We start from the raw sequence: 47,765 nt of genomic DNA on the forward strand, positions 1-47,765 counted from the left end.
GTTGTGGAAGTGCGCGACCAGGAACATGCTGTTGTGGAGGATGAAATCGGCCGGCGGCACCGCGACCAGCACGCCGGTCAATCCGCCGATGATGAAGGTGACCATGAAGCCTATCGACCACAGCATCGGCGTCTCGAAGCGGATGCGGCCACCATACATCGTGAACAGCCAGTTGTAGATCTTCACCCCGGTCGGTATCGCGATGATCATGCTGGCGATGCCGAAGATGGCGTTGACGTCGGGGCCCGCGCCCATGGTGAAGAAGTGATGCAGCCAGACCATGAAGGAGATGATGCAGATCGCCATGGTCGCCAGCACCATCGAGCGATAGCCGAACAGTGCCTTGCCGGAGAAGGTCGAGACCACCTCGGAGAAGATGCCGAAGGCCGGCAGCACCAGGATGTAGACCTCGGGATGCCCCCAGGCCCAGATCAGGTTCATGAACATCATGACATTGCCGCCGGCCTCATTGGTGAAGAAGTGGAAGCCGAGATAGCGATCGAGCAGCAGCATCGCGAGGGTGGCGGTCAAAATCGGGAACGCCGCGACGATCAGGAGGTTCGAGGCCAGTGTGGTCCAGCAGAACATCGGCATACGTAGATAGTTCATGCCTTTGGTGCGCAGCTTCAGCACCGTCGTCACGAGGTTGATGCCGGCCACCAGCGTGCCGACGCCGGAGATCTGCAGCGACCACGCGTAATAATCGACGCCGACGCCCGGCGAGTAGGACAGCTCCGACAGCGGCGGAAACGCGAGCCAGCCGGTCCGGGCGAACTCGCCGATCACGAGCGAGAGATTGACCAGCAGCGCACCGGTCGCGGTCAGCCAGAAGCCGACCGAATTGAGCGTCGGGAAAGCGACATCTCGTACGCCAAGCTGGAGCGGCACGATGAGATTCATCAGTCCGATCACGAACGGCATCGCCACGAAGAAGATCATGATGGTGCCGTGCGCGGAGAATATCTGGTTATAGTGCTCCGGCGGCAGATAGCCTTGCGACTGGTAGGCCACCGCCTGCTGAATCCGCATCATGATGGCGTCGCTGCCGCCGCGCAGCAGCATCACCGAGGCCAGCAGGATGTACATCACGCCGATCCGCTTGTGGTCGACGCTGGTGATCCACTCGTGCCAGAGATACGGCAGATGCCCCTTCACCACGACCCAGGCCAGCACGGCGAGAATCCCGACCAACACCACGGCGCCCGCGATCAGCGGTATAGGCTGGTCGAACGGGATCGCCGACCAATCGAGCTTACCGAGCATCATGGCCTCCACTGTGCGACCGGCCTGCTTCGGATGCGAGCTCCGGCCCCGGTCCCGGCGGAATGTGCTGGGTCGCGATCAGGTCGAACAGTCGGGGATCATCGAGCCTGTAGGTCGGCCTGCCCTTCTCGATGCCCTGCTGCATCAGCTTCTTGTAGCTGTCCTCATTGAGGACGGCATCGCTCTTTGCCGTGGTCGCCACCCAATCCGGAAAGGCGAGCGGCGAGACCACGTTGACGTCGAACATCATGTCCGGAAAGCCGTCGCCGGAGAAATGCGCCGACAGTCCCTGCAACTTGCCCTCATTGTCGGCGCGCAGGTTCAGCTTCGTCACCATGCCGTTCATGGTGTAGATCATGCTGCCGAGCTGCGGAATGAAGAACACGTTCATCACGCTCGACGACGTCAGCTGGAAATTCAGTTCGGCGCCCGCCGGCACCGTCAGCGTGTTGATGGTGGCAATGCGCTGGTCCGGATAGATGAACAGCCATTTCCAGTCGAGCGAGACGGCCTGGATGCGGACCGGACTGCCGGTGCCGGGCACGGGTGCCGCGGGGTCGAGCTGGTGCGAACCGATCCAGGCGACGCCGCCGAGCAGGATCACGGTGAGCGCGGGAATCGCCCACACCACCATTTCCACCCGACCGGAATAGACGAAGTCGGGCTGAAACTTTGCTTTGGGATTCGAGGCGCGAAACCAGAACGCAAACGCAAGGATGGCGATGATGGTCGGCACCACGATCGCGAGCATGATGAAGACGGAATCGACCAGGATGGTGCTGTTGGCCGCAGCCACAGGCCCTTGTGGATCGAGCAGATTCATCGGCAAGCCACTGGCGGTTGGGAAGCCCCGGGACAGAGCCTAGCGCGGGAAAGGCTCCGGCAGCAAACGCGATCGCGTGAGGTCGGTTCCTAGCGACGCGAATCGACAGCCCGCCATCTCGCGCGGCGGCATGCAATTCCATGCGATGTCAATGACATGAAAGCGGGAGCCCGGCCCTTCTCGCCGGTCGGAGCGATTGCTAGACTGCACGAAAATCATCTGGGATGAAACGACATGCAGAGGCCCGAGGACGATCCCGGTCTCGCCGGCAGGGTGGCGCTGGTCAGCGGCGGCGGCGCTGCGGGCGACGGCATTGGCAACGGCCGCGCCGCCGCAATTCTACTCGCTCGCGCCGGCGCCAAAGTGCTGGTGGCCGATCGCGACCTCAAGCTCGCCGAACGCACCGTGGAGATGATCGCAGCCGAAGGCGGCGCGGCCGCGGCTCATGGCGGCGACGTCACCAGCGAGACCGATTGCAAGACACTGGTCGAAGCCGCGCTCGACCGCTGGGGCCGGATCGATTTCCTCGACAACAATGTCGGCATCGGCAGCCGCGGCAGCGTGGTCGATGAAGCCCCCGAGCAATATCGCCGCGTCATGCAGGTCAATGTCGAGAGCATGGTCCTGCTCTCCAAGCACGCGATCCCCGCAATAATCAAGACCGCCAAGGGGGGCGCGATCGTCAACATCTCCTCGATCTCGGCGCTGCGGCCACGCGGGCTCACGAGCTATTCGACCTCGAAAGCCGCGATCATCGGCCTGACCCGCGCGATGGCGGTCGATCACGGCCGCGACAACATCCGCGTCAATTGCATCTGCCCCGGGCCGATGTACACGCCGATGGTCTATGGCCGCGGCATGAGCGAACAGGCGCGCGCCCAGCGGGCCAAGGCGTCTTTGCTGAAAACGGAAGGCACCGGCTGGGACGTTGGCCATGCCGTCAAATTCCTGCTCAGCAATTTTGCGCGCTATATCACCGGACAGGTGCTGGTGGTGGACGGCGGGGTGACGCTGCAAGCGCCCGAACGTGAATCACAAGAACACTGAAAGGAACATCAGGGATGGCCCGCCTGCCCTATCTCGAGGCCGACCAGGTCGCGCCCGAATATCGCGACATGCTCAAGCGCAACACCAATCTGCACAAGCTGCTGGTCAATTCGCCGGAGATGGCGCGCGCCTTCAACGGCATCGGCGGCTACATCCGCTTCAAGAGCAAGCTCGACCCGCGCCTGCGCGAGCTTGCGATCCTCCAGGTCGGCTGGATGGAGAAATCGGAATACGAGTTCACTCATCACGTGAAGATCGGCAGGGAGTTCGGCGTCACCGATGATGACATCGCCGGCCTAATGGCTGAGACCGAGGGCAAGCCCTCGACGCTCGAGCCACAGGCCAAGACGATCCTGAAAGGTGCCCGCGAGATGGTACGCGAACTCGCGATGTCGGATGCGACTTTTGCCGAGATCAAGCAGCATCTCTCGGACGAACACATGGTCGACCTCGTGCTGACCATCGCCTTCTATTGCGGCGTGGTGCGCGTGCTCGCCACCATGAAGATCGACAACGAGCCATATTACAAAGAGGTACTCCAGCAGTACCCGATCCCGGGAGTGAACTGACATGCGCTTGAAGGACAAGGTTGCGGTCGTCGTGGGCGCCGGGCAAAGCCCCGGCGAAGGCATGGGCAACGGCCGCGCCACGGCGCTGACCTTCGCGCGCGAGGGCGCCAGGGTGCTGTGCGTCGATCATCATCTGGAATCGGCACAGGAAACCGCCGCCATGATCGCGGCGAAGCATGGCACCGCCGCGGCGTTCAAGGCCGACGTCACAAAGTCCGCCGACATCAAGGCGATGGTCGCGGAGGCGCAGGCGCGCTGGGGCCGGATCGACGTGTTGCACAACAATGTCGGCGTCAGCCTGTCCGGCGGCGACGCCGAGCTGCTGCAAATCACCGAGGAGGCCTTCGACCGCGTCGTTGCCATCAATCTGAAGAGCTGCATTCTGGCCGCGAAAGAGGTGATCCCGATCATGCGCGCGCAAGGAAGCGGTGTGATCATCAACATCTCCTCGATGGCGGCGATCACGACCTACCCTTACGTCGCCTACAAGGCGACGAAGTCGGCGATGATCGCTTTCACCGAACAGCTCGCCTACCAGAACGCAGAATACGGCATCCGCGCCAACGTCATCCTGCCGGGCCTCATGAACACACCGATGGCGGTCGACACCCGCGCCCGCGAATGGCACAAGACCCGCGCCGAAGTCGAAGCCGAGCGCGACAGCAAGGTGCCGCTGCGCAAGAAGATGGGCACGGGATGGGACGTCGCAAATGCCGCGCTGTTCCTGGCCTCGGACGAGGCGAATTTCATCACGGGTGTGACGTTGCCGGTGGATGGCGGGGCGAGTGTGCGACGGGGGTGAGCGCCGCAAGCGCAGTGCGTTTTCCCTTCTCCCCTTGCGGGAGAAGGTGGCGTAGGCGGCCTTCGGCCGCCGTTCTTAAGAACGCCGAAGCAAAGCTTCGGCTATGGCGCCGGATGAGGGGTTTCTCTCCGCACACGCAGACGAGTTCGCCGATAGAACCCCTCACCCGTCTCGCCGCTATGCGGCGAGCCACCCTCTCCCGCAAGGGGCGAGGGTACAGCTTCATCGCGGCGCGCTCGTCACCCGCCAGATCGTCCCGTTGCCATCCTCCGACACCAGCAGCGCGCCGTCTTTCGCCACGGCAACACCGACCGGCCGGCCCCACACCTCGGTGTCGCTCACCACGAATCCCGTGACAAAATCCTCGTACTCGCCGGTCGGCTTGCCATCCTTCATCCGGATACGGATCACTTTGTAGCCGGTGCGCTTCGACCGGTTCCAGGAGCCGTGCTCGGCCGCGAAAGCATCGCCCTGGTACTCGGACGGAAACTGCGTGCCCTGATAGAAGGTCATGCCGAGCGAGGCCGAGTGCGGCTGCACCAGCACGTCGGGCACCGTCACCTTGTCCTTGAGGTCCGGCCGCGCGCCGGCGTGGCGGGGGTCTTCGTTGCCGCCGATATAGAACCATGGCCAGCCGTAGAACGCGCCCTCCTTCATGCTCGTCACATAGTCAGGCACGAGATCGTCGCCGAGGCCGTCGCGCTCGTTGGTCGAGCACCAGGGCAGCCCGGTCTGCGGCTGGATCGCAAGACCGACACAGTTGCGGATGCCGGTGGCGTAGATCTTGCGCTCCTTGCCCTCGGGGGTAAAGGCGAGCACCGTGGCGCGCTCGGTCTCGCTCGCCCAGGCCGCACCGAGCGGCTGCGCTTTCGACCAGGCTTCCACTCCGCCCGGCGGTGTGCCCATGCCCTCGGCGACGTTGCTGAGCGAACCGACCGACACCAGCATGCGCCTGTTGTCGGGCGTGAAGACGATGTCGCGGGTGGAATGACCGCCGTCATGCGGCAGGCTCGCGACGATCGTCTCCGCCTTGCCACGCGCCTTGAGATCGCCGGCCTGATAGGGAAAGCGGACGACGCTGTCGGTGTTGGCGACATAGACCCACTGCGGATTGTCGCCGTTTGGGAAGAAGGCGATGCCGAACGGCTGCCGGAGCCCGCTGGCGAAGACCTCATTGGTCGCGGCTTTGCCGCCTTCGCCGGCGCGCAACACGCGGATGGTGCCCGCGCGCGTCTCGGCGACGAAGGCATCGCCATTCGGCGCCACGCGCACGATGCGCGGGGCGCGCAGGCCCTCTGCGAACAGCTCGATCTTGAAACCGGCCGGGACCTGAAGCGCCCCTTCCGGCGGGCGCGGCACCACGCGCGACGAACTCGCAACCGACCGCGTGGCGCCGGGCCTGACCAGATCCTGCGGCCGGATCAACCTGACCGTGCCGGGCTTGTCGGCCTGCCAATCGCCGTAGGCGTCCTTGCCCTGCAGCACCGGCTCCGCCTGGGCGCAGCTCGCGACTGCGACCAGCCACCCCGTGGACATCGCCACGAACGAAATCCTGTTCCTCAAATCGTTTCCTCCCGGCCGTCGCGTCTGGCGCATCAACGCCGATCGACGCGCAAACGTTCTGCGACAGGTCAGATGCCTGCCGAATCCCACGTCAGCTCATGCCCGCACGATGTGCATCAGCCGCAGCCCATCGTACTGGAAAATGCGGCTGATCGGTGCGACACATTGTAAGGGCAAGGTAAGGGCAAGGCCGCCGGTTGCGGTCATCAAGGCTGCGGCATTGGGGCTGCATCTGTTGGGGTGATCATGTGGGGATCCATCATATCGGAATGGGCGAGCCTGCTGCTCCGCTGGCTGCACGTGGTCGCCGCCATCGCCTGGATCGGCAGTTCCTTCTATTTCATCGCCCTCGACCTCAGCCTCAGGCCTGACAGCGAGCTGCCGGAGGGCGTGCAAGGCGAGGCCTGGCAGGTCCATGGCGGCGGCTTCTACCGGATCATGAAATATCTGGTCGCGCCCGCCCAGATGCCGGACGAGCTGACCTGGTTCAAATGGGAGGCCTACACCACCTGGCTGTCCGGCTTCGCGCTGATGGTGGTGGTGTATTATCTCGAGGCCGATCTGTTCCTGGTCGACAAGTCGATCCTCGACCTCACGCCATTCCAGGCCGGCCTGTTCAGCCTCTGCAGCCTCGCACTGGCGTGGCTGCTCTATGAAGGCGCCTGCCGTACCGGGCTGGCGCAGCGCGAGCTGCCCTTCGCGATCGGCGGCTATCTGTTCCTGGTCGCCCTCACCTACGCCTTCACCCACGTGCTGAGCGGGCGCGGCGCCTTCAACCAGATCGGTGCGATCATCGGCACCATCATGGTCGCCAACGTCTTCGCGCTGATCATCCCGAACCAGAAGAAGATCACAGCCGCCCTGATCGCAGGGCAGGCGCCCGATCCAAAGCTCGGCAAGACCAGCAAGGAGCGCTCGGTCCACAACAACTATCTGACGCTGCCTGTCGTCGTGCTGATGATTAGCAACCACTATCCCCTGCTCTACGCCACCCGCTTCAACTGGATCATCGTCGCCATCATCCTGGCGCTCGGTCCCGTGATCCGTCATTTCTTCAACGAGGGTCATGCCGGACGCAGATCGCCGTGGTGGGTGTGGGGTGTCGCAGCGGTCGGCGTGATCGCAATCCTGTTCCTCTCGGCGGCCGGTCCGCGCGAGGTCAAGACAAGCGCGCTGTCGGCGCAGCCGACGCTTGCCAATGTCGAGGAGATCGTGATGTCCCGCTGCAGCATGTGCCACGCCGCCGAGCCGGTCTGGGCCGGCATCGTCACCGCGCCGAAGGGCATATTGCTCGACGCGCCCGAGCACATCCATCGCAACATCCGCCTGATCGGCCGCGTCGCCGCCTGGTCGAATGCAATGCCGCCGGGCAACATCACCGAGATGACCAGCGAGGAGCGCGCCATCCTCGCCGCCTATATCGAGCAGGCGCGCTGACGCCATCGCGCGTCGGTATCGCGTTTCGCGGAATGAATTTTCCGCATGTCCCGCCGATTTGAAAATGACTTGACCGCCTATCCGGCGTAGACAGGACTGGCGGCCGCCAGCGGCGGTCCAGTCAGTTTGCATGCGGGGAAAGAACAGTGGCACTCAAGAACGTCATCGGTATCGACCACGCCGTGGTTATGGTTCAGGACCTCGACAAAGCCGCCGAGAACTACCGGCAGCTCGGCTTCACCATCTCGCCGCGCGGCACCCACAGCGCGCATATGGGCACCGGCAACTACACCATCATGTTCGACCCGGACTATATGGAGCTGCTCGGCGTGCTCGCCGCGACCGAGCACAACGCGCCGGCGCGTGCCTTCCTCGACCAGCGCGGCGAAGGCATCGAGCGCATCGCCTTCACCGCGGTCGATTCCACCGCCGGCGCGGAGGAAATCCGCGCGCGCGGTCTGGAGCCGATCGGCCCGACCGATTTCGAACGGCCCGTGACACTGCCTGATGGCACGATCTCGGCGGCGAAATTCCGCACCTTCATGTGGCCGACCGCGGAAGCGCCCGGCGGCGTGCGCATTTTCGCCTGCCAGCACAAGACGCGCGACACCGTGTGGATTCCCGAGCTGATGAAGCACGCCAATGCGGCCAAGCGGATCAAGCAGACATTGATAGCGACGCCCGAGCCCGCAAAGGAAGCTGCACATCTGGGGCGGCTGATCGACCGCGAGCCGAAGGCCGAGGCCGACGGCGCGGTGACCGTGGCCTCCGGTGGCGATCGTGCCGACTTCGTCTATTTGACGCTGGAGCAGCTTGGCAAACGCTATCCCGGCGTGCCGCTCGCGGGTCTTTCCGAACGCGGAGGCGCCGCCCTGGCGCTCGTGAGCGGCGATCTCGCGGCCACCGAGAAGGCGCTTGGTTCGGCAGCGGTGCGCAGCGGGCCTGCGATCTGCGTGCCGCCGGCCAAGGCGAACGGCACCCTGCTCGCCTTTGTTGCCGGCTGATTTGAACTAATTCTTTAACAAGCGTTTTACCGGGCCGCCCTAGGCTTCTGGGCTACCCGCGCCTTCAGGGGCCAAGCGCATGTTTAAAGAGAAATCGCCGATCGCCTATGACGCGCCGGCCGAACTGAAAAAGTGGCCGTCGCTGAAAGGCGAGAGGCAGAAGGATCGCGGTCCGCCCTATCTCGTCTACAACGGCACGCTCGCCGACTGCGTCCGCGAGCTCATGGGCAAGCCGATCAAGGGTATCTCGCTCTACGATATCATGACGAGGCCGCAAGCAGCGTTCGACCAGACCGTGCTATCTCCCGGCGATGCCGCCGAGATCGCGATGCGCAAGGACTTTCCCAAAGATTAGTTCGAGGCGCGCCTGCCGCCGGACTTTCCCTGCTGCCTGGCTGAGGAGTCCGTCGGCGCATCCAGGAAGACCACCGGCGTGCCGCGCTTGACGTGCTCGCCCAGCGCGCGCACGTCCCAATTGGTCAGCCTGACGCAGCCATGCGACGCGGACTTGCTGACCCTGTCGGGCTCCGCCGTTCCGTGGATGCCGTAACCCTGGGCGGACAAGCCGATCCAGTATGCTCCCACCGGATTGTTCGGGCCCGGCTGAACATCGAACGGCCTTTTCGATTTGACGCTTCTGAACTTGTAGTCGGGGTTGTAGTGATAGACCGGACTCTCGTGAGTGCTGGTGACCTTGAGCGTACCGCTCGGCGTCGGACGATCCGGACTTCCGATTGACGCGGGATAGAATGCGATCAGGGTGCCGCCCCCGTCGAATGCTTTCAGCGTGCCGTTCTTCTTGTCGATCTCGAGCCGCGCAACGGCTGGAAGCTCGCTTCGTGCAGAGACGTTCGCAACGGTAATCGTCTCTCTAACCTTGTCGAAGGACTTGCCGGGATTGAGCGTCCGAAGCAGGTCTCCGCTCATGTGGAATTTCTCGGCAAGCCCTTCGAGCGGACTGGTGTAGCTCAGCGCCTTGAGCGGTTTCATGTCATCGAGCTTGCCGGGCAGCTCCTTTAGAAACGGCCCTTTCACATCTGCGTCCGTGATCTTGTATTCGACGAGGACGGCGCCTTCGCTCGCGGCATTCAACTTATCCCAAAGCTCCGGTCCGATCGCTTTGTCGGATGCGACGCCGTTCTGCTCAGCGAATGCCTTCAGCGCCTTCTGCGCGTTCTCGCCGAGCTTGCCGTCGATCTCCCCGGGCGAGAACCGGGCACGGTCGAGCAGAATCTGAAGCTTCACGATCGATGCGTTGAGCTTGTCGCCAGCAATTTGCTTTGCGGGACGCGCAGCGTCGTTTACCGCTGCTGCATCGAGATTGCCGGCAAGCGCCGGAGAGATCATCGACAGCGAAATCACCGCGCCAAGCATCCACCGCATCATCTCGCTCGTCCCAATTCGCATGCCCGCAAAATCGCGGAGAAGGGAGTTTCCCGTCGGGAACACCGTAGTAACACCGGCGGAACCGACGAGACCGCAGCTTTGCCGCAATCGCTCGGTTAATAACTCCTTATCGCCGGCGCACCGCTGGCCGTTCACCCACAGTTCGAGGTTGCTCCAGCAAATGCGATTTGTCGTCGCGGCTTGCGCCGCGTTCATGATTCTGATGTGCGACTTCGATCCGTCGGCGTCCCGCCAAACATCAGCTTTCGATCACACCGTTCTTCAAAACACTCAGGCCGCGCCACTTGTTCCGGTGGTCGAGCTGTTCCTTGCAAGCGTGCAGGCCCTCGAGCTTGCCAATGCGCGTGCGGCCTATGAGGGGACACCCGAGCCGCCGGATACGGTCGAAGCCGTCGCGCAGGCGCCGGTTTCGCCGACGGAGCGCTTCTGCCACGCGCTTCGTGGCGCTGCCGAAGCCAGCGGCATTCCCGTGCCGTTCTTCGCGCGTTTGATCTGGCAGGAGAGCCGCTTCAAGTCCAACGAGGTCAGCCAGGCCGGCGCGCAAGGCGTCGCACAGTTCATGCCGGAAACGGCAGCCGAGGTCGGGCTGGATGATCCGTTCGATGCGATGAAGGCGCTGCCGGCATCGGCCAAATTCCTGCGCAAGCTGCGCGACGATTTCGGCAATCTCGGACTTGCTGCAGCCGCCTACAACGCAGGTCCCGGCCGGATCCAGAAATGGCTTGCCAAAGAGAGCGAGCTGCCGCGTGAGACACGCGACTATGTCCGCATCATCACCGGCACCAAGGCCGAGGACTGGACCGAGCGCGCCGAAGCCCTCGCGATCCGGATCGACCTGCCGCGCGAAGCTCCCTGCGAAGGCATCGGCAGCCTGTCCAAGACGAAAGACGTCGCATGGGTTCCGGTGAACCTGACGCCGTCGGTCACGACCATCATTCGCAGGGCAGAACAACTGGCGGCGCGATTGAGCGCCAGCCACGCACGCAAGCGGCTCGCGTCCCTGATCCGAAAGAGCAATCCGGGCAAGGCACGCAGCATGATCGCCGCGCGCGCGGCGGGAAAGAGCGGGAAGGCCCGCGCCATCCGTTTTGCAGCGCGCGAACGATCTTCAGGCTGATGCGCAAATCCGGAAGCCGCTCGATGGAGCGGCTTCCGATGGTCCGTGGACTAGTCGATCTCCTCGATGATGCGGCGTTCGCGGGGCTCGATGACATAGGTCCGCGTATCGCGGTGAATGTAGCGGTACTCGCGCAGGTCGGGCGCGTCCCGGTAGACGGTGCTCGGGAATTCCTCCACCTCGACACTCTCGGGAACGCGGTCGCCGACATGGATCTCGGACCGCGCAGTGCTGCCGGTGGTCTGTCGTTCGCTCCGTCCCTCCGTGCGGGTCTTCGCATGCTTGCGAATCACTTCGCGATCGCGATCCGAAAACTTGCTGGCGCTGCGCTCGCGCGTCGTCGTTGTCGCTGTGGATTGTCCCGAGTACGGCAGCACGGTGACGATTTTGTATGTCGCCGGATCGACCACGACGATCTCATCCTTCACCAGCGCAAAGCTGTAGCCGCGATATTGCGGCACGATCTCGACCACGTCGGGTGGCAGCGTCGACAGCTGGACATCGCGCGGCACGACCGTGCCGACGTTGAGGGAGAAATTGACGCTGGTCAGCGGCCGCACGTTGAGGTGGGAGATGGACGAGCTGATCTTGGTCTCCTGCTGCTTGTTGAGGTTGACGTCAGTGCGGGCGGCGGCCTGTGAATTGGCGCCGGTGCGCTGGTCTTGCGCCTGATTGCTGCTCGGCGTGTTTGGCGATTGCTGGGCCTGGTTGGTGCCAGATGAACCAGGCGCCTGCTGCGCCTGATTGGTATTGTTCGACGGAGGGTTGGAGCGATCCTGCGCCTGGTTCGAGTTCGCCGCCGGCGGATTTGCGCTCTGCTGCGAGGCGGGCTGGTTGCCGGCTGTGTTCGAATTTGACGTACCGCTGGGCGGCCGGGAGGACGTGTCCGCGCTGTTGGTAGCGTTGGTCCCGGAGCCGGAATTGGCCGACCCGGAAGGCGGAGTCGTCGCCTGGGTATTCTGTGTCGACGCTGCCGGCGTTGATGATTGCTGCGGCTGCGATGGCGACTGCTGCGTTTGTGCCGCGCCAGACGGCGACGTGTTGGACGGAGCTGTGGAATTGGACTGGGATTGCGGCGTCTGCTCGGACTTGGTGTTGGTGCTGGGCGATTGCGCAAAGGCGGCGTTCGCCAGCACCAGCCCTAAGGCGGTCGTTGCCAACAGGCGGATCATGGTTCACTCCCTTGTTCGGTTAAAGCGTTGGCTATTAACCTGCGCTAAAACCGTCTGTTCCACTTTTTCCCGAGCGAATGCGCCTGCACGGAACCTGCGATGCCATCGAAAAGCGCCGGGATCATTGCCTATCGGAAACATGGGGAAATCGAGGTCCTGCTCGTTCATCCCGGAGGGCCGTTCTGGCGCAACAAGGACCTCGGCGCCTGGTCGATCCCGAAGGGCGAGTACGCGGACGGAGAAGACGCAGACATCGCCGCGCGGCGGGAGTTTGCCGAGGAGCTTGGATTTGAGCTGTCGACGCCGCTGACTTCGCTTGGTCAGGTCAAGCAGCGCGGGGGCAAGGTCGTCACCGCCTTCGCGGCCGAGTTCGACCTCGACGTGCGCAGCATTCGCAGCAACACTTTCGAGATGGAATGGCCGCCGCGCAGCGGCAAACGCCAGACCTTCCCGGAGGTCGATCGTGCGGAATGGTTCACCCTCGAAGCAGCGCACGAGAAGATCAACGCAGGACAGCGCCCGCTGCTCGACCGGCTGGCTCAGGTGGTCGGCATCACGCCAAGCAGACGCCCTACTCCGCCTTGATGTTCGCGGCCGCCACGACTTCGGCCAGCTCCCTGATCTCCTTCGCGATCTTGGCGGTGTACTCAGCCGGACTGAGCACGCTAACGACGCCCTGCGTCTCCAGCCGCTCCCGTAACACGGGATCGTTGGCGGCGCCGACGATCTCCCGGTGCAGCATCTCGAGCGTCGGCGCGGGCGTTGCCTTCGGCATGAAGAAGCCGACCCAGAACGAGATGTCGAAACCGGGATAGCCGGCTTCCGCGACGGTCGGCACATCCGGCAGCGCCGGCAGCCGCTCGGCCGAGGACACCGCGAGCGCGCGCAGCTTGCCGGCCTTCACCAGCGGCACGGCGGACAAGGGATCGAACACCGCCAGCACCTCCTGCGCGAGGATGCCGACCTCGGACGCAGCACCACCGCGATAAGGCACGTGGATCATCTTGACGCCGGCCTTCTGGCTGAGCAGCTCCATGGCGAGATGGGCGAGGTTGCCGTTGCCGCCCGACCCGTAGGCAAGCGCGCCGGGCGCAGCCTTTGCCGCGGCAATGAGATCGGCGACGGTGTTGATGTTGGCCGTCTTGGGATTCTCCGGGTTGACCACGAGCACGAGCGGCGCCGACACGACGGTGGTCAGCGGCGCGAAGTCTTTTTCCGGGTCGTAGCGGATGTCCTTGAAGAGCGTCTTGTTGAGCGTGATGGTGGAGGAGTTGCAGGCCAGCATGGTGTAGCCGTCGCCTTCCGCACGCGCGACGCCTTCGGCGGCGATCATGCCGTTGGCGCCGGCGCGGTTCTCGACCACGAAGGCTTGTCCGAGCTTGTTGCTCAGCCGATCGGCGACGATGCGTGCGACGACGTCGACCGGGCCGCCCGCGCTGAAGCCGACCATGATCTTGACCGGCCGCACCGGATATTTTTGCGCGAAGGCCTCCGTCGTCACGCACAATCCGGCGAGGATCGCCAGCAGGCGAAGCGTTCGTTGCATTCGTTTTCTCCCCAGACGCATCGCCGCTTTGTCATAACGCGGCGGATTCGCAGATCATGATGAGCGGGCGCGCCGGATTTCGCAATCGCGTTTGCGCGCCGGCATTCCGTCGCGCGGCAGGTCAGGGCCGCTCCGAAACAAAAATGCGAAAACAACCCCATGCACAGTAGCCGGCGCTTGCGAGATCAAGCACTTGCACGAACGCGGATTGGCACGAACGAGGATTGCGCGCTTCGTAATGCCGTTTGACTCGTCGGGCAAAACACTGGCAGAATGCCATCATCGCAACAGTCGCCAGCGTCCACGCCACCCGACCACGGGGGGCTCGCGGTGATTGCGCGTAAGCCCTTCATCGACATCTCAAAAATCCCACAGGCGCGCGAGCCGAGCGATTGATTTCGCGCGCAATGAGCCCGCGCGAGCAAAGGACACAGCACATGACAACATCGGCCAAACGCCACAACACGCTGCCGGTTGCGGCAAACGATCGCAGCGGCCCCGCCGCGAGCCCGCGGATCAAGCTCTACAAGCGGGGGATTGCGATCCTCCATGCCGACCCCCAAGCCGGCGAACGGTTGCTGGCTGAGGCGCTCGGCGCCGCTGACCGCGACGCGCTGCATGGTCTTCTCAAGCAATTGGTGAAGGCCAGCATGACCGGACGGAAGCCCGATGAAGCCAATCTCGCCTTCATGATCTCGCTGGTGAAGAGCATCGCGCCGAAGGATTCGATCGAGGCCATGCTCGCGGTGCAGATGGTGTCCGTTCAAGCGGCGGCGATGCGCGCTGCCTGCCGCCTCGCCCTCACCGATGACATTCCGCAGCAGGAGAGCCTCACACGCGCGCTGACCCGGCTGGCCCGCTCCTTCGCAAGCCAGATCGAGGCTCTCAGCCGCCACCGCAACAACGGGGAGCGTGCGATCACGGTCCGGAATTTGTCGGTGCAGGATGGCGGCAGGGCAATCGTGGGCAACGTGACCCAGCACGCGAGCTTGATCGTGTCGGAGCCGGGCGCCAAAGCAACGACGGATGCAGAGATGGCTCAGGCCAAGGCCGGCGAAGGGCACCCCCGACACATCGACGCAGAACAGGCTGCCATCGCATGAGCGGCGACCACATTCGCAACACGCGTGCGATGTGGACGAGCCCGCGCTGTGGCGCCGAAACGCGAAACGGCTCCGCCTGCCGCGCGCCGGCGCTGCACGGCAAGACGCGCTGCCGCATGCACGGCGGCGCACGGAGATCGGGCGCGCCGAAAGGAAATCAGAATGCGCGAACGCATGGCGCTTTCACGCGTGATGCGGTCGCTGAACGAACGCAGGACCAGGCCGTGCTGGATGATGCGTTGAAGCTCCTTGCGGAGCTGTCGCGAGTTGCCGAATAGACGTTGCGGCGACCAGCGTAGATCGCAATTGTTGTTGACGATACTGTTGCTGAGACCCGCAACAGATGCTCTGCAGACTTGCATCGCGGGTCATTTCCATAAGTCTGTGATGGCTTTGGTCGGCTGCGCCGTCTTGGTCGGACAAGCTCGGCGCCAGCCTGGAGGTCGGCCAAGGGGCAAGCTAGGCAAAGAAGCAGCTGCACTGACCTTTAGTTGAAGCGTTGTCGTGTTTGAACCTTCGCTCGAATTGCCGGACTCACGTCAGTGGGCGATGGGAATGAACTGCCCCATCACAGCATCGAGCGATTGTAGCTATCGTCACTCGTCAGCGGCAGTTGCAACGGACTCGGTTTCCGGGTTGCCAGCCTAAGCCGCACCAAGCCAGCGGATCGGCCGGCGAATATCGCGGAGGCAAACAGATGTTTCCAGCGAAACTTGCGGCATCGTTGCTGGGTTCAGCGTTGCTACTGACGCCGGTCCTTGCACGCGACGATGGCCGATACGACCACTCTCCGCTGAAGTCGTGGTTTGAAAGCTTGCAGAGCGAATTTGGAAAGTGCTGTACCGATGCCGACGGATACATCGTGTCCGATGCCGATTGGGAGTCCAGTCGGGGCCGTTACCGCGTCCTCATCGACGGCGAATGGGTGCTCGTACCTGACGCTGCGGTTGTCACAGAACCAAACCTCTTCGGCCGTACAATGGTCTGGAGGCATTACATAGACGGCCATCCGCGCGTCCGATGCTTCATGCCTGGCATCATGACTTGACTTCACTTTCAATGTGCTCGGCTTCGGATCATTCGCGTCGATTTGCCGCGTATTCTCGATGTCCGCTATGGCCCTAGCTGGCGGCGTGCCGGACACTTCGCCTTCAGGCCACAAGCAGACATCGGCACCTGATCGATCGCCTCGCTAGCAGCAGGAACGACCCGAGCGCGTCGTTGACGATGTAAAGTGCATCCGCGCGACCGGCGACGGTGAAGCCCCGCTCGCCCGCGGGTGCGGCAACTCCTGCTAACCACTCAACGGACATTCACTGGTGCCGGCGCCCGCTCGGCGTCGGCGGTCGCGGTGCCCATGTATTTCGATTGGAAATGAGCAACCCGCTCGCGCCACATGCCGACGAACGCCTCCGACGTCAGCTTCTCCACGGATTTCCACGCCTCTTTGACGGCCGGAAGCGTATTGCCCCAGATCGCGCGCCTGCACCATTTTTCGCCCTTCTCCCTGCCTTCGCCGGTGGCGCACATCGATTTCCAGGCGATGCGATTGGGTTGGCTGAGGTGCTCCGCGGCGCCTTCCCAGCCCTGCTGATGGATCAGGTAAAGATCGTTCAAGTCCGGCTTCCTGCGCGTCACCCACTGGAATAGAATGCCTTCCGTGATGACCTTGTAGGCTGCCGCAACGGCATTATCGCGGGGATTAAGAATGTCTCCGGAGCCGAATTTTCTGAACTCGTATTTGCTCAGCTGGAACAGCCCGATATACGACCCGGTGCGCTGCTTGGGATCGAAACCGGACTCGACCTTGGCCACGGCCTTCATGAAATTGAAATCCAGACCGAAAGCGTCGGACGCGCGCTTGATCTCTTCCACCGGCGTTCCGACCGGGATGTCCTTGAACGAACGCAAGACGATCGCCGCCGGCTTCTCGGCAGGCGGCAGTTCGGACCAGACATAACAAATGAGATACCGGAAATCCTGCGGCCCCGTGCTGGAGGCACCGCCGGATGCACCGCACGTGGTCGGCGCCGGCTGGGCGACATCGTGGTGGCCCAAGTCCACCGAGCCCTGCACAGGCGGTAAGTCCTGCACAGGCGGTAAGTCCTGCACAGGCGGTAAATCGGCCGACAGCGTTTGCGACGGATCGGGCAACGCGGCTAGGACGATCGATTCCGATTTGTCCGAGGCCGCCGTCGTGTCGGTGGCCGTCACCGCCGCGGGCTCAGCGGCCGTCGCCACCTCGGCGCTAGCGACAGCGGCGTTCGCGGGTCCGGTGTTGCCCATTGCGATTGCTTGCGGTTCATCCGGGAGCCTCGCGGTGGCGGCGAGAGATGCTGCGCGGTCCTGGACTGTCACTGCGCGGGCGTTCTCGGAGCCGGCCGGACCCAAGCCAGCCAGCCAGCCAACGATCCACCCCGCGAGAACGACCGTTCCGCAAAACGTCGGCACCACTATCGCAAATCGCCGCGGGTTCATGATGCCGTCGCCCCCATAGGCTCCACCGGAGCCGTGTAGAAAAGCCAAGCATGCGAAGAGGCTCATTCTTGGAATCAATGTGGGCCGCGCAATGGCGCGAACGGCCGCTCGTCAATTTTTCCGAAGCGTGTTGCCCGATTGCAACGCGTCGATCACAAGCAATCGCGCCCGTCTCAGCGGCAACTCTCACGGTAATTGTGAGTACGGTCCAATTTTCGACCCACTGCGACCAGATTTGGAGGAGAGGCTTGGTGCGCTGTCAGGATGACGCATCAGGCTTCGGCTTCGCGCATCGTCTCGAAACGATGGAATCGCGCCTATGGGGCCGGGCGATGCTCGTTAAGGAATTACCAGCAATGCAGCGCGCGATAACAACCGCTGTACTCGCCATTTTCATGCTCCCTGCGGGGATCGCACACGCTCAATTTCTGCTTGGACCCCAACACACGCTCTGGCGAAGCCAATACGCTCCGTACAAAGACAAGCACCACCACCGGCAGACAAACTCTCAAACGGCGAAGAACGTTCGGCCCGAGCCCCTTCCGAAGGGCCCGCTCCAGATCATCATCTCGATAGCAGACCAACGGGTCTCGCTTTTTGACAATGGGGCCCTGATTGCACGCTCTTCGGTGTCCACGGGAATGGAGGGGCATCCGACGCCCCTCGGCGTGTTCAGCGTCATCAGCAAAGAACGATGGCACCGTTCAAATATTTATAGCGCCGCCCCCATGCCCTACATGCAACGCATCACCTGGTCAGGGATCGCGTTGCACGCCGGTGTCGTGCCTGGGCATCCAGCTTCACACGGCTGCATCCGTTTGAAGAATGATTTTGCCGTTCGACTCTGGCATCTCACGAAGCGCGGCACCCGCGTGATCATTGCGCATGGTGATGTCCAGCCGGTCGAGATAGCCAATCCGCATCTATTTCAGCCGAAAGCCGCGTCCGGTTCGTCCGAATTCCAGAGTGCCACCGTCGCAACCAAGAGCATCGATGCAGCCGCGGCAACGCAGCGATCACTGGTGTCAAACGCCGAGACTGCAGAAGCCGCCAGTCTCCAGGAGCCCGGCTCGGCTCCCGCTGCAAGCGTGCCTAAAAAGATCATCCCGATCTCCATCTTCGTCAGTCGCAAGTTGAGCAAGCTGTTCGTGCGTCAGGGCTTCACGCCGCTGTTTGATGTCCCGGTCAAGATCGAAAATCCGGAGGAGCCGCTGGGAACGCACGTGTTTACCGCGATGGAATTCCAGAACGAGGGAACGGCTATTCGCTGGAGCGTCGTGTCGATTCCAGAGGAATTGCCCCGTATGTCCGAAGCTGCCACGAAACGGCGAGAAGCGCCCGCGAAGCAAACCGCGCCGGGACCGTTACCCGACAACGCCAACGCTGCGCTCAACCGTATCGAAATGCCCCAGGATACGGTTGAGAAGATCTCTGAACTCCTGACGCCGGCTTCTTCGTTGATTGTTTCCGACAACGGAATTAGCCAGGAGACGGGAAAAGACACGGATTTCATCGTGGTAACGCATTGACGCGGCGGCGCAACCCACTAACACACGATGCCGCTGCGCAACCGGGTGGAATTGTCCGACCGCAATTCTGGTGCAACTTGATTTCCGCACCTGAGCCAAAGCGGCGCGAGGTCCGCTAAGGGTCAAATGCGAAGAACTCAACCTGAGCAAATCTGGTCCGCCATGCCTCGGTGAGCGGACGTCGCGGAGGGCTGCCGCCACTTCCCCGATGGGCCAACAAGAGATATCCGAACACCCCGATCTTGGTCCCGTGAGGGCTACATTCCCCTGGTTATCCCGTCGACCTTTGTCCGATTTCAATTTAAGATAGCATCCAAAGGCAGTGATCTGGAGGGCTGGATGCGGACCAAAATAATGGTACTTGCGGTGCTGGCCGCAAGCCTAAGCGATTGCATTTCGTTCCCTGCTCTGGCTGATGACCAGAACATTCAGGACGTACCATGGCCCACGAAATCCTGGCAGACTTCGAGCCCGGAACAACAGGGGATAGATTCGGCCAGCCTAGCTCGGCTGATTGAGCTTGTCGGCTCCTACAAACAAGACAGCCTTACGATCATTCGTCACGGAAGGATCGTGGCAGACGCCTACTATGCTCCCTATCTTCCAGACATCAGTCATGATCTGAGGTCGGTCACAAAGAGCGTAGTGAGCACTTTAACCGCCATTCTGCTGAAAAATGGCAGTCTTGATAGCGTCGATCATCCAGTGGTCGATTTATTTTCAGATAGGCAAATTCAGGATGTAGACGCCAAGAAGAAGGAGATCACCGTCCAAAATCTTCTCGACATGAATTCGGGCATCGATTGGGTCGAGAAACTTTACACCCCTGAAGAGACGATCATGAAGATGTACCAGAGCGCCAACCGTACGACCTTCGTGCTGAACCAAGCCATGTCGGACGCGCCTGGCTCTCGTTTTTACTACAATAGCGGAAATCCCTATCTGCTTTCGGCGCTCATCACCAAAATAACCGGACAAAGCGCTTTTGAATATGCAAAGAAGGAATTGTTCGGGCCGCTTGGGATCAAGAGCGCCAAATGGGGAAACGTGGACGCGCAAGGCGTAACGGACGGCGAAGCTGGGCTGTCCCTATCACCTCATGACATGGCCAGGATCGGCTATCTCTACCTTCACGACGGACAATGGGAGGGACGGCAAATCATCCCGTCGTCATGGGTGGAAAGGGCCAAATCCGGACCGGTCGTGGCGACGTTTGGATTCCACTATGGAAATCTTTGGTGGTCGTATCCCGAAAAGGGCGCCTATATGGCGCGCGGCCGTCATTCGCAGCTCATCCTGGTCATTCCGAAATTCGATATTGTGGTCGCGATGACCGGCTTTCTGAATGACAACGAATACTATTCAGCTTCGGGATTGGTCGACGACATTTCCAGCGCGGTCAAATCCGACCGGCCACTGCCCGAAAATCCCTTCGCACAGGCTTTATTGGTGAAGGCCATACAACGAGCTGCGGAGCAAAAGCCTTACGTCATCGCCCAGGTGCCTGAGTTAGCCAAGGCTATTTCCGGCAAGCCCTACAGTTTCCTCGACAACAAGCTGCGGGTGAAGAGCTTCACGCTTAACTTTTACGAATCCGACTCCTCTTGGGTGATTACGACCTATGGTGACAAGGGCCCCAACCGGTTTACGGGGTTGGTAGGGCTGGATGGCTCTTATCGCAGGAGTCCTCCGGCTCCCTATGGCATCAATGCGGCGAGAGGACGCTGGACCAGCGAACATACGTTTGTGATGGAGCGTCGGATTTTGGGCCACAGCGAGACCCAGACCTGGGCGCTGACTTTCGACGGCGACAAAGTAACTGTGAACTTCGAAAACACCGACGGATTAAAGGCAGAGTTACGGGGCGAGCAAAGCGAATGAGGTGTAGCCGACCCGAATGCTCGCTTCGGGTCAAAATGCGAATAACTTGATGTGACAAATCTAGTCCGCCATGCCTCGGTGAGCGGACCTCGTGGAGCGATGCTGCCACTTCGCCGAAGGGGCCACAAGCTGACATCGAGCGCATGGCGTTTTACTTTCCGCCCCAGCAAACGCAGACGAATGCGGAAACGGCTCCGGGCAAGCATCCGAGAAAAATGGGAGGGCTACGAAAGCCGAAGGAAAGCGGCACAAAGTAAAGGAGGCTGACCGAGAGCAAACCTCCCAAGAATAAGCAAGCGACACTCCTCAACCAGAGCGGAAGTGATCGATTGATCATCTCTCGATCCAGGCAAAAGACGAGAACGGCAAGAGGAAGTCCAAACAGGTAGATAAATGGCAAGCCTACGATCGTGCCAAGAAATAGTAAGCCGGGCTGTCCGAGCACCGCGCACAGCACGACCCAGCCAATGAGGGGCGCCGCCAGCGCGAAGATATACTGTCTGCGGACTTGAGCAGCGTCCATCAGCCAGCACGAGGCGGTTCGTGGATATTCTCTCGGCGACGCTGGCGACGAATGGCGCGGATACACTCGAAGCCGACGTAACCGAGCATCAAGAGAACAATCAGAGCGGGGACGAACTTGCTGGGGTGAAGCGCAAGCTCGTGAATGAACACATGGAAAGTGAACCAGAGCGCAAACGACGTGTCGTCAACTATCATCATGTCGTGTTCGTCCGGAATCAGAGCCGACGCGTCTTATGGTTGCATGAGAGCGACGCGTCAATCAGCCGCTCCGCCAGATACTCAATTTTCGATGAACACGGCCGTCAGCTATGGGTCACAAGCTGAACTGGTGCATTGAAAGCCAGGGGCCCGCTTCATGTCGAAAAGCGGACGTCGGGTGTTTGAGTCTGCGGGTATGATTAGGGACAGGATTTGAGCCTACGACCTCATGATCATTAGCCTAACGAGAGCGCGGCCAACCTAGTCGCGGTCGACCGCTGCGTGCCCAGCTAACACCGCCACGCAAGCCGACCAGCGCCACATCCGGCGCCGGCCGTCTCCCGCCTGCTACTGCGACCGGTCCGAGGTCCAGCCCTTGTAGTCTTTGACATTGTCGCGCGTCACGAGTTTGGACGGCAGCAACTCGACGGTGGACGCCGGCTTCTGGCCGTTGAGGATGTTGACGCCGACCTGCACGGCGCGGCGGGCCATGAAGAACGGGTCCTGCGAGGCGGAGGCCTGGATCTGCTGCGCCTGCGGGTCCTTCAGGGCGGCTTCGATATCGGGTGCGCCGTCGACCGCGGTGATGATAATGCCGGTGCGCTGCTGCTGGCGCGCCGCAAGGTCGGTGCCGATCGCCTGCGGATCATTGATGGCGAAGATGGCGTCGATCTTGGCGAAGCGGGTCAGATAGCCCTGCGCCACCGTGAGGCCGCCTTCGCGCGAGCCCTTGCCGTCCTGGTCGTTGGACAGGACCTTGATGCCGGGATTCTTGCCGAGCACGTTCTTGCAGCCGACGACGCGGTCGATCACCGCGGAGACCTGCGGGCCGTTCTCGATGATGACGTCGCCTTTGCCGCCCAGCTTGTCGACGATGTACTGGCAGGAGATCTCGCCGGCCTGGACGTTGTTGGTGGTCACCGTGGCGTCGGCGCCTTCGGCCGCGGTATCGACGGCGACGACGACGATGCCGGCGGCCTGCGCCTTCTTGATCGCAGGGCCGACCGCCTTGGGATCGCCGGGATTGAGCAGGATCAGGTCGACGCCGGCGGCAATGAAATTGTCGATCTGGGTGACCTGCTTGCCGAGATCATATTCGAAGCCGACGGTGGTGATCTTCACATTGGGGTTGGTTTTCTTGGCCTCGAACTCGGCGCCCTTCGACAACGCGACGAAGAACGGATTGCCGAGCGAGCCCAGCGAAACGCCGATCGACTTGAGCTCCTTGGCACCGGACGGCGCAGAGCTCAGGACGAGCGCCATCGCGGCGCCGGCAAACGAGATCGACTTCAACATTGGCTTCCTCCCTGGTCTGTTTGAAGCTCCGGCGCGGCGACCAGTTGCCGTGACGGAATGAACATGACGGCGCAGCGCCCGCTGCATTTTTTCCGCGCTCCTTGTTTGAGCATGATCTTTCGAAAAACCGCTTCGCACTTTTTCGGATCTTGCTCTCAAGTCCGGGCCGAGCCCTGCAGCCGATAGCGGTCCAGCGCCACCGCGCCGATGATCACCAGGCCCTTGATCACATATTGCCAGACGTCGGAGACGCCGATCAGGATCAGGCCGTTCGACAACACTGCAATGATCAGCGCGCCGACCAGCGTTCCCCAGATCGAGCCGATGCCGCCGACAAAGGAGGTGCCCCCCAGAATCACGGCGGTGATGGCGTCGAGCTCGTAAGACTGGCCAAGCTGCAGGCCATTGGCCGCGTAGAGGCGCGCCGCCTGCATTGCGCCGCCGAGGCCCGCGAGCAGGCCGGACACGCCATAGACGAAGATCAGCACGGCCCAGACCTTGATGCCGGCGAGCCGCGCCGCGCTCTCGTTGCCGCCGACCGCGTAGATGTGCACCCCGAGCACGGTGCGCTTGAGCACCAGCCACGACACCAGGATGACCAGCAACGCGATCACCCAGAGCCAGGGAATCGACAATACGCCGGGGATGAGGGTCAAGGCGCCGTTGCCGATGAAGGCATAGGGGATCGACGGATTGAACACCGTGGTGTCGGCGCCGAGCAGCCGCGCCGCGCCGCGCACGGCGGTCAACGACCCCAGCGTGACGATGAAGGGCGGCAGGCGCAACAGCGCGATCAAGCCGCCATTGAGAATGCCGAAGACGGCGCCGGTGAGCACCGCGGCCGGCAACCACAGCCCCCCGAGATCGGGGAGTTTGGAGATGATCAGCCCGGCCATCGCCGACGCCGCCAGGATGGAGCCGACCGACAGGTCGATGCCGCCGGTGAGGATGACGAAGGTCATGCCCGCGGCCAGCACGGTATTGACCGCGGACTGCTGCACCACGATGCCGATGTTCTGGCCTGTGAAGAATCGGCCGTCCGACAGCACGTGAAAGCCGATGCACAGCAACAGCAGCACCGGCAGCATGCCGACCGCGCGAATGATCATCCGCGTCCGCTGCCGCTTGGTCTCCTGCGCGGCGGCAAGACCGGGCGCCACGGGGGCCGCTTTCGCGGAAGCGCCGTTCTCAGGCATCGAGCTGCTCCGTTCCGGTGGCGAGGGCCATGATCTCCTCCTGACTGAGCGGCGATGTCGCCTCGCGCCGGATCTGCCCGGCGATATGTCCTGCGCGCATCACGATGACGCGGTCGCAGATGCCGATGATCTCGGGCAGGTCGGACGAAATGACGAGAACCGCGGTGCCCGACTTCGCGAGATTGTCGATGATCGAATAGATCTCGGACTTGGCGCCGACATCGACACCGCGCGTCGGCTCGTCGAGGATCAGGATTTTCGGGCCGATCGCGAGCAGCCGCGACAGCAGCACTTTCTGCTGGTTGCCGCCGGAGAGCCCGCCGGCGGGAACACCGATATTCGCAGCGCGGATGCCGAGCCCCGCGAACGCGCGCTTGGCGCGGTCGCGGGCCTTGTCGCGATCGAGGATGCCGCCGAATTTCGCATCCCGGCCGAGCACCGCGAGATTGATGTTGTCGAGGCAGGACATGTCGAGGAACAGGCCGAGGGCCTTCCTGTCCTCGGTGAGATAGGCAATGCCAGCATCCAGCGCCTCGCCCGGCGTGCGGATCGAGACCGCGCGCCCCTCGATCTCGACATGGCCCGACACCATCGGCGCGGCGCCGATGATGAGATGCGCAAGCTCGGTGCGGCCGGCGCCGACCAGGCCGGCAAGGCCGACGACCTCGCCCGCATGCACCGTCAGCGAACATCCCTTGACGCGCCTGCCGTCGGCGATGTCGACGGCCGCGAGCACGGGAGCTCCCGATCGCGCCTCGTTCATGGGATCATGCTCCTTCTTGTAGAAGGAGGAGACGTCGCGTCCCACCATCATCCGGACGATGGTGTCGGCGCGAATGTCGCCCTTGTCCAGCGAACCGACCAGCGTGCCGTCGCGCAGCACCGTGACTCGGTCACCGAGCGCATAGACCTCGTCCATGCGATGCGAGATGTAGATGATGGCGAGACCTTCGGCGCGCAGCTGGCGGATCAGCGCGAACAGCCTTTCGCTCTCACCGGCCGACAGCGCGGTGGTCGGCTCGTCCATGATCAGGATCCTGGAGCGGGCGTGCAGAGCGCGCGCGATCTCGACCAATTGGCGCTGGCCCATCGAAAGATTGGCGACCTGCGTCTGCGGCGTGAAGTCCGCGCCGAGCCGCGCCAGGATCGGACCCACGCCGGCCTGCATCGCCTCGCGCGCCAGCAAGCCGCCGCGCGAGACCTCGCGACCGAGATAGATATTCTCCGCAACGCTCAGGTTGGGGGCGAGCGAGAGTTCCTGATAGATGATCGCGATGCCGGCCGCGCGGCCGCCGAGCGGACCGCTGATCTGCACGGGCTGGCCGTCGATGCGGATTTCGCTGCCCGGGTCCGGCCGGTAGGCGCCCGACAGGATCTTCATCAGGGTGGATTTGCCGGCGCCGTTCTCGCCCATCAAAGCGTGGATCTCGCCCGCGTAGACGGTGAGGTCGACGTCGCGCAGCGCCTTGATGCTGAAAAACGATTTAGAGACCCGGCGCATCTCGAGGATGGGCTCGCTCATCACACCTCCCCGATGCGCCGCCGGCGGCATCGCAATCTCACCCGCGTCTCGTTGGTCCCTGGCGCGGGTGCAAGCATTAAACAAAAGGTTGTGGCGCAGGGCAATACCTCCCGCACGCCGACGCACGGTCCCGCGCTGCTTTTATCTTTTGCAGACGGAACCGATCCCGCGCGTGATGCCTTTTCTTCGCCACATCATCGCGTATCGCGATCAGCGCCGCGGCCGGTACAGGCGGCGCCATTGCGGCAGCCGCTCGGCATAGGCCTGCGCAAGCGCGGGCTCAGGCTCGAACGTCTCGACGCGCCGTGGCGCGGTGCAGACGGCGTCGATCGCCTCACCGGTGACGGCGAGGCGGCCGAGCCGCGCCGCACCGAACGCCGCGCCGGTCTCGCCGTCCGCAAAGCGATGCACCGGCATGTTCAGGACATTGGCCAGCACCGACAACCAGAACCGGGACCGCGAACCGCCGCCGATGACATCGGCCTCCGCGATCGCCAGTCCGGTCTGGGCAAGCACGTCCCGGCAATCCGCCAGCGCGAAGGCGACGCCTTCCAGCACGGCTTGCACGATCGCATCACGATCGGTGGCGTGACTGAGCCCATCGAGCATGCCGCGCACATCGGGGTCATCGTGCGGCGTGCGTTCGCCGGAGAGGTACGGCAGGAAGCTGACCGGCGACGGCGCCTTCGGGCGCAACCCAAGCGGCGCCAGCAGGTCGGCCTCGGAGCTCCCCAACAGCCGCGCGATCCAGGCTAGGCACGATGCCGCCGAGAGGATCGCGCCGGCCTGAATCCACCTGCCGGGGACGGCGTGACAGAAAATGTGCACGACCCGCTCCGGATTGGCCGCGATCGTCTCGGTCGGCACCAGCAATGCGCCGGAGGTTCCGAGCGAAATGAAGGCTGCGCCGGGATTGACGGCGCCGATGCCGACGGCTCCCGCCGGATTGTCCCCGGCCCCGCCCGCGATCATCGGCCGCCCGGTCATGCCCCAGCGTTGCGCCAACTCGCTGCGCAGCCGCGCCGCCGGCGCGCAGCCCTCGACCAGGCGCGGCATCTGCCGGCGCGACAGCGCGGTCGCGGCGAGCCCCTGATCCGACCAATCGCGACTGACAACATCGAGCCACAGCGAACCCGAGGCGTCCGAGACATCCTCGATCGCCTCGCCCGTCAGCACCAGGCGCAGATAGGCCTTTGGTTGCAGCACGAGTTTTGTCGCCGCGAAGATCTCCGGCTCGTGCCTGGCGACCCACAGCAGTTTGGGCGCGGTGAATCCCGGCATCGCCTTGTTGCCTGTCGTCGTCCGCAAGGCGGGCCAGCGCCGCTCCAGCTCGGCGCATTCCGCAAAGGACCGTCCGTCATTCCAGAGAATGCAGGGCCGCAACGGCGTGTGATGGGCGTCGAGCAGCGTCGCGCCGTGCATCTGGCCGGACAGGCCGATGCCCTCGACCTCGGCCAGCTCGCGCGCGTGGTCCGCCTTCAGCGCGTCCAGCGTCGCGAACGTCGCTTCGATCCACTGTGCCGGGTCCTGCTCGCAATGGCCGGGACGCGGCGAGGAGACCGTCAGTGACCGGCTGCGGCTCGCCACCACGCGCTGCGTGTCGTCGACCAGAACGGTTTTAACGGCAGAGGTGCCGAGGTCGATGCCGAGATACATGATGCCACTTGCCTCAGGCGTCCAGAATCTTGCGCGCCCATGACATTGCGGGCATGGCGTTCCCGATGTTGGCATGCACACGCCAATCATGTAACCCCACCCGAAACCTTCTCGGGACGCAACGCCCATGACCACCGCCACCACCAACGACGCGGGAGCCACCCGCGCGCTGATCCTTGCGCTGCTCGCGCTGGCCTGCGGGCACATGCTCTCGACCTTGCTGCGCACCATTCCCGCCGTCAGCCTCGACCTGATGGCGGCGGATTTCGGCATCGAGCCCCAAGCGCTGGCGAGCCTCACCTCGGTCTATCCGTTCGCGTTTGCGGCCGCGCAGATCCCGGTCGGTGCGGCGATGGACCGCTTTGGCGTGCGGCCGGTGTCGCTGAGTCTGCTCGCGGGAACCGTGGTCGGCGCCATCGCGTCGGGGTTCGCGACGGGCCCCGAAAGCTTCGCGGTCGGACAGGTGCTGCTGGGCGTCGCCACCTCCGGCATGCTGATGTGCCCGATGACGTTGGCGGCCAAGCAATTGTCGGCGGCGCGCTTCGGGCTGTGGTCGGGCGCGATCCTCTCGATCGGCAATATCGGCATGCTGTTGTCGTCGAGCCCGCTCGCCTTCGTGGTCGACACTTACGGCTGGCGCGCCGGGTTCTGGATCGCAGGCCTCGGCGGCGTCGCCGTAGCGCTCGCAGTGTTCCTGCTGGTGCCGAGCCAACCGGCCGAGCACAAGGACGAATCCTCGCCGCTGTCGCAGATGATCGAAGTGCTCAGGCTGGGACTTTCGCGGCCCTTGCGCGGCCTGATCGCCCTGGCGATGGTGTCGCTCGCGACCTCGCTGGTGCTGCGCGGCCTGTGGGGCGGACCGTGGCTGATGCAGGTCAAGGGATTGTCGCGGGTCGAGGCCGGCAATCAGCTCGGCGCGTTCACGCTGGCGATGATCGCAGGTCCGCTTCTCGTCGGCATGATCGACCGCAGGATCGGACGCCGCCGCGCGCTGGTGGCGGGAACGCACCTGGTCGGCGCAGTGCTGCTGGCGCTGATGGCGTTAGGGGCGCCGCACTATGCCGTCTCGATGCTGCTCGGCCTTCCCGTGATGCCGCCGCAATACGACCTGGTGCTGTTCGTGCTCATTGGCTTGGCGACCTCGGCGCAGCCGCTGCTGTTCGGCATGTCGCGGCAGCTGGTCGACGCGCAAGTGGCAGGCAAGGCGCTCGCGGCGATCAACCTCGCCTTCTTCCTCGGCGCGGCGCTGATGCAGTCGGTCACCGGCGCCGTGGCGGCGTTCGCGGGGCTGCCGGCGGTGCTGCTTTTCATGGCTGCCATGCTTGGCATCGGCGCGCTGATCTTTTTGGTCTATACCTCGCCAAGACCGACGATAGAGTAGAGCCCTGCATCAAGGGGACATCTCATGCCTGTCGACACCAAAGCCGCCACCGACCGCCTCATGCGCTTTCTCGCCGTCGAGGGCGTCACCGGACAGGAGGCCGCGATCGGGCGTGAGCTCACGGCTGCGCTGAAGGAGAGCGGCGTGCCGGCGCAGGCGATCCGGCTCGACGACGCCAATACGCGCATTCCGGTGCCGACCGAGACCGGCAACCTCATCGTCGACCTGCCCGGCCGCGGCGCGCTGCACAACCAGCCGCGCATCATGTTCATGACCCACATGGACACCGTGCCGCTCTGCGCCGGCGCCAGGCCGAAGAAGTCGGGACGCAAGATCGTCAACGATGCCAAGACTGCACTCGGCGGCGACAATCGCTGCGGCTGCGGCGTGCTGGTGACGCTGGCCGCCGAGCTCGAGAAGCAGCAGCTCGATCATCCGCCGATCACGCTGCTGTTCTGCGTGCGCGAGGAGAGCGGGCTCTATGGCGCGCGCCACGTCAAGCTCGACGAGCTCGGCTCGCCGGTGATGGCCTTCAACTATGACGGCGGCTCGGCTTCCAACGTCGTCATCGGTGCGGTCGGCGCGGATCGCTGGACCGTGGAGATCTTTGGCCGCGCCTCGCATGCCGGCGTCGCGCCGGAGCGCGGCATCTCCTCGACCATGATCCTCGCGCTTGCGCTGGCCGACGTGAAGGCCGGCGGCTGGTTCGGTAAGGTGGTCAAGCGCAAGCAACAAGGCACCAGCAATGTCGGCCCCGTCACCGGCGGCGAGGGGCGGCCTGCGGGCGACGCCACCAATGTCGTCACCGACTACGTGCATGTGCGCGGCGAAAGCCGCAGCCATGACGGAAAGTTCTTCAAGGAGATCACGAAAGCTTACAAGGCCGCGTTCGAGGAGGCGGCCAAGAAAGTCACCAACGCGCAAGGCAAGTCCGGCAAGGTCAAGTTCAAGGCCGAGACCGACTATTTCCCGTTCCGCATGAAGGACAACCTTCCCGTCGTCAAACGCGCGGTGGAGGCCGTGTCCGCGGTCGGCGGTACCCCGAACGTGCGCACCGCCAATGGCGGGCTCGATGCCAACTGGATGGTCCGCCACGGCGTTCCGACCGTCACCTTCGGCGCCGGCCAGAACGAGGCGCACACGATCGACGAGTGGATCAATCTGGACGAATACGACCGCGCCTGCGCGCTGGCCGTGCAGCTCGCGACGATGCGGTGAGGCGCCTTGCGTGACCTCGGAAAGATCATTTGTCGCCAATGACGGCACCGTCATCGGATATCGGCAACTGGGCTCAGGTCCTGGCCTCGTGCTGCTCCATGGCGCGCTGCAAAGCGCAGCGAGCTTTACCGACCTTGGAGCGGCACTCACGGACCGCTTCACCGTTCTGATCCCGGACCGGCGCGGTCGAGGTCTGAGCGGGCCGTTCCGGTCCGACCACTGCATGGCGACCGAGATTGATGATCTCGGTCGGCTTCTCGCCGAGACGGGCGCACACAATGTGTTTGCATTGAGCTCCGGAGCGCTGGTTGCCATGCACACCGCGCTCGTCAATCCGGCGATCTCGCGCCTCGCGCTTTACGAACCACCGCTCGAGTTCGGCCCCGTCCAACCGAGATTTTGGACATCGGAATACGAGGCGGCCCTGACGAAAGGCAATTTGGCAGCGGCCCTTGTTGCCGCGCTCAAAGGGACTGGTGACGACGAGGTTTTGACGAAACTCCCTGCGTTTATCCTGAGACCGCTCTTCGCCGTGATGATGCGGCTGCGTCCGGACAAAGGCGTGGGCGATGGGCCCCCTCTGGCTACTCTCATCCCGACAGTTCATTACGACATTGAGCTTATTGCAGAGACGGCCGGCGATCTTGACCGCTTCAAAGGCTTGAGCACGGAAACGCTGCTGCTTGGCGGCGATCGGAGCCAAGGCTATCTCGCCGCTGCGCTCGATGCGCTCGTCACGATCCTGCAGAACGCAACACGTGTCGAATTCAAGGGTGCCGGCCATATTGCCGCAGACAACGAAGGCGATCCAATCCGCGTCGCCACGGAGTTGCGTCGTTTCTTCGCTTGATGTTGCAGGATGGGTCGAGCAAAGACGTAGCAGCATTGCCGCAAACGCGGTTGCCCACCCGTGCCCGGCCGCCTAGCCTGCAAGAAAACGCAGGGAGGCCGCATGCCGCGCATTTCGACTATCGAGACCGGATTCTACCGGATCCCCCTCCCTGTCATGCTCTCCGACTCGACCCACGGCGACATCGCGGCGTTCGAGCTGATCACCTGCCGCATCCGCGATGCCGATGGCGCCGAGGGCGTCGGCTACACCTACACGGTCGGGCGCAATGGCGGCGCCGTCGCCGACATCCTCAAGCGCGAAATCCCGCCGCTGGTCGAGGGCCGCGAGGCCGATGACACCGAGGCGATCTGTCATCAGGTCTGGTGGGGCCTGCATTATGGCGGGCGCGGCGGGCCGGCGGTGCTGGCGCTTTCGGCACTCGACATCGCGCTGTGGGATCTGAAGGCGCGGCGCGCGAAATTGCCGCTGTATCGATTGCTCGGCGGGTTCGATGCGCGCGTGCCCTGCTATGCCGGCGGCATCGACCTCGATCTCTCGGTCGAGGCGCTGCTGGAGCAGACCGACGGCAATCTCGCCAAAGGCTTTCGCGCCATCAAGATGAAGGTCGGCCGGCCCGATCTCAAAACCGACGTAGCGAAGGTCTCCGCGATGCGACAGCATCTCGGCGACGGCTTTCCGCTGATGGTGGACGCCAACATGAAATGGACGGTCGAGGAAGCGATCCGCGCCGCCCGCGCGTTCCAACCCTACGACCTCACCTGGCTCGAGGAGCCGATCATTCCCGACGACATCGCGGGCCATGTCCGCATCATGCAGGCCGGCGGCGTGCCGATCGCGGCGGGCGAGAATTTGCGTTCGCTGTGGGAGTTCAAGAACTACATCGTCGCCGGCGCGGTGTCCTATCCCGAGCCTGACGTCACCAATTGCGGCGGCGTCTCCGCCTTCATGAAGATCGCTCGGCTGGCGGAGGCGTTCAACCTGCCCGTCACCAGCCATGGCGCGCACGACATCACCGTGCACCTGCTCGCGGCCTGCCCGAACCGGTCGTATCTGGAGGCGCACGGTTTTGGGCTCGACAAATATATCGAGCATCCGCTGGTGCTGCAGGACGGGCTGGCGCTCGCGCCGGACCGTATCGGCCACGGCATCAGTTTCGACTGGAACGGGCTGGCGAAGCTGTCGGCGTAGCACGGAGCCGCAGCGGCAGGTGTGCCCCCTCTCCCGCACGCGGGAGAGGTGAAGTGGAGCGCGCGGCGCGGTCGGTTTGCACCAGCAAGCATCAACGCGTTGCTGCACCCGAGGCATTCGCTGGCGCTTGATGCAAGCTGCGGTTATTCGGCTATGGTGTCGATGCCGACACACAATCCGAGAGATTCCCGCCTTGACCCCCGAGCTGCACCAGAAACTGACCGCGTGGCGCCGGCATTTGCATGCGCATCCCGAACTGTCCCTCCAGGAGAAAGCCACCGCCGCCTTTGTGCAGGACAAGCTCACCGAGCTCGGCATTTCCTTCGAGGCCAACATCGGCGGTCACGGCATCGTCGCGACCCTGACGCGCGGCCACGCCCAGGGCCGCGTCGGCCTGCGCGCCGACATGGATGCGCTGCCGATCACCGAAGATACGGGGCTAGCTTACGCTTCGCAAAATCCCGGTGTGATGCATGCCTGCGGCCATGACGGGCATACCGCTTCGCTGCTCGGCGCCGCCGCGCTGCTCGCCGCCGACACCAGCTGGAGCGGCACGGTCGATTTCATTTTCCAGCCGGCCGAGGAAGGTTATGGCGGCTCGCGCGCGATGGTCGCGGCCGGGCTGTTCGAGCGCTTTCCGATGGATCGGGTGTTCGGCTTTCACAACTGGCCGGGCCTTGCCGCCGGCACCATCGCGGTTCACGACGGCGTCGTGATGGCCTCCGGCGGGCGCATCACCATCACCATCGATGGCCATGCCGGTCACGCCGGCATGCCGCATCTGACGCGCGATCCGGTGATGGCGGCCGGCCATATGATCGTGGCGCTGCAATCGATCGTGTCGCGCAGCGTCGATCCGCTCGACACCGCCGTGCTCTCGCTCTGCACGCTCGAAGGCGGCACGGCACGCAACCAAATCGCCGGACGCGTTTCGATCGGCGGCACGCTGCGTTATCATCGCGATGCGGTGAAGGACACCGTCGTGGCGCGGATCGAACAGATCTGCGCCGGGATTGCCACGAGCTTCGGCGTCAAGGTGACGCCGGAGATCGTCATTGGCGTCGGCGTCGTCATCAACACGCCGGCCGAGGCGGATCTCGCGTGCCTCGCCGCAGACAAGGTGCGGGCCGAGCTGCGGCGCGACCTCGCGCCCAGCATGGCCGGTGAGGATTTCGCCCATTTTCTCTCGCGGCGCCCCGGCGCCTTCGTCTGGATCGGCAACGGCGAATTGCGGGACGGCGCCGAGCTGCACGGCCCGCGCTATGATTTCAACGACGCGATTCTGCCGGTGGCATCGAGCTGGATGGCGGAAGTTGCCAAGGCCGCGTTAGCCTCAAACAAGGCGGCGCTGGCCTCGAACTGGAGTGTGTATCCATGAATGACACTGCACTTGATGCCCGCCATGCTTCCGACGGGTCAAAGGCGGCGGTCTGCGCCGGGCAATGACTTCTGCCCTACCCCGACTCCTCACCTGCCGCTGCAATGCGCCAACCGACGGCGATGGGCGACTTCAGACTTCAGCGCTGCCTCCGGCCGCGCCAGCAGCCTCATTCTAGATCGTGAAGGTCCTTGCCGAGCGGCGCCGTCATCCGAAACTCCGAAAAAGCCACTTCCAACCCGGCCCGCTCCGGCGTGCAAGCCATCGGTCCGACAAGATAGGATGCGTTCTTGGCAAACGGCGCAAGCCTCATGAGAGGCCAAACCTTGCCATCGTTCGAAGCTTGCACACGAACAACGCCATGAGCAACGGTTACCCGCAATCGGAAGTCACGAGCGTCGTGCTCATAGGGTGCCGTTGCCCAGTCCGACCGCCCATCCGTCAATACGCTCGAAAGCATGGCCCGTCCGTCGGCAAATTCGATTCCGGCCTTAAGCCAGCGATTAGCGTCTACGCGCACCATGATGCCGGCCTGATCGTAGAGCGCTTGGAAATTACCGCGCACTCGCAACTCGGCCGTGAAGGCATCCCCGGCCTTAAACCCGAGAAAATGTCCGTTGTCGCGGATAAAGCCGTAGTGAGTCTCGCGCCAGAAGTCGGTGGCATTGTCAGTGACCACTTCAAGGCTGTTGCCCTTCTCGGTCCATTGTTTCGGCTCATTCAGCCAAATGCCGTCAGATCTGCCAAGTATCATTTTAACCTCGATGCAAACCATGTGATGGTCTCGACGAGCTTCGGGGATCGGCCCGACAGCGGCATCGAAGAACTGAACCTGAGCAAATCCAAATCCGTCATGCCTCGCTGAACGGGCCTCAACGAGGTGCGCCACTTACTTCGTCGACGGACCAATTTCGAAAGTCGGCGATCAGCCGCCGCGGCGGATCATCTTGAGGCCCGACCGTCTTGCCGTGCTTCAAGCGATAACGAACTCACCAGGTCTTGCGCATTAATCGGGCTAAGCCTGGCTGCGCGTAGCAAGCCCACCGCCCTGCGAACACGCGCTCCGTCAAGAGATCTCGCGCGGCAGCTTCCAGCCGGGCTTCGGCTCGAACGTCTCCTCGACCTGCGCGACGTGATAGCCGGCGGGCAGAAGGCGGCCGCCCTCCTCGTCCGCGACCGGCACGTCGGTCACCAGCCCCTCGATCAAGGCGGCTTCCCACACCTCCTTCTCGGTAGGAAAGGGATCGCCGATCTGCTTGTTGCCTTCAAACAGCGCGTACATCGGTTCCGGTCCTGCGTTGATCAAGCTCACGAGCAACGTATCGGCCGCACGGACGTTCCCATCCGGCAAATCCCAACGGATGGACACCTTAAATATGGCGCGCGTTCTGATCGGAACTTCCGGCTGGCATTACGCCTCCTGGCGAGGCCCGTTCTTTCCCGAGGGCGTGACGCTGAAGCAGCAGCTGCGCTACTACGCCGGGCAGTTCGACACCACCGAGCTGAACGGAGTGTTCTACCGCACCCCGACGCCGGAGGCCGTCGAGGGTTGGCGGGCGCAGACCGGCCGCGATTTCGTCTTCGCGTGGAAAGCGTCGAAATTCATCACGCATTGGAAGCGGCTGTCGGACCGCTCGGTGAACAGCCTCGAGCTGCTCGAGGATCGCATCTCACGGCTCGGCGGCAAGGCCGGCCCGATCCTGTTCCAGCTGCCGCCACAATTCGAAGCAGATGCGGACCGTCTCGCCGGCTTCTTCAAGCTTTTGTCGCGGAAGCGGCGTTACAGTTTCGAATTCCGTCATCCGAGCTGGTATCAGCCGCGCATCTTGCGGATGCTGGCCGACGAAAACATCTCGCTGTGCCTGTCCGATCATCACGACGCGCCGGCGCCATGGAAGCGCACGGCGGATTTCGTCTATGTCCGCGGACACGGACCAAGCGGGCGCTATCACGGGCACTATACGAAGCCCACGCTGGCGCAATGGGCGCGGCGCATCAAGTCCTGGAAGCGGCAGGGCTGCGACGTCTACGTCTATTTCGACAACGACCAGAAGAGCGCGGCCCCGGCCGATGCACAGGCTTTGAAGCAATTGCTGTGACGCCCATAAGCGCAGGCAATTGCCTATGGCGTGCACGATGCGGCAAGCTCGCCTGCGGCCATCCTTCGAGACGCCCGCCTGCGGCGGGCCCTCAGGATGAGGTCGTGTTTTGCGGCAAAGATACCGTGCCCTTCCTCGCTAGACGATGCCGCCTTGCCGGAGCGCCGCGATCGCGGCCTTGTCGTAGCCGAGCTCGGTCAGGATAAGATCGGTATGCTCGCCGAGCGTGGGCGGGCGCGTCGCGATTTCGCCGGGCGTTTCCGACAGGCGGACGGCGGCGCGTGCCACCGGTGCGGGCTTCGGCAGGCCGGGATAGTCGACGTCCTGCATGAAGCCGCCGGCGCGGACGTGCGGATGATCGAGCGCCTGCTGCGGGCTCAGCACGGGGCCGGTCGGAATCATGGCCTTGCCCAGGGTGTCGACGGCCTCCTGCGTGGTGCGCTCGGCGCACCAGCGCGCCATCCGCTCGCTGATGACGGGGCCGTTGTTGCCGCGGCTGATGTCGTCGGCAAAGCGCGGATCGTTGAGCCAGACCTCCTCCTCACCCATTAGCTTGGCCCAGCGCTTGAACAGCGGATGCCCCGTGACCTGGCACAGCACCCAGCCGTCCCTGGTGCGGTAGATGTCGGCGGGCGCCGCGGTCTGGCCGAGATTGCCTGTCGGCACCCGATTGACGTTGATGACGGCCTGCTCGATCAGCGTGGCATTGGTGAAGGACAAGGCGGTTGCGAGCAATGCGCCCTCGACGATCTGCCCGCGCCCGGATTTGCCGCGCTCGATCAGCGCGGCGAGCGTACCGAACGCGCAATGCAGCGCCGTCCCGAAATCAACCCAGTTGACCGCGGCCCGGTAGGGCGGATCGCCGGCGCCGGTCATGTACACCGAGCCCGACATCACCTGGCCGACACCGTCGAAGCCGACGCGGTCGGACCATGGCCCCGGCCCGCCGAACGCGGTGGCGGTCGTCAGGATGATGTCCGGCTTGATCGCCTTGAGCGAATCATAGTCGAGCTTCATCGCGCGCAAGGTCTGCGGCGGCAGATTGGCGACGACCACGTCCGCGGTCGCAATCAGGCGGCGCATCACCTCCTGCCCTTCCGGCTTCATCGGATCGAGCGTGAGGCACTTCTTGTTGCGGTTGACCTGAAGAAACAGCGCGCCCTCGCCATTTTCACCGACCGGCGCCACGAAGCGATCCTCGCTGCCGTCGCGCTTCTCCACGCGAATGACCTCGGCGCCGAATTCGGCCAGCAAGGTCGCGCAATAGGGCCCCGCGATATAGCGCCCGAAATCGAGAACGCGGACGCCGTCCAGAACCCCTCCCATCGATCTCTTTCCTTTGTGTTGTTCGTCAGCTTACAGGGATTGGCATTTGCGGCAAGGTGGCAACGGACGCCATGCCCCCCACCCTCGAGATGTGATCGGCTAATCATTTCGACTGGCGGAAATTGTGCTCTAATATGGACCTGTCCCTTCCCCAGTAGAGCCCCGTCCATGCCGCAACAATTCGATCGATCCAAAGAAGACCTCGGCAACGCGATCCATTTCGAGCACGTCAACATCCAGGTCCCGGACCAGCGCCTTGCCACGCTGTTCTATGTCGCAGGCCTTGGGCTCACCCGCGATCCCTTTCTGATGGTGTCCGACACCAACATGTGGATCAACGCCGGACGAAGCCAGTTTCATTTGCCGAGCGGCCTGCCGCAGGTGCTGCGCGGTCATGTCGGGCTGGTGATCGCGGGCCGCGAGGCGCTGCTGGCGCGATTGGCGTCGGTCGCCAAGAAGCTCGAGGGCACCGCGTTCGCCTTCGCCGAGCACAACGACCATGTCGAGGCGATTTGTCCGTGGGGCAACCGGCTGCGCTGCTACGAGCCCGACGCCGCGCGCTTCGGCCGGGTCGCACTCGGCATTCCCTATGTCGAGTTCGACGTACCGGTGGGATCGGCACGCGGCATCTGTGCCTTTTACCCCGAGATCATGGGCATGCCATCCGAGTTGCGGAACGGCGACGGCACGGTTGCCGCCGTGAAGACGGGCCGCGACCAGCATCTGTTGTTTCGCGAGACCGATCGGCCGCAAGGCGACTATGACGGTCACCATGTGCAGATGTACATCACCGACTTTTCCGGCCCGTATCGCAAGCTGCTGGCGCGCGATTTGATCTCGCGCGAGGACAATCAGTACCAGTACCGCTTCTGCGACATCGTCGATCTCGACAGCGGCAAACCGCTATTCACGGTCGAGCACGAGGTGCGCAGCGCCACCCACCCGATGTTCATGCGGCCGATGGTCAATCGCAATCCGGCGCTGAACAATCGGAACTATGCATCCGGCCACGATCAATCGCTTTGGGCGATGGGACCGGATCAGTACGAGGGATAGGTAATAACCAAATCCCGGCCTGGCCGCAGCAACGTCGCAATGACCGAAGTCGCGGCCGGGCGGCTCCGCTGAGCGGAGCCGCCACATGTTGCGTGCGCGCCGGTGGGACGGGCATGCCCCACCTTTCGCATCAGACGGGTGAGCGTCCCATCAGAAGTGGACCTCGGTGCGCATACCAAGCACCACGGCGTTGTCGGTCTTCACGCCCACCGCGTTATAGCCGCGCCCACCTGGATTGATGACATACTGCGCGTCGAACTTGAGGTTCAGCCAGCCGGTCGCCTGCCATCCGTACCAGACTTCGAGCGGCACTTCGTTGCCGCCGGCGTTGGGACTGAGGGCAGCCGTGTTCACGTGGGTCGTGCCGACCGCGAAGCCGACTTCGTCCTGGGGACGCCAGGAGAACGTTCCGGTATGCCTGAAGCCGAGGGCGATCTGGTAATCCTGATACGACGTCCGGTGATCGGCAACGGTGGTATTGAGGAAGGTATACCAACCCTGCGCGCCCGGACCCTCGACGGTCAACCGCTGCAGGATCGACTCGTAAACGCCGAAGCGGCCGCGTTGATCGCTGATATTTTGATCCGGGACGCCACCGACGCCCGGGATGGTGCTGATGACACCGGGAAGACCGCCATCAATAGAGGAGGCGCTGTCGTACCAGCCGCCAAGTCTCCAGGTCCCGGTCAAGGGGCCCTTCGGCGCCCAGACCAACTCCACCGGCACCATCACGCCACTGGCGCGATTCGAGGCGGGAATGCCGGGCAGGAAGTAGACGCCCGGGTCCGACGTCGTCAGGTAACCCGGATTGGCATCGTAGACACCGACCGACACCGTGAATTCCGGCGCGATCTTGTAATGCACGACACCGGCCCACTGGCTCACCGGCCAATTGTAGATGTAGCCACCCTGGATGTTGCCGGGCTGACCGCCGCAGAAGGTCAGGTTGATGAACTCGCAGAGACCGAAGAAGAAATCGGAGCCGACCGGAAGACGGCCGCCCTTGAGTTCAAGACGATCATCGAAAAGCTTCTGCGAGTAGTAGAGCTGCGTCAGGCGCAGAATATTGCCGCGGCCGAACACTTCGTTGGTCAGCTGCAGGGCGGGAATGTCCGCTTCGGTATTCAGGTTCTTGCCGAAGCGGTCGACCAGCGTGAGACCGACGGTGCCGCCGGGGATGCCGGCGAGTTTTCCCATGTCCAGCTTGGCGCCAAACCACAACTGACCGGCATTGGCTGCGGTGTTCCTGCTTCCACCCGAGAGGTTGCCGACGGATTCGTTGCCGAGCGTCAGGCCCAGCTCGATGCCCTGTTCCTTCAGCTTGGTCCTGCCGAGATCGCCGAACAGATACGGCCGCGTCCAGAAATCGTCAGCCGTACCATACGGAACAGGTGCAGCTTTCGTCGAAAAATCGGCCGCATATACGCCACCGCAAAACAGCGATGAGAAAGCAATCCCCACACCGCACGCCCCTGCGGTGTTTATAAACCTGCGTAACATTTTACTCGTCCTCCCGCCGTCTCAGGCTTTGCTTGTTTCGCCTCACGTCCCTGCCCAAAGCCCTCGAGCCTGGAACGCACTCCCTCCCCAGCGGCCGCCGACCAGGCAGCCTTGTGTCAACTGGAGCCTGGATCCGTCATGCCCGATCACCCGTTCTCGCCGGCAATGCATCCGTGGCGCGCGGTGACGCGCCCTGGACTTGCTCCGCCAATGTCGATTTCGGCGCGGCGCGGGCGACGCCGGCCAGTGCCTGCTTGCGCCGCCGTCGCGCCTGCAATTGCTGATCCGCCAACACGCCGATCAGAATGACCGTGCCCATCACCGCGAAATTCAGCGAGTTGGGAATGCCCAGGATGTTCACCAGGTTCTGCAACACCTGCAGCAGCGCCGTGCCCAGCACGATACCGAGAATAGACCCCTCGCCGCCGCGCAAGCTGCACCCGCCCAGGACGGCGGCCGCGATCGCGTAGAGCTCGTAGAAATTGCCGAAGGAGCTCGGCGAGACCGAGTTCGTGTAGAACACGAACAAGACCGTCGAAACTCCGGCGAGTCCGCCGCTGATGATATAGGCGGTTGCGATCACGAAGTTTGTGTTGATGCCCGAGAAGCGCGCGGCTTCCTCGTTTTTTCCGACGGCATAAAGCCAGCGCCCGTAGACCGAGCGGTGCAGCAGCACGCCGAGGATCAGCGCAAGGATGATCAGGAGGATGAAGGTGTTCGGGATTCCCGCCACATTGCCCGAAGCGATGTTGCTCAGTGTCGCCGCCTCGTCGCCGTAACCGAAGCCGCGGGTCGAATCACTCGTGTAGTAGCGGGCGGCGCCGCGATAGATCAGCAAGCCACACAGCGTCACGATGAAGGGCTGCATCTTCAGCCGGGTGATCAGGAGCCCCTGGATGCCGCCGAGCACCAGCCCGCCCAGCAGCACGGCCGCCAGCGCCAGGGGCCACGGCACCTCATAGGTCGTCAGAAGGTCGACGAACACGACGCCGAGCAGCGCAAACATCGAGCCGAGCGACAGGTCGATGCCGCCGGTGATGATCACGAGCCCCTCGCCGAGCGCGAACACACCGAACAGGCCGATCAGATTGGCCATGTTCAAGAGGTTCACCAGCGACAGGAAGGCGGGATTGATCGCGCCCGTGACGGCGGCGATCACCACCAGCAGCAATCCCAGACCGAGCTCTTTCCTGATCATGGCGCGGCCGCTTCCGCGGTTTCCAGCGCCTGGCCCATGGCCAGTCGCAATACGTTGTATTCGCTGAACTGCTCCCGCTCGAGCACGCCGCTGACGCTGCCTTCATGCATCACCGCCACCCGGTCGGAGACGCCGATGACTTCCTCCATGTCCGAGGAGATCATCACGATCGCGACGCCCTGGTCGGCAAGCTCGCGCATCAACGCGTAGATCTCGCCCTTGGCGCCGACGTCGATGCCGCGGGTCGGCTCGTCGAAGAACATCACGCGCGGCTGCATGGACAGCCATTTGCCGAGCACGACCTTCTGCTGGTTGCCGCCGGAGAGCGTCACCACCTCCATGTCGATGCTTGGCGCCTTGATGGAGAGACGCCTGACCTGCTCTTTCGCAACCTTGCGCTCGGCTGCGCCGCTGACCAGCCACATCCGCGCATGATCCAACAGGCTCGCCAGCGTCATGTTCTCGCGGATCGGCAGTTCCAGCACGAGCCCGGATTTCTTGCGGTCCTCCGGCACCAGATAGATGCCTTGGCTGATCGCGTCGCGCGGCGATGCGACAGCGACCGGTGCGTTGTCGATCCTGATCTCGCCGCCCAGCAGCGGGTCAATGCCAAACGCTGCGCGGGCAAGAGAGGTGCGGCCGGCGCCCACGAGCCCCGCCAGGCCCAGGATCTCGCCATGCCGCACGGAAAGATCAACCTGCCGGTCGGGAAAGGCTGATGTCACGACGCCGACGATATCGCAGCCGCCCGGCTGCGGCGCCTGTTTCGGCGGGGTATGCAGCGCTTTCAGGTCGCGGCCGATCATCAGCCGGATCATTGCGGCGTGGCTCAGCTGGTCCCGCGCCAACTCGCCAACAGTGCGCCCGTCGCGCAGCACCACGACGCGGTCGGCGCAGGTCATGATCTCGCCGAGCCGGTGAGAGATGTAGATCACCGAAATGCCGTGCGCCTTCAGATCGGCAATCACTTCCAGCAGCCGTTCCGTCTCCGAAATCGTCAGGCTGGAGGTCGGCTCGTCCATGATGATCACGCGGGCGTCGATCGAGAGCGCCTTGGCGATCTCCACCATTTGACGCTCGGCGATGGAGAGATCTTCGACCAGCGTATCCGGCGCGAAATCGGCGCCGAGCCGCTCCAGCAACGGCGTCACGCGGGCATGCATCTCGGCATTGTCCACCAGCTTCAGCGGTCCGCCCATCAGCTTCTCGCGCCCGATAAACACGTTGGCGGCGACGTCGAGATTTTCGAACAGGTTCAATTCCTGGTGCACGAAGGCGATGCCGGCCTGTGTCGCCTCGGTCACCGTCACACGTGCGTGGTCGGTGCCGCCGATGCGGATCACGCCCTCGCTCGGCGCAATCACGCCGCCGAGCACGCGCATCAGCGTCGACTTGCCGGCGCCGTTCTCGCCGATCAGGCCCACGACCTCGCCGCGATCCACGCGCAAACTGACGTCATCGAGCGCCATGACCCCGGGATAGGATTTGCTGATCCCGGCGAGCTCGAACAGGATTTCCGCCATTCATTTCCTCCCGCACGACGCCCGGCGGCCGTGCCGCCGGGCGCCTGACGCTCACTTCTTGAGGAGGTTCTTCATGTCTGCGGTGAACGCCGCGACGTTGGACTTGCTGATCACCTTGGTCGGCACGATCAGCTTGCCGCCCGCCGGGATCCAGGACTTGTCGCCGTTCAGCGTCTTGATGATGTTGGTGGCGGAGAGATAGCCGAACTCGTAGGGCTGCTGCACCACCGTCGACTCGATCGTGCCGTCAGAAACGCCCCGCAACGTGCGCTGGTCCTCGTCGAAGCCGACGATCTTCACCTTGCCGGCCTTGCCCGCCGCCTTGACCGCGTCATAGATCAGCGGTGTCTCGTAGCTCCAAAGCCCTGACAACAGTGCGATGTCGGGATATTTGACCAGCACGTTCTCCATGTTCGCCTTGGCCTTGGCGAAGTCCACCTGGTCGGTGAACACGTCGACCAGCTCGACCTTGGTGCCGGCGATCGCGTCCTTGATACCCTGCACCCGCTCGCGGGCATTGTCCGCGTCCATCGTGCCGACGAACAGCGCGATCTTGCCGCCGTTCGGCAGCGCCTTCTTGATCTCTTCGCCGGCCTGCCGCCCGGCCGCGACGTTGTCGGTACCGATATAAGCGAGCCGATTGCTCTGCGGCGCGTCGCTATCCGTCGTGATCAACACGGTCTTGGCCGCAACCTTGTTGAGCTCTTCGGTTGCATGCGGCGCATCGTCGACCGAGATCGAGATGCCAGCGACGCCGCGCACCAGCAGGTCGTCCAGCTCGCGCCGCTGACCCGCCGCGGTCGCCTCGTTGGTGACGATCAACTGGATGTCGTATTCCGGGTGCTCCTTCTGAGCCTTTTCGAGCCCGCGGCCGGCGATGGTCCAGAAATCGGCCGCGGCATTGGTCACCAGCGCGATGGTCTTTTTCTGCTGGGCCTGCGCCGCCCCCGTAGCGACCGCGAGCGCAGCTGCGGTCGCAAACAGCGACACCATGAGTTTCTTCATCGATCCGTTCATGTACACCTCCCTTGGTCACCCCCGTTCGGGGGTTTCACAGCGCTTATGCGCCATCTTTTATTTACGTCGCGAACAAATGCCGCAGGGCAAAACAGCCGGATCAGGATGTACTTGCCCCTTCTTCAAGTCTAAATAGTACAGATGGTACGATAATAGTAAATATGGCTGCTGAAAACCGAATCCGATTGTGCTTTTCCGGTCACACCGGTATCTCGCCCCCCTCCATTAAATTTACCTGATGAATTAAAGAGGCAGCATGGTTGACCAAATTGAGCCGTCCAGACGCGTGTCGAACACGGCCCGCGAATCCAACCGCGGCCGTCTCGTCGACGTCTTGCGACGCCAGGGGCCGCTGCCACGCGTGGCGCTCGCCCGGAGCACTGGCCTGAGCTTCCCGGCCGTTTCCGGCCTGACGTCGCGGCTGATCGCGGAAGAGCTGCTGTGCGAGACCGAGACGGCGGCAACGCCGTGGTCCGAGGATGGCGAGGAAGAGGATGCGGACGGGCCGAATGGCCGTCGCCGCGGCCGGCCGGCCGTGCTGCTGACCCTGAACCCGGAGTTCGGGCGCATCGTCGCGATCTCGGTCCGCATGAACCTGATCGAGACGCTGATCGCGGATTTCCGCGGCTCCGGCGTGGCGCAGTCGCGACTTGCACTGTCTACGCGCGCGCTCGATGCAGGCGCGCTGCGCGATCTCGTGATCGCGCAAATCAATGCGCTGCTCGATGCGACGGCGACGCCGCGCCATCGGCTGTTGGGAATCGGGATTGCGCTGCAAGGCATCGTGAACGTCGACACCGGCACGACATTGTGGAGTCCCGCGCTGTCGATCACCGAAGTCGATCTGGCGACGCCGATACGTCAGGCGTTCGGCGTCGATGTCGTCATGGCGAACGACGCTGTCGCGGTCGCGCTCGCCCTCACGGCTGCCGAACCGGCATTGGCGCAAGGCCTCTCGGCCACGATCATGGTCGGTCACGGCATCGGGATGGGCGTCGTTGCCGATGGTGAAGCACGCTGGGGCGCCGGCAGCGAGATCGGCCATGTCAAGCTGGCGCCGGACGGCCCGCAATGCCGCTGCGGCCAGCGCGGCTGTATCGAGGCTTATCTTGCCGATTATGCGCTCTATCGCGACGCCCGCACCTTTCTCGATCTGCCGCCGGCGGACTCGCAGCAGCCGTCCGAAGGACAGATGGCTCTCTTGCGCGAGCGCGCACTGGGCGGTGATCCACGTCTCGAGCACCTATTCCTGCAGGCGGGTCGCGCGCTCGCCGAGGCCGTCGCAGCAACGATATCGGTGCTGCGGCCGCACCATGTCATCCTGGCGGGTCCAGGCTTGATGGCCTTCGACATGATGCGCCACGCCTATGAGGAGCGGCTCGAGCAGTCGGTGTTGCCATGGCTGCTCAGGTCCACGGCGATCCATCTGCGTCCAAGCGAGTCGGCGGTCATTGTCGAGGGCATGGTGCGGCGGACGCTACGGGTCGTAGACCAAAACCACATGGAAGCGACCGAGTAGCCGCGAGCTAAGCGCTGGCTGGGGCGGGAGGGTACGCAGCCAGAACCGGGACGCCGGCAAGCCATTGAAAAAACTACGTCAAACGGTGCGACAAGTGTCCCGTGTAGCAGATGAGTGTTGCATGTTGCAAGCGCCGGAAACAAGCGACGGTAGGCGCCGTCTGCTCAAGGTCGACTGCGCTATCGCACGCTATGTTACACCTTGGGCATCCTCCGTTAGCGATCGGATTTCAAGACGCAAGCGCGCGGAGGAATGCGGAAATGGGACCGGCGTCGGTTGGCACGTCGAGTGACGGTCGGCATCGGCCGGAGGAAGCGCCCTTGATCCGGATTGGGGCCGCTATCGTGCACCATGCTTCGGCCTCGCATCCTGCGGCTACGCCCCGGCTACCATCCCCGAAAATCGTACAGACACCCCGCGGATACGACGGCAAGCATGCCGGGGACGTCGCCGGACGCGCACGCGACACGGGGCATGCTGGAGGCGCGAACGTCGGCTGTCACTTTGCAATGCGGCGGCCTTGCCCTCCCCCACGTTGCGACGATTAGGCAAGGCCGGGTCCGGAGCGGCCAGCATCGACCGGCCTCTGGGCGACGATCGCGGCCGCGAAATGGCGCCGGGCTCCAGCGGGCGATCGAGCCGAGCACGCCGGCCATCGCGTCGGTGGTTTCGGCAGCCGGGCGGCTTGGGCCCCTCGGCAGGGTGGGTCGGCTGGCCTTGGCGTCGGCCGCTTGCTGCGACTTCATCAGGCCGCTGACGACCATAGTGAAAGCCCCGAACGGCTGGCAGGGCCACTCAGCGACAAGCAGCGCCCACTCCAAACCTGGCGGCGCCCTGGAGTTCGGCCGGGTCCCGTCAGAACGGCGGTCCGCCATCCACCTAGTGAACCGACTAGGTCGATCGAATTCGACCTCAAAAAGCGATTTTCAAGAAAGGAAGCCTTCCGGCTTGCAAGCGCGTCGGCGAAGCTGGGCACAGATAAGGACATCCCACTATGCCTGGATACCAGTTCAATCATGCCGGTGCCTATTCCCGGCGCGGTGCCCACAAGAAGAATAGCTCCGTGCGCAAAACGTCTATGGACGGCATTCTCAACGAGATGATCCGTGCGCCGGGCGCGTGCAGCCACGTTTCCGTTCCCGAGCCCCCCAACGTGGTATTCGGCCTTCATCCCGTCGCGGCTTTCTCACTGGCCAACGAGCGCGCAGGACAAGCCATCGACAAGGCCGGACGAAAGCTGAGCATCACCGCGCTCGTGGTCCTGGTTGGGGTCGCCACCTGGCCGGTGCTCACCTCCGAAGTGCGCACTGACACCCAAGCGATGGAGCACTACCTCTACTGGCGGAAAATGACCATCCAGTGGCTCGAGCGCCAGTGGGGCGAGCAGCTCAAAACTGTCGTCGAACATTTGGACGAGGATCGTCCCCACCTGCACTATGCCGTCGTGCCCGATCTCGATCCGGATGGCCGGCTCCGCATCGAAAGCGTTCATGCCGGCTATCGCGCGGCGAACAAGTGCAAGGCCGAAGGCGGCAGCCCGCGCGACCAGAAGGCGGCCTACAAGGCAGAGATGCGGTGCTTCCAGGATGACTACTACGAGCATGTCGGCGTCCGCTGCGGTCTGACCCGTCTCGGACCGCGCCTCCAGCGCCTGTCCCGGCAAGAGTGGAAGCAGCGGCAGCGGCAGACCGAGGCGATCGCGTTGGCATACCGTGGCCTTGAGGAACAAAAGTCCGATCTAAAGGCTCGCGCAAAGGCATATGTTTCCGAAAAAGCGGCGGAGGCAAACGCCGCAGCTCAATTGAAGATCGATGCGATCGCTTCGCAAGCTGATCAGCACGCCCACGGAATCAAGCAGAAGGCCAAGTCCTTCGTCATCAAGCTGAACGAGCGCATTCGGGAACTAAACCAGCAAGTCTCGACGACCCAGGCGGCTTTCCTCGCGCAGCAGGAGGAATTGGATACTTACCGCCGACTGCTCGAGGAGAACGGTCTCCTGCCGGACATGGAATTCCCATCCTGAAATTCATCGCCCCCCTCGGCGACAATTTGAATCAACAAAATCAGCTGCGGTAACCATGCTGTTTTTTGTTGCACGCGGGAGCACCCGGCGCCGGCTTTCGAAGGGCGTCCGCAGCGCCCGGCAACCCGCGTCGAACAAGAGCCGGTCGCTATGCTCTACGAACAGGTCCAGAGGGGCGCGATCGCAGTCGGGAAGGTCGAGCATCTGCGGGTTCACGCCCTTGACGACGTCGACGTGGCCAGCTTCTTCGGCCATCTTTCCCGTCTCGGGCGATCGCCGCCAAGGTCCTGTGCGGCGCGAAGGATGCCAACACCTGGGATCTGCCCGACTACCCGCAGCCCATCGTCATCATCGCAGGCTAGGGAGCAGGTTATGACTCAGTCAACGAAGGTGCCGGAGCACAAGCTCCGGCAGCAGAACTGCCCGACGAACTCGGGCGCGACCGGCAACACCATGGTCGGAGCGTTTACCCAAAGCTGAGTGGTCGCTGTCGACCTCTTGGCCGTTCTCGATCGAGGATGGGACGCCGCGGTGCCGAACTGGACGCGGCGTTGCGCGGCGACGCCGCGTCCGCCATGGGCGTCGCGCTCGCCGCCATGCCTATGGAGGGTGCGGAGCTGCTCGCCTAGTGGCGCTTGTTGCCGCCCGTCCTCCTGCGCGGCAGCGAGCATTTGCTGCGCAGCACGTTGAACGAAATCGCTGTCCTTCGTGGCGGGTCGACATCGCCATGTCGACGCTGCTCAGCACGGCGCTCGAACCCAACGCCTCCTCGGCGCTGGTCATGCGCAGATCATCGGGCTGACCGCTCTTGACCACGGTTCGGAACCGTTGGCCGTAGCCGTCGGGTCGGCCAGCTTCTTCCGTGAAGATCGAGGAGGGAAAATCCATAGAGGTGCCGGTCTGGGGAATGGTGTACTTGGTCCATCGCACCGGCTGCGCCGAGACCGTCGCTGTCGAGACGACAACTGCCAAGGCAAGAGCGCTCATCGATTTCATCGCACTTCCCTCCGACTATCACGGAGCGAAAAGCCGGAACGTCATTTACGTTCCAGACGCCTGATGCGGTTTATTGAAAGCGCCAGCTACTCGCCTTCCTCGTGGGGACCATTGGGATCTAGCCTGGTCAGCCTGGTCTCCCCGCCGGGCGAGAACCTGCCACCTCGGAGCGACGTGATAGCGTCTCCGGTGCTTCGGCCTCGTGGTATCAGGCGGCGCGCAACGGGGACGTTGGACGACGGAGCCGGCCAGCCTCCTCCGCTTGGCACCTCGGACACCTGAACTGGATTTCGCGTTGCGCGGAAGCGGACTTTTGGATGGTCGCCGCCATAGGCCATGCGCCGCATTGGGGACAT

The 47,765-nt window shown here is 63.5% G+C and carries 43 protein-coding genes (1 of these 43 running past the window's edge); 23 read left to right on the top strand and 20 right to left on the bottom strand.

The features are described from left to right. A protein-coding gene (cyoB, locus tag AC0L20_RS14220) for a cytochrome o ubiquinol oxidase subunit I (RefSeq protein WP_473289063.1) crosses the window boundary here: on the bottom strand, positions 1-1,263 show its 5' portion. 738 nt of this gene lie to the left of the window's left edge; the window shows 1,263 of its 2,001 coding nt (coding positions 1-1,263); its start codon is at positions 1,261-1,263; its stop codon lies beyond the left edge, outside the window. Further along, a complete protein-coding gene (locus AC0L20_RS14225; RefSeq protein WP_473289017.1) occupies positions 1,253-2,086 on the bottom strand; it encodes a cytochrome ubiquinol oxidase subunit II family protein in 834 nt (277 codons plus the stop codon). The genes cyoB and AC0L20_RS14225 overlap by 11 nt, the downstream gene beginning before the upstream one ends. A 234-nt stretch (positions 2,087-2,320) precedes the next feature. Between AC0L20_RS14225 and AC0L20_RS14230 the strand changes: the two genes are divergently transcribed. Genes AC0L20_RS14230 through AC0L20_RS14240 form a run of 3 tightly spaced genes read left to right on the top strand, consistent with a single transcriptional unit; the run spans position 2,321 to position 4,504 of the window. Continuing rightward, complete coding sequence (locus AC0L20_RS14230) at positions 2,321-3,133, top strand: SDR family NAD(P)-dependent oxidoreductase (protein ID WP_473289018.1); 813 nt, start codon at positions 2,321-2,323, stop codon at positions 3,131-3,133. Between the two features lie 14 nt (positions 3,134-3,147). Beyond that, entirely contained in the window at positions 3,148-3,702 is a 555-nt protein-coding gene (locus AC0L20_RS14235) for a carboxymuconolactone decarboxylase family protein (protein WP_473289019.1), read from the top strand. Position 3,703: 1 nt separating this feature from the next. Continuing rightward, positions 3,704-4,504 (top strand): SDR family NAD(P)-dependent oxidoreductase, encoded by an 801-nt coding sequence (locus AC0L20_RS14240; RefSeq protein ID WP_473289020.1) that lies wholly within the window; start codon positions 3,704-3,706, stop codon positions 4,502-4,504. 222 nt (positions 4,505-4,726) lie between these two features. On the opposite strand, the gene AC0L20_RS14245 is transcribed toward AC0L20_RS14240, so the two are convergent. Beyond that, entirely contained in the window at positions 4,727-6,040 is a 1,314-nt protein-coding gene (locus AC0L20_RS14245; protein WP_473289064.1) for a PQQ-dependent sugar dehydrogenase, read from the bottom strand. Positions 6,041-6,313: 273 nt separating this feature from the next. On the opposite strand from AC0L20_RS14245, the gene AC0L20_RS14250 reads away from it, so the two are divergent. The 3 genes from AC0L20_RS14250 to AC0L20_RS14260 all read left to right on the top strand — a co-directional run bounded on the left by AC0L20_RS14250 (position 6,314) and on the right by AC0L20_RS14260 (position 8,863). After that, positions 6,314-7,504, top strand: coding sequence for a urate hydroxylase PuuD (locus AC0L20_RS14250; RefSeq protein WP_473289021.1), 1,191 nt, complete (start codon positions 6,314-6,316; stop codon positions 7,502-7,504). A gap of 146 nt (positions 7,505-7,650) precedes the next feature. Next, the gene (locus AC0L20_RS14255; protein WP_473289022.1) at positions 7,651-8,508 is read left to right on the top strand and encodes a VOC family protein; all 858 of its coding nucleotides are present in this window, start codon (positions 7,651-7,653) and stop codon (positions 8,506-8,508) included. 79 nt (positions 8,509-8,587) lie between these two features. Next, positions 8,588-8,863, top strand: coding sequence for a hypothetical protein (locus tag AC0L20_RS14260; RefSeq protein WP_027516602.1), 276 nt, complete (start codon positions 8,588-8,590; stop codon positions 8,861-8,863). On the opposite strand, the gene AC0L20_RS14265 is transcribed toward AC0L20_RS14260, so the two are convergent. Beyond that, on the bottom strand, positions 8,860-9,894 hold the full coding sequence (locus AC0L20_RS14265; RefSeq protein ID WP_473289023.1) for a L,D-transpeptidase family protein: 1,035 nt from the start codon (positions 9,892-9,894) through the stop codon (positions 8,860-8,862). The genes AC0L20_RS14260 and AC0L20_RS14265 overlap by 4 nt on opposite strands. Before the next feature lie 181 nt (positions 9,895-10,075). On the opposite strand from AC0L20_RS14265, the gene AC0L20_RS14270 reads away from it, so the two are divergent. After that, entirely contained in the window at positions 10,076-11,032 is a 957-nt protein-coding gene (locus AC0L20_RS14270; protein ID WP_473289024.1) for a lytic transglycosylase domain-containing protein, read from the top strand. Between the two features lie 50 nt (positions 11,033-11,082). Here AC0L20_RS14270 and AC0L20_RS14275 read toward each other — a convergent pair whose 3' ends face one another. After that, complete coding sequence (locus tag AC0L20_RS14275) at positions 11,083-12,204, bottom strand: DUF1236 domain-containing protein (RefSeq protein ID WP_473289025.1); 1,122 nt, start codon at positions 12,202-12,204, stop codon at positions 11,083-11,085. Positions 12,205-12,303: 99 nt separating this feature from the next. Between AC0L20_RS14275 and AC0L20_RS14280 the strand changes: the two genes are divergently transcribed. Further along, positions 12,304-12,789, top strand: coding sequence for an NUDIX hydrolase (locus tag AC0L20_RS14280; protein ID WP_473289026.1), 486 nt, complete (start codon positions 12,304-12,306; stop codon positions 12,787-12,789). On the opposite strand, the gene AC0L20_RS14285 is transcribed toward AC0L20_RS14280, so the two are convergent. Next, a complete protein-coding gene (locus AC0L20_RS14285; protein ID WP_473289027.1) occupies positions 12,776-13,750 on the bottom strand; it encodes a Bug family tripartite tricarboxylate transporter substrate binding protein in 975 nt (324 codons plus the stop codon). The genes AC0L20_RS14280 and AC0L20_RS14285 overlap by 14 nt on opposite strands. 437 nt (positions 13,751-14,187) lie before the next feature. Between AC0L20_RS14285 and AC0L20_RS14290 the strand changes: the two genes are divergently transcribed. From AC0L20_RS14290 to AC0L20_RS14300, 3 genes are all read left to right on the top strand, one after another. Beyond that, a complete protein-coding gene (locus AC0L20_RS14290; RefSeq protein ID WP_473289028.1) occupies positions 14,188-14,853 on the top strand; it encodes a hypothetical protein in 666 nt (221 codons plus the stop codon). Then, positions 14,850-15,131, top strand: a complete 282-nt coding sequence (locus tag AC0L20_RS14295; protein WP_473289029.1) for an HGGxSTG domain-containing protein — start codon at positions 14,850-14,852, stop codon at positions 15,129-15,131. Before AC0L20_RS14290 ends, AC0L20_RS14295 begins: the two co-directional genes overlap by 4 nt. A gap of 419 nt (positions 15,132-15,550) precedes the next feature. Beyond that, positions 15,551-15,901, top strand: coding sequence for a hypothetical protein (locus AC0L20_RS14300; protein WP_456765449.1), 351 nt, complete (start codon positions 15,551-15,553; stop codon positions 15,899-15,901). Positions 15,902-16,155: 254 nt separating this feature from the next. Here the strand turns inward: AC0L20_RS14300 and AC0L20_RS14305 are convergent, their stop codons facing one another. Further along, entirely contained in the window at positions 16,156-17,139 is a 984-nt protein-coding gene (locus AC0L20_RS14305) for a transglycosylase SLT domain-containing protein (RefSeq protein ID WP_473289030.1), read from the bottom strand. Positions 17,140-17,582: 443 nt separating this feature from the next. Between AC0L20_RS14305 and AC0L20_RS14310 the strand changes: the two genes are divergently transcribed. From AC0L20_RS14310 to AC0L20_RS14320, 3 genes are all read left to right on the top strand, one after another. Then, positions 17,583-18,860: a L,D-transpeptidase gene (locus tag AC0L20_RS14310; RefSeq protein ID WP_473289065.1), complete on the top strand. Its 1,278-nt coding sequence runs from the start codon at positions 17,583-17,585 to the stop codon at positions 18,858-18,860. 339 nt (positions 18,861-19,199) lie between these two features. Next, positions 19,200-20,741, top strand: coding sequence for a serine hydrolase domain-containing protein (locus AC0L20_RS14315; protein ID WP_473289031.1), 1,542 nt, complete (start codon positions 19,200-19,202; stop codon positions 20,739-20,741). A 543-nt stretch (positions 20,742-21,284) separates the two neighbouring features. Beyond that, a complete protein-coding gene (locus AC0L20_RS14320; protein WP_473289032.1) occupies positions 21,285-21,590 on the top strand; it encodes a hypothetical protein in 306 nt (101 codons plus the stop codon). 222 nt (positions 21,591-21,812) lie between these two features. Here AC0L20_RS14320 and AC0L20_RS14325 read toward each other — a convergent pair whose 3' ends face one another. From AC0L20_RS14325 to xylB, 4 genes are all read right to left on the bottom strand, one after another. Further along, the gene (locus tag AC0L20_RS14325; protein ID WP_473289033.1) at positions 21,813-22,760 is read right to left on the bottom strand and encodes an ABC transporter substrate-binding protein; all 948 of its coding nucleotides are present in this window, start codon (positions 22,758-22,760) and stop codon (positions 21,813-21,815) included. Positions 22,761-22,915: 155 nt separating this feature from the next. Further along, a complete protein-coding gene (locus AC0L20_RS14330) occupies positions 22,916-23,956 on the bottom strand; it encodes an ABC transporter permease subunit (protein ID WP_473289034.1) in 1,041 nt (346 codons plus the stop codon). Further along, a complete protein-coding gene (locus tag AC0L20_RS14335) occupies positions 23,949-25,478 on the bottom strand; it encodes a sugar ABC transporter ATP-binding protein (RefSeq protein WP_473289035.1) in 1,530 nt (509 codons plus the stop codon). The genes AC0L20_RS14330 and AC0L20_RS14335 overlap by 8 nt, the downstream gene beginning before the upstream one ends. A 210-nt stretch (positions 25,479-25,688) precedes the next feature. Further along, positions 25,689-27,134 (bottom strand): xylulokinase, encoded by a 1,446-nt coding sequence (xylB, locus tag AC0L20_RS14340; protein WP_473289036.1) that lies wholly within the window; start codon positions 27,132-27,134, stop codon positions 25,689-25,691. A 127-nt stretch (positions 27,135-27,261) separates the two neighbouring features. Between xylB and AC0L20_RS14345 the strand changes: the two genes are divergently transcribed. The 5 genes from AC0L20_RS14345 (at position 27,262) to AC0L20_RS14365 (ending at position 33,152) form a co-directional block, all read left to right on the top strand. Next, the gene (locus AC0L20_RS14345; RefSeq protein WP_473289037.1) at positions 27,262-28,515 is read left to right on the top strand and encodes an MFS transporter; all 1,254 of its coding nucleotides are present in this window, start codon (positions 27,262-27,264) and stop codon (positions 28,513-28,515) included. A gap of 24 nt (positions 28,516-28,539) precedes the next feature. Then, complete coding sequence (locus AC0L20_RS14350; protein ID WP_473289038.1) at positions 28,540-29,733, top strand: M20/M25/M40 family metallo-hydrolase; 1,194 nt, start codon at positions 28,540-28,542, stop codon at positions 29,731-29,733. 10 nt (positions 29,734-29,743) lie between these two features. Further along, entirely contained in the window at positions 29,744-30,583 is an 840-nt protein-coding gene (locus tag AC0L20_RS14355; RefSeq protein WP_473289039.1) for an alpha/beta fold hydrolase, read from the top strand. A 102-nt stretch (positions 30,584-30,685) separates the two neighbouring features. Next, complete coding sequence (locus tag AC0L20_RS14360) at positions 30,686-31,774, top strand: mandelate racemase/muconate lactonizing enzyme family protein (protein ID WP_473289040.1); 1,089 nt, start codon at positions 30,686-30,688, stop codon at positions 31,772-31,774. A gap of 193 nt (positions 31,775-31,967) precedes the next feature. Further along, a complete protein-coding gene (locus AC0L20_RS14365; protein ID WP_473289041.1) occupies positions 31,968-33,152 on the top strand; it encodes an amidohydrolase in 1,185 nt (394 codons plus the stop codon). A gap of 169 nt (positions 33,153-33,321) precedes the next feature. Here AC0L20_RS14365 and AC0L20_RS14370 read toward each other — a convergent pair whose 3' ends face one another. Together AC0L20_RS14370 and AC0L20_RS14375 are read right to left on the bottom strand one after the other, a co-directional pair. Next, the gene (locus tag AC0L20_RS14370) at positions 33,322-33,906 is read right to left on the bottom strand and encodes a DUF1349 domain-containing protein (RefSeq protein ID WP_473289066.1); all 585 of its coding nucleotides are present in this window, start codon (positions 33,904-33,906) and stop codon (positions 33,322-33,324) included. Between the two features lie 312 nt (positions 33,907-34,218). Next, positions 34,219-34,434: a hypothetical protein gene (locus AC0L20_RS14375; RefSeq protein ID WP_007594172.1), complete on the bottom strand. Its 216-nt coding sequence runs from the start codon at positions 34,432-34,434 to the stop codon at positions 34,219-34,221. 94 nt (positions 34,435-34,528) lie between these two features. Here AC0L20_RS14375 and AC0L20_RS14380 point away from each other — a divergent pair, with 94 nt between their 5' ends. Next, positions 34,529-35,251: a DUF72 domain-containing protein gene (locus AC0L20_RS14380; protein WP_473289042.1), complete on the top strand. Its 723-nt coding sequence runs from the start codon at positions 34,529-34,531 to the stop codon at positions 35,249-35,251. 138 nt (positions 35,252-35,389) lie between these two features. Here the strand turns inward: AC0L20_RS14380 and AC0L20_RS14385 are convergent, their stop codons facing one another. Beyond that, complete coding sequence (locus AC0L20_RS14385) at positions 35,390-36,577, bottom strand: CaiB/BaiF CoA transferase family protein (RefSeq protein WP_473289043.1); 1,188 nt, start codon at positions 36,575-36,577, stop codon at positions 35,390-35,392. Positions 36,578-36,745: 168 nt separating this feature from the next. On the opposite strand from AC0L20_RS14385, the gene AC0L20_RS14390 reads away from it, so the two are divergent. Then, a complete protein-coding gene (locus AC0L20_RS14390) occupies positions 36,746-37,633 on the top strand; it encodes a VOC family protein (RefSeq protein ID WP_473289044.1) in 888 nt (295 codons plus the stop codon). A gap of 150 nt (positions 37,634-37,783) precedes the next feature. Here the strand turns inward: AC0L20_RS14390 and AC0L20_RS14395 are convergent, their stop codons facing one another. The 4 genes from AC0L20_RS14395 to AC0L20_RS14410 form a co-directional block, all read right to left on the bottom strand. After that, positions 37,784-39,133, bottom strand: a complete 1,350-nt coding sequence (locus tag AC0L20_RS14395) for a carbohydrate porin (RefSeq protein WP_473289045.1) — start codon at positions 39,131-39,133, stop codon at positions 37,784-37,786. A gap of 136 nt (positions 39,134-39,269) precedes the next feature. Next, positions 39,270-40,331, bottom strand: a complete 1,062-nt coding sequence (locus AC0L20_RS14400; protein WP_473289046.1) for an ABC transporter permease — start codon at positions 40,329-40,331, stop codon at positions 39,270-39,272. Then, complete coding sequence (locus AC0L20_RS14405; RefSeq protein ID WP_473289047.1) at positions 40,328-41,854, bottom strand: sugar ABC transporter ATP-binding protein; 1,527 nt, start codon at positions 41,852-41,854, stop codon at positions 40,328-40,330. Before AC0L20_RS14405 ends, AC0L20_RS14400 begins: the two co-directional genes overlap by 4 nt. A gap of 51 nt (positions 41,855-41,905) precedes the next feature. Then, entirely contained in the window at positions 41,906-42,871 is a 966-nt protein-coding gene (locus AC0L20_RS14410; RefSeq protein WP_084462488.1) for a sugar-binding protein, read from the bottom strand. A 256-nt stretch (positions 42,872-43,127) separates the two neighbouring features. Here AC0L20_RS14410 and AC0L20_RS14415 point away from each other — a divergent pair, with 256 nt between their 5' ends. Further along, positions 43,128-44,390, top strand: a complete 1,263-nt coding sequence (locus AC0L20_RS14415; protein WP_473289048.1) for an ROK family protein — start codon at positions 43,128-43,130, stop codon at positions 44,388-44,390. 994 nt (positions 44,391-45,384) lie between these two features. Beyond that, entirely contained in the window at positions 45,385-46,413 is a 1,029-nt protein-coding gene (locus AC0L20_RS14420; RefSeq protein WP_473289049.1) for a plasmid recombination protein, read from the top strand. Positions 46,414-46,416: 3 nt separating this feature from the next. On the opposite strand, the gene AC0L20_RS14425 is transcribed toward AC0L20_RS14420, so the two are convergent. Together AC0L20_RS14425 and AC0L20_RS14430 are read right to left on the bottom strand one after the other, a co-directional pair. Next, positions 46,417-46,668 carry a hypothetical protein gene (locus AC0L20_RS14425; RefSeq protein ID WP_473289050.1) on the bottom strand — a complete coding sequence of 84 codons (252 nt, stop codon included), beginning with the start codon at positions 46,666-46,668 and terminating at the stop codon, positions 46,417-46,419. A 345-nt stretch (positions 46,669-47,013) separates the two neighbouring features. Beyond that, positions 47,014-47,409 (bottom strand): hypothetical protein, encoded by a 396-nt coding sequence (locus AC0L20_RS14430; RefSeq protein WP_473289051.1) that lies wholly within the window; start codon positions 47,407-47,409, stop codon positions 47,014-47,016. Positions 47,410-47,765 lie beyond the last annotated feature (356 nt).

This window comes from Bradyrhizobium sp. Kon58 (assembly GCF_055807455.1).

Bases quoted from the DNA above. Each gene is read 5' to 3' on its own strand.
- AC0L20_RS14295 (WP_473289029.1), top strand. From the start codon at position 14,850: ATGAGCGGCGACCACATTCGCAACACGCGTGCGATGTGGACGAGCCCG.
- AC0L20_RS14390 (WP_473289044.1), top strand. From the start codon at position 36,746: ATGCCGCAACAATTCGATCGATCCAAAGAAGACCTCGGCAACGCGATC.
- AC0L20_RS14410 (WP_084462488.1), bottom strand. From the start codon at position 42,871: ATGAACGGATCGATGAAGAAACTCATGGTGTCGCTGTTTGCGACCGCA.
- AC0L20_RS14370 (WP_473289066.1), bottom strand. From the start codon at position 33,906: ATGATACTTGGCAGATCTGACGGCATTTGGCTGAATGAGCCGAAACAA.
- xylB (WP_473289036.1), bottom strand. From the start codon at position 27,134: ATGTATCTCGGCATCGACCTCGGCACCTCTGCCGTTAAAACCGTTCTG.
- AC0L20_RS14380 (WP_473289042.1), top strand. From the start codon at position 34,529: ATGGCGCGCGTTCTGATCGGAACTTCCGGCTGGCATTACGCCTCCTGG.
- AC0L20_RS14265 (WP_473289023.1), bottom strand. From the start codon at position 9,894: ATGATGCGGTGGATGCTTGGCGCGGTGATTTCGCTGTCGATGATCTCT.
- AC0L20_RS14250 (WP_473289021.1), top strand. From the start codon at position 6,314: ATGTGGGGATCCATCATATCGGAATGGGCGAGCCTGCTGCTCCGCTGG.
- AC0L20_RS14405 (WP_473289047.1), bottom strand. From the start codon at position 41,854: ATGGCGGAAATCCTGTTCGAGCTCGCCGGGATCAGCAAATCCTATCCC.
- AC0L20_RS14360 (WP_473289040.1), top strand. From the start codon at position 30,686: ATGCCGCGCATTTCGACTATCGAGACCGGATTCTACCGGATCCCCCTC.
- AC0L20_RS14425 (WP_473289050.1), bottom strand. From the start codon at position 46,668: ATGGCCGAAGAAGCTGGCCACGTCGACGTCGTCAAGGGCGTGAACCCG.
- AC0L20_RS14315 (WP_473289031.1), top strand. From the start codon at position 19,200: ATGCGGACCAAAATAATGGTACTTGCGGTGCTGGCCGCAAGCCTAAGC.
- AC0L20_RS14300 (WP_456765449.1), top strand. From the start codon at position 15,551: ATGTTTCCAGCGAAACTTGCGGCATCGTTGCTGGGTTCAGCGTTGCTA.
- AC0L20_RS14235 (WP_473289019.1), top strand. From the start codon at position 3,148: ATGGCCCGCCTGCCCTATCTCGAGGCCGACCAGGTCGCGCCCGAATAT.
- AC0L20_RS14280 (WP_473289026.1), top strand. From the start codon at position 12,304: ATGCCATCGAAAAGCGCCGGGATCATTGCCTATCGGAAACATGGGGAA.
- AC0L20_RS14230 (WP_473289018.1), top strand. From the start codon at position 2,321: ATGCAGAGGCCCGAGGACGATCCCGGTCTCGCCGGCAGGGTGGCGCTG.
- AC0L20_RS14275 (WP_473289025.1), bottom strand. From the start codon at position 12,204: ATGATCCGCCTGTTGGCAACGACCGCCTTAGGGCTGGTGCTGGCGAAC.
- AC0L20_RS14400 (WP_473289046.1), bottom strand. From the start codon at position 40,331: ATGATCAGGAAAGAGCTCGGTCTGGGATTGCTGCTGGTGGTGATCGCC.
- AC0L20_RS14335 (WP_473289035.1), bottom strand. From the start codon at position 25,478: ATGAGCGAGCCCATCCTCGAGATGCGCCGGGTCTCTAAATCGTTTTTC.
- AC0L20_RS14260 (WP_027516602.1), top strand. From the start codon at position 8,588: ATGTTTAAAGAGAAATCGCCGATCGCCTATGACGCGCCGGCCGAACTG.
- AC0L20_RS14270 (WP_473289024.1), top strand. From the start codon at position 10,076: ATGCGATTTGTCGTCGCGGCTTGCGCCGCGTTCATGATTCTGATGTGC.
- AC0L20_RS14415 (WP_473289048.1), top strand. From the start codon at position 43,128: ATGGTTGACCAAATTGAGCCGTCCAGACGCGTGTCGAACACGGCCCGC.
- AC0L20_RS14325 (WP_473289033.1), bottom strand. From the start codon at position 22,760: ATGTTGAAGTCGATCTCGTTTGCCGGCGCCGCGATGGCGCTCGTCCTG.
- AC0L20_RS14395 (WP_473289045.1), bottom strand. From the start codon at position 39,133: ATGTTACGCAGGTTTATAAACACCGCAGGGGCGTGCGGTGTGGGGATT.
- AC0L20_RS14375 (WP_007594172.1), bottom strand. From the start codon at position 34,434: ATGTACGCGCTGTTTGAAGGCAACAAGCAGATCGGCGATCCCTTTCCT.
- AC0L20_RS14245 (WP_473289064.1), bottom strand. From the start codon at position 6,040: ATGTCCACGGGGTGGCTGGTCGCAGTCGCGAGCTGCGCCCAGGCGGAG.
- AC0L20_RS14385 (WP_473289043.1), bottom strand. From the start codon at position 36,577: ATGGGAGGGGTTCTGGACGGCGTCCGCGTTCTCGATTTCGGGCGCTAT.
- AC0L20_RS14290 (WP_473289028.1), top strand. From the start codon at position 14,188: ATGACAACATCGGCCAAACGCCACAACACGCTGCCGGTTGCGGCAAAC.
- AC0L20_RS14420 (WP_473289049.1), top strand. From the start codon at position 45,385: ATGCCTGGATACCAGTTCAATCATGCCGGTGCCTATTCCCGGCGCGGT.
- AC0L20_RS14285 (WP_473289027.1), bottom strand. From the start codon at position 13,750: ATGCAACGAACGCTTCGCCTGCTGGCGATCCTCGCCGGATTGTGCGTG.
- AC0L20_RS14305 (WP_473289030.1), bottom strand. From the start codon at position 17,139: ATGGGCAACACCGGACCCGCGAACGCCGCTGTCGCTAGCGCCGAGGTG.
- AC0L20_RS14225 (WP_473289017.1), bottom strand. From the start codon at position 2,086: ATGAATCTGCTCGATCCACAAGGGCCTGTGGCTGCGGCCAACAGCACC.
- AC0L20_RS14345 (WP_473289037.1), top strand. From the start codon at position 27,262: ATGACCACCGCCACCACCAACGACGCGGGAGCCACCCGCGCGCTGATC.
- AC0L20_RS14330 (WP_473289034.1), bottom strand. From the start codon at position 23,956: ATGCCTGAGAACGGCGCTTCCGCGAAAGCGGCCCCCGTGGCGCCCGGT.
- AC0L20_RS14240 (WP_473289020.1), top strand. From the start codon at position 3,704: ATGCGCTTGAAGGACAAGGTTGCGGTCGTCGTGGGCGCCGGGCAAAGC.
- AC0L20_RS14350 (WP_473289038.1), top strand. From the start codon at position 28,540: ATGCCTGTCGACACCAAAGCCGCCACCGACCGCCTCATGCGCTTTCTC.
- AC0L20_RS14430 (WP_473289051.1), bottom strand. From the start codon at position 47,409: ATGAAATCGATGAGCGCTCTTGCCTTGGCAGTTGTCGTCTCGACAGCG.